Source organism: Micromonospora sp. NPDC005171 (assembly GCF_040608575.1).
Taxonomy (GTDB): Bacteria; Actinomycetota; Actinomycetes; order Mycobacteriales; family Micromonosporaceae; genus Micromonospora.
In genome coordinates, this window is sequence record NZ_JBEXIM010000002.1 from 282,625 (window position 1) to 338,471 (window position 55,847).

Annotated in this window: 55 protein-coding genes, 1 tRNA gene and 1 other RNA gene (2 of these 57 only partly in view); 17 read left to right on the forward strand and 40 right to left on the reverse strand. The window is 70.7% G+C overall.

Features of this window, described 5'->3' with window-relative positions:
• Positions 1–20: the 3' portion of a hypothetical protein gene (locus ABZU74_RS05275; RefSeq protein WP_030331398.1), read on the forward strand. The gene continues 202 nt to the left of window position 1, outside the view; only the last 20 of its 222 coding nucleotides appear in the window; its start codon lies beyond the left edge, outside the window; it ends in the stop codon at positions 18–20.
• A 66-nt stretch (positions 21–86) separates the two neighbouring features.
• On the opposite strand, the gene ABZU74_RS05280 is transcribed toward ABZU74_RS05275, so the two are convergent.
• Positions 87–728, reverse strand: coding sequence for a hypothetical protein (locus ABZU74_RS05280; protein WP_355418733.1), 642 nt, complete (start codon positions 726–728; stop codon positions 87–89).
• Positions 729–934: 206 nt separating this feature from the next.
• Here ABZU74_RS05280 and ABZU74_RS05285 point away from each other — a divergent pair, with 206 nt between their 5' ends.
• Positions 935–1,816: a cellulose binding domain-containing protein gene (locus tag ABZU74_RS05285; protein ID WP_355418735.1), complete on the forward strand. Its 882-nt coding sequence runs from the start codon at positions 935–937 to the stop codon at positions 1,814–1,816.
• Positions 1,817–1,948: 132 nt separating this feature from the next.
• Here the strand turns inward: ABZU74_RS05285 and ABZU74_RS05290 are convergent, their stop codons facing one another.
• Together ABZU74_RS05290 and ABZU74_RS05295 are read right to left on the reverse strand one after the other, a co-directional pair.
• A complete protein-coding gene (locus tag ABZU74_RS05290) occupies positions 1,949–4,102 on the reverse strand; it encodes an MMPL family transporter (RefSeq protein WP_355418737.1) in 2,154 nt (717 codons plus the stop codon).
• 196 nt (positions 4,103–4,298) lie between these two features.
• On the reverse strand, positions 4,299–4,469 hold the full coding sequence (locus ABZU74_RS05295) for a hypothetical protein (RefSeq protein WP_355418739.1): 171 nt from the start codon (positions 4,467–4,469) through the stop codon (positions 4,299–4,301).
• Positions 4,470–4,688: 219 nt separating this feature from the next.
• Here ABZU74_RS05295 and ABZU74_RS05300 point away from each other — a divergent pair, with 219 nt between their 5' ends.
• The 4 genes from ABZU74_RS05300 to ABZU74_RS05315 all read left to right on the forward strand — a co-directional run bounded on the left by ABZU74_RS05300 (position 4,689) and on the right by ABZU74_RS05315 (position 10,581).
• Positions 4,689–5,207, forward strand: coding sequence for a flavoprotein (locus ABZU74_RS05300; RefSeq protein WP_355418741.1), 519 nt, complete (start codon positions 4,689–4,691; stop codon positions 5,205–5,207).
• Between the two features lie 118 nt (positions 5,208–5,325).
• Positions 5,326–6,843 carry an XRE family transcriptional regulator gene (locus ABZU74_RS05305; protein ID WP_355418743.1) on the forward strand — a complete coding sequence of 506 codons (1,518 nt, stop codon included), beginning with the start codon at positions 5,326–5,328 and terminating at the stop codon, positions 6,841–6,843.
• Positions 6,840–7,400 carry a GNAT family N-acetyltransferase gene (locus ABZU74_RS05310; RefSeq protein WP_355418745.1) on the forward strand — a complete coding sequence of 187 codons (561 nt, stop codon included), beginning with the start codon at positions 6,840–6,842 and terminating at the stop codon, positions 7,398–7,400. Before ABZU74_RS05305 ends, ABZU74_RS05310 begins: the two co-directional genes overlap by 4 nt.
• A 106-nt stretch (positions 7,401–7,506) precedes the next feature.
• A complete protein-coding gene (locus tag ABZU74_RS05315; RefSeq protein ID WP_355418747.1) occupies positions 7,507–10,581 on the forward strand; it encodes a DUF3427 domain-containing protein in 3,075 nt (1,024 codons plus the stop codon).
• Between the two features lie 1,043 nt (positions 10,582–11,624).
• Here ABZU74_RS05315 and ABZU74_RS05320 read toward each other — a convergent pair.
• The 3 genes from ABZU74_RS05320 to ABZU74_RS05330 form a co-directional block, all read right to left on the reverse strand.
• The gene (locus ABZU74_RS05320; RefSeq protein ID WP_355418749.1) at positions 11,625–12,023 is read right to left on the reverse strand and encodes a hypothetical protein; all 399 of its coding nucleotides are present in this window, start codon (positions 12,021–12,023) and stop codon (positions 11,625–11,627) included.
• Between the two features lie 124 nt (positions 12,024–12,147).
• The gene (locus tag ABZU74_RS05325; protein WP_355418751.1) at positions 12,148–12,927 is read right to left on the reverse strand and encodes an alpha/beta hydrolase; all 780 of its coding nucleotides are present in this window, start codon (positions 12,925–12,927) and stop codon (positions 12,148–12,150) included.
• Positions 12,928–13,005: 78 nt separating this feature from the next.
• Positions 13,006–13,305, reverse strand: coding sequence for a helix-turn-helix transcriptional regulator (locus tag ABZU74_RS05330; protein ID WP_355418753.1), 300 nt, complete (start codon positions 13,303–13,305; stop codon positions 13,006–13,008).
• Between the two features lie 71 nt (positions 13,306–13,376).
• Here ABZU74_RS05330 and ABZU74_RS05335 point away from each other — a divergent pair, with 71 nt between their 5' ends.
• Positions 13,377–13,784 (forward strand): VOC family protein, encoded by a 408-nt coding sequence (locus ABZU74_RS05335; RefSeq protein WP_355418755.1) that lies wholly within the window; start codon positions 13,377–13,379, stop codon positions 13,782–13,784.
• A gap of 70 nt (positions 13,785–13,854) precedes the next feature.
• Here ABZU74_RS05335 and ABZU74_RS05340 read toward each other — a convergent pair whose 3' ends face one another.
• The 4 genes from ABZU74_RS05340 to ABZU74_RS05355 all read right to left on the reverse strand — a co-directional run bounded on the left by ABZU74_RS05340 (position 13,855) and on the right by ABZU74_RS05355 (position 18,201).
• Positions 13,855–15,057 (reverse strand): hypothetical protein, encoded by a 1,203-nt coding sequence (locus ABZU74_RS05340; RefSeq protein WP_355418757.1) that lies wholly within the window; start codon positions 15,055–15,057, stop codon positions 13,855–13,857.
• Positions 15,058–15,208: 151 nt separating this feature from the next.
• Positions 15,209–16,339 carry an epoxide hydrolase family protein gene (locus ABZU74_RS05345; RefSeq protein WP_355418759.1) on the reverse strand — a complete coding sequence of 377 codons (1,131 nt, stop codon included), beginning with the start codon at positions 16,337–16,339 and terminating at the stop codon, positions 15,209–15,211.
• A 143-nt stretch (positions 16,340–16,482) separates the two neighbouring features.
• On the reverse strand, positions 16,483–17,016 hold the full coding sequence (locus tag ABZU74_RS05350) for a hypothetical protein (RefSeq protein ID WP_355418761.1): 534 nt from the start codon (positions 17,014–17,016) through the stop codon (positions 16,483–16,485).
• Positions 17,017–17,061: 45 nt separating this feature from the next.
• Positions 17,062–18,201, reverse strand: a complete 1,140-nt coding sequence (locus tag ABZU74_RS05355) for a hypothetical protein (protein ID WP_355418763.1) — start codon at positions 18,199–18,201, stop codon at positions 17,062–17,064.
• Between the two features lie 170 nt (positions 18,202–18,371).
• On the opposite strand from ABZU74_RS05355, the gene ABZU74_RS05360 reads away from it, so the two are divergent.
• A complete protein-coding gene (locus tag ABZU74_RS05360) occupies positions 18,372–19,913 on the forward strand; it encodes a gluconokinase (RefSeq protein WP_355418765.1) in 1,542 nt (513 codons plus the stop codon).
• A 22-nt stretch (positions 19,914–19,935) separates the two neighbouring features.
• Here ABZU74_RS05360 and ABZU74_RS05365 read toward each other — a convergent pair whose 3' ends face one another.
• On the reverse strand, positions 19,936–20,220 hold the full coding sequence (locus tag ABZU74_RS05365) for an antibiotic biosynthesis monooxygenase (protein WP_355418767.1): 285 nt from the start codon (positions 20,218–20,220) through the stop codon (positions 19,936–19,938).
• 154 nt (positions 20,221–20,374) lie between these two features.
• Here ABZU74_RS05365 and ABZU74_RS05370 point away from each other — a divergent pair, with 154 nt between their 5' ends.
• On the forward strand, positions 20,375–21,742 hold the full coding sequence (locus tag ABZU74_RS05370; protein ID WP_355418769.1) for a serine hydrolase: 1,368 nt from the start codon (positions 20,375–20,377) through the stop codon (positions 21,740–21,742).
• 7 nt (positions 21,743–21,749) lie between these two features.
• Here ABZU74_RS05370 and ABZU74_RS05375 read toward each other — a convergent pair whose 3' ends face one another.
• The 8 genes from ABZU74_RS05375 to ABZU74_RS05410 all read right to left on the reverse strand — a co-directional run bounded on the left by ABZU74_RS05375 (position 21,750) and on the right by ABZU74_RS05410 (position 30,683).
• A complete protein-coding gene (locus ABZU74_RS05375) occupies positions 21,750–22,520 on the reverse strand; it encodes a hypothetical protein (protein ID WP_355418771.1) in 771 nt (256 codons plus the stop codon).
• An 83-nt stretch (positions 22,521–22,603) separates the two neighbouring features.
• Entirely contained in the window at positions 22,604–23,362 is a 759-nt protein-coding gene (locus ABZU74_RS05380) for a MerR family transcriptional regulator (protein ID WP_355418773.1), read from the reverse strand.
• Positions 23,363–23,412: 50 nt separating this feature from the next.
• Positions 23,413–25,668 (reverse strand): EAL domain-containing protein, encoded by a 2,256-nt coding sequence (locus tag ABZU74_RS05385; protein WP_355418775.1) that lies wholly within the window; start codon positions 25,666–25,668, stop codon positions 23,413–23,415.
• Positions 25,669–26,020: 352 nt separating this feature from the next.
• On the reverse strand, positions 26,021–26,383 hold the full coding sequence (locus ABZU74_RS05390; protein ID WP_355418777.1) for a zinc ribbon domain-containing protein: 363 nt from the start codon (positions 26,381–26,383) through the stop codon (positions 26,021–26,023).
• A 42-nt stretch (positions 26,384–26,425) separates the two neighbouring features.
• On the reverse strand, positions 26,426–27,295 hold the full coding sequence (locus tag ABZU74_RS05395) for an SRPBCC family protein (protein WP_355418779.1): 870 nt from the start codon (positions 27,293–27,295) through the stop codon (positions 26,426–26,428).
• Complete coding sequence (locus ABZU74_RS05400; protein WP_355418781.1) at positions 27,288–27,845, reverse strand: helix-turn-helix domain-containing protein; 558 nt, start codon at positions 27,843–27,845, stop codon at positions 27,288–27,290. Before ABZU74_RS05400 ends, ABZU74_RS05395 begins: the two co-directional genes overlap by 8 nt.
• Before the next feature lie 100 nt (positions 27,846–27,945).
• Positions 27,946–29,289 carry a class I SAM-dependent methyltransferase gene (locus ABZU74_RS05405; RefSeq protein ID WP_355418783.1) on the reverse strand — a complete coding sequence of 448 codons (1,344 nt, stop codon included), beginning with the start codon at positions 29,287–29,289 and terminating at the stop codon, positions 27,946–27,948.
• On the reverse strand, positions 29,286–30,683 hold the full coding sequence (locus ABZU74_RS05410) for an FAD-binding oxidoreductase (RefSeq protein ID WP_355418785.1): 1,398 nt from the start codon (positions 30,681–30,683) through the stop codon (positions 29,286–29,288). The genes ABZU74_RS05405 and ABZU74_RS05410 overlap by 4 nt, the downstream gene beginning before the upstream one ends.
• Before the next feature lie 93 nt (positions 30,684–30,776).
• On the opposite strand from ABZU74_RS05410, the gene ABZU74_RS05415 reads away from it, so the two are divergent.
• The 3 genes from ABZU74_RS05415 to ABZU74_RS05425 are packed head-to-tail and all read left to right on the forward strand — an operon-like array spanning position 30,777 to position 32,326.
• Entirely contained in the window at positions 30,777–31,247 is a 471-nt protein-coding gene (locus ABZU74_RS05415; RefSeq protein ID WP_355418787.1) for a YbaK/EbsC family protein, read from the forward strand.
• 39 nt (positions 31,248–31,286) lie between these two features.
• Complete coding sequence (locus ABZU74_RS05420) at positions 31,287–31,571, forward strand: DUF427 domain-containing protein (protein WP_130407584.1); 285 nt, start codon at positions 31,287–31,289, stop codon at positions 31,569–31,571.
• A gap of 47 nt (positions 31,572–31,618) precedes the next feature.
• Complete coding sequence (locus tag ABZU74_RS05425) at positions 31,619–32,326, forward strand: RICIN domain-containing protein (RefSeq protein WP_355418789.1); 708 nt, start codon at positions 31,619–31,621, stop codon at positions 32,324–32,326.
• 13 nt (positions 32,327–32,339) lie between these two features.
• Here ABZU74_RS05425 and ABZU74_RS05430 read toward each other — a convergent pair whose 3' ends face one another.
• Complete coding sequence (locus ABZU74_RS05430; protein ID WP_355418791.1) at positions 32,340–33,644, reverse strand: MFS transporter; 1,305 nt, start codon at positions 33,642–33,644, stop codon at positions 32,340–32,342.
• 52 nt (positions 33,645–33,696) lie between these two features.
• Here ABZU74_RS05430 and ABZU74_RS05435 point away from each other — a divergent pair, with 52 nt between their 5' ends.
• Positions 33,697–34,704, forward strand: coding sequence for a helix-turn-helix domain-containing protein (locus ABZU74_RS05435; RefSeq protein ID WP_355418793.1), 1,008 nt, complete (start codon positions 33,697–33,699; stop codon positions 34,702–34,704).
• A 129-nt stretch (positions 34,705–34,833) separates the two neighbouring features.
• Here the strand turns inward: ABZU74_RS05435 and ABZU74_RS05440 are convergent, their stop codons facing one another.
• The 8 genes from ABZU74_RS05440 to ABZU74_RS05475 all read right to left on the reverse strand — a co-directional run bounded on the left by ABZU74_RS05440 (position 34,834) and on the right by ABZU74_RS05475 (position 43,384).
• Positions 34,834–35,298, reverse strand: coding sequence for a hypothetical protein (locus tag ABZU74_RS05440; protein WP_355418795.1), 465 nt, complete (start codon positions 35,296–35,298; stop codon positions 34,834–34,836).
• 28 nt (positions 35,299–35,326) lie between these two features.
• Positions 35,327–37,282, reverse strand: coding sequence for a VWA domain-containing protein (locus ABZU74_RS05445; RefSeq protein ID WP_355419139.1), 1,956 nt, complete (start codon positions 37,280–37,282; stop codon positions 35,327–35,329).
• On the reverse strand, positions 37,282–38,742 hold the full coding sequence (locus ABZU74_RS05450) for a sigma 54-interacting transcriptional regulator (RefSeq protein ID WP_355418797.1): 1,461 nt from the start codon (positions 38,740–38,742) through the stop codon (positions 37,282–37,284). The genes ABZU74_RS05445 and ABZU74_RS05450 overlap by 1 nt, the downstream gene beginning before the upstream one ends.
• Positions 38,743–38,800: 58 nt before the next feature.
• Complete coding sequence (locus tag ABZU74_RS05455; protein ID WP_355418799.1) at positions 38,801–39,877, reverse strand: hypothetical protein; 1,077 nt, start codon at positions 39,875–39,877, stop codon at positions 38,801–38,803.
• A gap of 76 nt (positions 39,878–39,953) precedes the next feature.
• Positions 39,954–40,604, reverse strand: coding sequence for a response regulator transcription factor (locus tag ABZU74_RS05460; RefSeq protein WP_355418801.1), 651 nt, complete (start codon positions 40,602–40,604; stop codon positions 39,954–39,956).
• Positions 40,601–41,845: a histidine kinase gene (locus tag ABZU74_RS05465; RefSeq protein ID WP_355418803.1), complete on the reverse strand. Its 1,245-nt coding sequence runs from the start codon at positions 41,843–41,845 to the stop codon at positions 40,601–40,603. The genes ABZU74_RS05460 and ABZU74_RS05465 overlap by 4 nt, the downstream gene beginning before the upstream one ends.
• Positions 41,846–41,900: 55 nt before the next feature.
• Positions 41,901–42,407 (reverse strand): hemerythrin domain-containing protein, encoded by a 507-nt coding sequence (locus ABZU74_RS05470; RefSeq protein WP_355418805.1) that lies wholly within the window; start codon positions 42,405–42,407, stop codon positions 41,901–41,903.
• Positions 42,404–43,384 carry an aldo/keto reductase gene (locus ABZU74_RS05475; RefSeq protein ID WP_355418807.1) on the reverse strand — a complete coding sequence of 327 codons (981 nt, stop codon included), beginning with the start codon at positions 43,382–43,384 and terminating at the stop codon, positions 42,404–42,406. Before ABZU74_RS05475 ends, ABZU74_RS05470 begins: the two co-directional genes overlap by 4 nt.
• Before the next feature lie 70 nt (positions 43,385–43,454).
• Here ABZU74_RS05475 and mgrA point away from each other — a divergent pair, with 70 nt between their 5' ends.
• Positions 43,455–44,450: an L-glyceraldehyde 3-phosphate reductase gene (gene mgrA, locus ABZU74_RS05480; protein ID WP_355418809.1), complete on the forward strand. Its 996-nt coding sequence runs from the start codon at positions 43,455–43,457 to the stop codon at positions 44,448–44,450.
• A gap of 27 nt (positions 44,451–44,477) precedes the next feature.
• Here the strand turns inward: mgrA and ABZU74_RS05485 are convergent, their stop codons facing one another.
• A complete protein-coding gene (locus ABZU74_RS05485) occupies positions 44,478–45,389 on the reverse strand; it encodes a lytic polysaccharide monooxygenase (RefSeq protein ID WP_355418811.1) in 912 nt (303 codons plus the stop codon).
• A gap of 124 nt (positions 45,390–45,513) precedes the next feature.
• On the opposite strand from ABZU74_RS05485, the gene ABZU74_RS05490 reads away from it, so the two are divergent.
• Positions 45,514–45,636 (forward strand): 50S ribosomal protein L36, encoded by a 123-nt coding sequence (locus ABZU74_RS05490; RefSeq protein ID WP_030490864.1) that lies wholly within the window; start codon positions 45,514–45,516, stop codon positions 45,634–45,636.
• A 183-nt stretch (positions 45,637–45,819) separates the two neighbouring features.
• Positions 45,820–46,080: a YciI family protein gene (locus ABZU74_RS05495; RefSeq protein WP_355418813.1), complete on the forward strand. Its 261-nt coding sequence runs from the start codon at positions 45,820–45,822 to the stop codon at positions 46,078–46,080.
• A gap of 90 nt (positions 46,081–46,170) precedes the next feature.
• Here ABZU74_RS05495 and ABZU74_RS05500 read toward each other — a convergent pair.
• Both ABZU74_RS05500 and ABZU74_RS05505 read right to left on the reverse strand, forming a co-directional pair.
• A tRNA-Ala gene (locus ABZU74_RS05500) sits at positions 46,171–46,243 on the reverse strand.
• An 88-nt stretch (positions 46,244–46,331) separates the two neighbouring features.
• Positions 46,332–46,922: a YqgE/AlgH family protein gene (locus tag ABZU74_RS05505; protein ID WP_112582369.1), complete on the reverse strand. Its 591-nt coding sequence runs from the start codon at positions 46,920–46,922 to the stop codon at positions 46,332–46,334.
• 322 nt (positions 46,923–47,244) lie between these two features.
• Here ABZU74_RS05505 and mdlC point away from each other — a divergent pair, with 322 nt between their 5' ends.
• Positions 47,245–48,840, forward strand: coding sequence for a benzoylformate decarboxylase (mdlC, locus tag ABZU74_RS05510; protein ID WP_355418815.1), 1,596 nt, complete (start codon positions 47,245–47,247; stop codon positions 48,838–48,840).
• A gap of 12 nt (positions 48,841–48,852) precedes the next feature.
• Here the strand turns inward: mdlC and ABZU74_RS05515 are convergent, their stop codons facing one another.
• The 9 genes from ABZU74_RS05515 to ABZU74_RS05555 all read right to left on the reverse strand — a co-directional run.
• Entirely contained in the window at positions 48,853–49,806 is a 954-nt protein-coding gene (locus ABZU74_RS05515) for a hypothetical protein (protein WP_355418817.1), read from the reverse strand.
• 45 nt (positions 49,807–49,851) lie between these two features.
• Positions 49,852–50,361 carry a hypothetical protein gene (locus ABZU74_RS05520; RefSeq protein ID WP_355418819.1) on the reverse strand — a complete coding sequence of 170 codons (510 nt, stop codon included), beginning with the start codon at positions 50,359–50,361 and terminating at the stop codon, positions 49,852–49,854.
• Positions 50,362–50,509: 148 nt separating this feature from the next.
• Positions 50,510–51,184, reverse strand: coding sequence for a hypothetical protein (locus ABZU74_RS05525; RefSeq protein WP_355418820.1), 675 nt, complete (start codon positions 51,182–51,184; stop codon positions 50,510–50,512).
• A gap of 71 nt (positions 51,185–51,255) precedes the next feature.
• Positions 51,256–51,631: a transfer-messenger RNA gene (gene ssrA / locus ABZU74_RS05530) on the reverse strand.
• Positions 51,632–51,735: 104 nt separating this feature from the next.
• Positions 51,736–52,215 (reverse strand): SsrA-binding protein SmpB, encoded by a 480-nt coding sequence (gene smpB, locus ABZU74_RS05535; RefSeq protein WP_112582503.1) that lies wholly within the window; start codon positions 52,213–52,215, stop codon positions 51,736–51,738.
• Between the two features lie 217 nt (positions 52,216–52,432).
• Positions 52,433–53,308: a permease-like cell division protein FtsX gene (ftsX, locus tag ABZU74_RS05540; protein ID WP_334497951.1), complete on the reverse strand. Its 876-nt coding sequence runs from the start codon at positions 53,306–53,308 to the stop codon at positions 52,433–52,435.
• A 67-nt stretch (positions 53,309–53,375) separates the two neighbouring features.
• Positions 53,376–54,056, reverse strand: coding sequence for a cell division ATP-binding protein FtsE (ftsE, locus tag ABZU74_RS05545; protein ID WP_030331491.1), 681 nt, complete (start codon positions 54,054–54,056; stop codon positions 53,376–53,378).
• A gap of 118 nt (positions 54,057–54,174) precedes the next feature.
• Positions 54,175–55,296 carry a peptide chain release factor 2 gene (prfB, locus tag ABZU74_RS05550; protein ID WP_355418823.1) on the reverse strand — a complete coding sequence of 374 codons (1,122 nt, stop codon included), beginning with the start codon at positions 55,294–55,296 and terminating at the stop codon, positions 54,175–54,177.
• Positions 55,297–55,417: 121 nt separating this feature from the next.
• Positions 55,418–55,847 carry the 3' portion of a PadR family transcriptional regulator gene (locus tag ABZU74_RS05555; RefSeq protein WP_091393967.1) on the reverse strand. The gene runs 86 nt beyond the window's last position, so only the last 430 of its 516 coding nucleotides appear in the window; its start codon lies beyond the right edge, outside the window — the gene reads right to left on this strand; it ends in the stop codon at positions 55,418–55,420.

Genomic DNA, 55,847 nt, shown 5'->3' on the forward strand with positions numbered 1-55,847 from the left:
AGCGCCAGGGCGGCTCCTGAGCCGACCACTCAGCCGGTGCAGCGGCTCGCCACGTTCGCTGGGCGGCTGCACCGGCTGATCGGTTTCTACGGCGTGGCGCAGATGGCGTACGCCGTGTCGGACCAGTTCCCGGCGAACGCGTCCTCCTCGTACGCGCCGGACGCGGCGGACGTCGGGGCGGTCGCGGGGCCGCCGTTGGGGCGGAAGTCGTCCACGATGCCCTCTCCGGTCACCCCGTTCAGCTCGTAGCCGGCACCGGTCAGCACCTTGCCGAGCGGGCAGGTCGCCGTGACGCTGCGGAAGTCGGTCGAGTTGCTGACGCTGGTTGTGGTGACCCGGACCAGGCCGGGCACCGGGTTGGCGCAGATCGCGTACGCCGTCACCGACCAGTTCCCCGCGAACGCCTCGGTCTCGTAGGCACCGACGGTGACAGCGGTCGGTGCCGTGGCCACGCCGCCGTTGGGGCGCAGGTCGTCGACGATGCCTTCGCCGGTGACGCCGTTGAGTTCGTAGCCGGTGCCGGTCAGCACCTTCCCGACCGGGCAGGTCGCCGTGACGCTGTGGTAATCGGCGGAGTCGCTGACGCTGGTCGCGGCGACCCGCACCAGACCGGGGACCGCGGCGGACGCCGGGCTCGCGGGGGCGAGCACCGCCCCGGCCGCGACAAGACCGAGCACGAGTACGGACGCTCGAGCGTCGAACCGCCGGGTTTCTTTCTGAGTACGCATGCGTTTCTCCCGTCTGAGGCCGGACGGGGCGGCAGGTGCGACGCCGACGTCAGGGCCGTTCGTGTTGACGGGTTCACGCTAGGTAGCCACCTGACCAGGCATTATCTCCAAGTTGACTACGTCGCGTAACAAGCTGGATCCGTCGTCGCTGTCACTGGACTGACGGACGATGCAAAGGCATCGATGCTTGTGCATACCATTCGGCTATGCCCGCTCGCCGCGTCACCGCCACCATCGCCCTCGCCGCGCTGGCGAGCCTGCTCGCCGTCAACGCCGCCCGCGCCGACGGCCCGGCGATCAGCACCCCCGGCACCCCGGTGGTGGTGGCCAACGAACCACATCAGCTGACGCTCAGCTGGGCACCCTCCACCTGGGTCGAGCCCGGGTCGGAGCAGCCGATCAACTACGAGGTGCAGGTGCCGCTGGGGCCCAACACGTACCGCTTCCTCGGCTCCACCACCGACACCACGATCACGCTGACCGACCTGGCACCCGGCACGACGTACCAGATCGCGATTGCCGCCCGCGCGCTCGGCGGCTACTCGGACACCTCGCCCACCACCACAGTGCGCACCGCCAGCGGCCGCGCGACGGTCAGCTACCTCAATCTCGACTGGTCCCCGACGAACAACCAGATCCAGCACCTCTTGAAGCTCACCAACACGGGCACCGAGCCGCTCGACCTGAGCACGGTGCAGGTGCGCTACCACCTGCGCTTCGAGGGCGGCAACACCTCGCTGGTGCCGAACTGCGACTGGGCCGCACTGGGCTGTGACCGGATCCGACAGACCGTGCAGTTCTTCATCCCGCCAGGCGGGCCGCCCGGCGGGATGACGACGACAGCGCCGCCGTACCCGGCTCCAGGGACGCCGGTCCCCGGCTGGGTGGAGCTGACCTTCACCGACGGCACGCTCGCGCCGGGCCAGTCGACCGGGCCGATCCAGCTGCGGCACCACCGGCACAGCTGGAGCACCATCGACGAACGCGACGACCCGAGCTGGCTCGCCGCCACCGGCCGATGGACCGAGAACGACCGGATCACACTGGACGTCGACGGGGTACGCCAGTTCGGCGACACGAACACCTGATCGTCGGCCTACCGTTGTCCTGACGGGCGTGATGCCGGTGAGTCATCACGATGAGTCACCGGCATCAGACACTCCTGGAACCGTCCGCCACTCGGCGCACCGCGTCGAGACCCTCCGCGTAGGCAACTCGCGCTATCCCTTTGCCACGGTCGCCGGCTCCGGCGGGGTGTGCGGCCCGCTGGTCGGCCGCTCGTCGCCGTGCCCCGGCCACCATGCCTTGTGCCCGATCAGCGCGGTCAACGCCGGAACGAAGAACATCGACATGACGAACGCCGACAGCACGATGCCGATCGCCACCGCGAAGCCCATCTGCTGCAGGAACGAAATCGGCGCAAGCAGGAGCACCGCAAACGTCCCGGCCAGGATCAGTCCGGCCGCCGCGACGGTCGGGCCGGCGTGTTCCACGCCGATGGCGGCAGCCTCGTGTGGCTCGTTGCCCTCCCGCGCCTCCTCGCGTAGTCGGGCGATCATCAGGATGTTGTAGTCCGTCCCGATCGCCACCACGAAGAGGTAGAGGATGATCGGCAGCTGGAAGGTGACACCGGGCTCGCCCCGCAGCCCTTGGAAGAGGTAGACCGTGGCACCCAGCGTGGCGGCGAAGTTGAGCAGCACCGCGATCACGAGGTAGATCGGCGCGACCAGGCTACGCAGCAACAGCGCGAGGATGAGCGCGATCAGGCCGGCCGCGACCGGCAGGATCACCGACAGGTCGCGGTTGTTCGCCGAGTTGATGTCCGCGAAGATCGCGGTGGTCCCGCCGACCAACGCCCGGGTGCCGGGCGGGGCCGCCGCGTGCACGGCACCGCGCAGGTCCTCGCGGACGAGGGTGATCGCGTCGTTGGAGACCGGGTTCTCGTTGAGCAGCAGGTTGACCCGGGCCACACTCGGGTCGGTGCTGCGCTCCGGGGGCTGTGCCTGGCCCACACCCGGGGCTTTCGCTACGGCCGCCGCGAAGTCGTTGACCTGCTGCTCGGTCAGCGGCAACCCGTTACTGGTGGTCAGGTAGACCTCGGTAGGGGCGAGCGCACCGGCGGCAAACCCGCGCTGCAGGTCCTGCGCGGCCTTCGCCGACTCGGTGTCCTGCGGGAAGCCGGCGCTGAAGTCGTAGTCGGCCTTGTAGCTCAGTACGCCTGCGGCAAGCGCGACGAGGAGGACGCCGGATGCCGCCGCGACGAGTGCCGGCCGGCGCCCGACGACGGTGCCGAGCCGGTGCGAGATGGTCGCCTTGGGCGCACGCTGCCACGCCTTCGACGGCCAGAAGACGTACCGGCCGAGCAGCGAGATGACCGCCGGGACGAGAGTGAGCGAGGTGACCAGCATGACGCCGACCGCGATCGCGAGCGCCGGGCCGAGCGAGCCGAAGAAGCCCAGAGAGGCGAGGAGCAGCACGAGGAACGCGACGATGACCGCTCCGGCGGCCGACGTGATGACCTCGCCGACCCGCTGGACGGAGACGATCATCGCGGTGCGCTTGTCGTCACCGGCCCGCAGCCGCTCCCGGTAGCGGAAGAGCAGGAACAGGATGTAGTCGGTGCCGATGCCGAACAACACGATCAGCAGGATCGTCTGCAGATCCTGACTGACACTGAGATCGAATGCCTTGCCCGCGGCGGCGACGAGACCCGTCGTGATGCTCAGAACGACGCCGACGACCACCACGGGCAGCAGCGCGGCGATGGGGCTGCGGAAGATGATCAGGATTAGTCCGATGATCAGGATGATCGTCGCGACGCCGACCACGGCGAAGGCACTGTTGAAGGTGTCCTCGTTGTCGACGAAGCTCGCCACGTCGCCGGCCACGCCCGCGGTCAGCCCACTGTTCGCCAGCTCCGGGCCGATGTCCGCGCGCAGATCACGTACGGCGTCGAGCAACGCCGGGTCGTCTGGGGCAGGGGCGTCGAGCCCGACGTTGACCACCTGCACCGACTTGTCCGGCGCCACAGCTGGCGGACCGGTCACGTAGCCGGACGTGTGCGGGATGTTCTTGGCCTTGAGCGATTGGGCGAGCTGGCCTACTTTCGCCTCGTCCGCCGGCGTGAGCTTCTGCCCGTCGGCGCGCTTGACCACGATGATCGCCGTCGCGGTGGCCTGCTGCGGAAACGCCTTCTGCCCGAGCTCGGTGGCCTGCACGGACTCGTACGAGCGCGGTAGGAAGCTTTCCTGATCGGCGGAGGTGATGTCGCTCAGCGATGGTGTGGTGAGGATGATGGCGGCTGCCGCGAGCACCCACCCGGCAATCACCCACCACGCCCTGCCCACAACGAATCTGCCCAGCCGCTCGAACATGGTTTCCCCCGTGTGTTCGGCACCATCGACGTCTGGGCCCGGAGCGCCCAGGGCATCCGCCCGTCACTCAGGCGGGCTTCGCTACCCGCTGTGCAGACTACCTCCGCGTGGCACTCCTTTTCGGATGCTTCAGCTCCGAGGGCTGCGTGTGTTGCCGCAGCTACAACGCCGAGGCCGTCTGCCACGTCCCAAATGATTACGCGTCTAGGTTGGCGACATGGAGCAGCGGATCAGCCTGATCACCCTCGGCGCCGGGTCGGCGGTCTTCGAGTGTGCACCAGAAGTCACCGGCAGCTTGCGGGTGGACCGACTCCCAGGCGGCGGCCAGGCCGACGCGGGCCGGATGGTCATCGATCAGGTTGGGCATGCCGGCTCCAAGTCGTCGACTCGTGGGCTGGCACCGGGGCGGGCTGGAGGAGCTGCGCCGTTGAGGGCCGGCGCAGTTCCGGGACCGAGCACCCGCCCCGGGCCATGCGTCGACTGTCCCGGCTGACCAGGCACAACGGCATGCCACGGTGATCATCGGCGGCATGCGTGATCGGTATGCGCTCCACGCCGCGACTGTCGAATCGGGCAGACTGCGGGCATGACGGAACGTCCGGTGCTGCACCTGGTCGTCTGCGCCGCGGGTCCGGCGGAACACATCGACGAGCTGGTCGACCTCCTGATCGCCGACGGGTGGCAGGTCTGCATGATCGTCAGCCCCACCGCCGCGCCGTGGCTCGACCGTGCGGCGTTGCAAGACAAGACCGGTTATCTGGTACGCGTGGAGTGGCGGATGCCCGGCGACCCCGAGCCCCACCCACCGGCCGATGTGGTGGTGGCCGCGCCGGTCACGTTCAACACGGTGACGAAGTGGGCGTTGGGCATCAACGACACGCTGGCGCTCGGCGTCCTCAACGAGTCACTGGGCGCGGGATTGCCGATCATCGCGTTTCCGCACACCAAGGCGGAGTTGGCTGCCCATCCCGCGTACGCCGGTCACCTGGCGGTGTTGCGCGCTGCCGGTGTGCTCGTGGCCGACGGAAAGCCGCTGGACCCGGTGAATGGGTCGGAGCGTTGGGGCGTGGTCATCGAGGCGGTGCAGGCGGCTCGCCCGTCCTGAACAGTTGCAGTTCGTTTCCACGTCCGGCGGTCCTCACGATATGCGTTGTGCGTATACCAGCGATCCACACAGCGTGTTCAATGAATAGCCTCGATGAGGCAAGACGGAGGAGCCGCCGGTGACATACGCGAACTGCCCTCGGTGCGGTGGACGGCTGGCCCGGGACAACGACAGCGGACGGTGCGCGCCATGCCAGGCCGCCGAGCGGGACCGGTTGAGCGCGCCGCCGGTGGTGCCAGCGAGCTTCTGGGGGCACGAGCCGGTGCGACTGGCGCTGGCCGAGCGGCATCTGGGGCGGGTGATCCGGGCGTATCGCTGCCACCCATACCACGGTCGGGTCCCCTTGCCGCAGACCGTGGTGGCGGGGTGGCTGGGGATCACCCAAGCGCAGCTAAGTCGGGTGGAGAACGGCCCGCCGCTCGTGCACCTGGATCGTCTGGCCCATTGGGCACAGCTGCTGCGGGTACCGGCGGAGAGCCTATGGTTCCGCCTCCCTGGTCAACCTTGCTGGACCGACAACAACCTCGTGGCGGACGGAGCCGATCGCGCAGATGGCGACGATCAGGTGACCGAGCAGCGCGGCCGATCTATTGCGGCAGTTAGCGTGGAGGACGCACCAAGCCAAGGGGGTGGCGCTACGGACCGCCGACGCTTCAACGTACTGGCCGCGCTCGCGGGGCTCGCCGCAGGCGGACACACATACCTGCTCGCAGAGCCCGCCGAGGTCCCGAGGAACATCGGCATTGAGCATGTGCAGCTGGCCAGCTCCCTGGTCGATGATCTCCGGCGAGCAGACGCGGTCGCGGGTGCAGATCTGCTTTGCGATGTCGCCATCCAAGCGCACACCCGGCTTTCGGCTTGGGCAGCACGGGCGAGCTACAGCAGAGAGGTCGGCGACGCTCTTCAAAGCGCGCTGGCTGATCTATCCATCGAGGCAGCCTGGCTCGCCATTGACGCCGATCGCCGGTCCGAGGCAAGGCCGTACCTGAACGAGGCCATCACTCGTGCGCGAATCGCAGATGACCCGCGAGTGGAAGTCCGCGCTCTCACGCACCTGTCACTGCTGATCCGCGAGAGCCAACCCGGCGAGTCGCTGCACTGCGCCGAAGCCGCTTTACGGGTGTCTGGCGGGTGGGCCACACCTAGACTCACCACGTTGCTGCACTTGCGCCGGGCACACGCATACGCCGTCCTGACGGATGCCAGTGGGTTCAGCCGCGAAATGACCAAAGCTCGGCACGAGTTCGACCGCGGTTCCCAAGAGGATGACCAGGGTTTCGTGCACTTCGTGAACGCCCAAGAGTTGAACGGGATCGAAGGGCTCTCCTACCTTGCCCTCAACAGACCTGAGCGCGCTGTTCAGTCGTTGCGCTCAATCACAGCCAACCCCTCGCTTGGTCATCGACGCAACCAGGTCTACTACACGGTCCGGCTCTCGGAGGCCGCATACCAACAGGGCGACGTCAACGAGGCAGCTCGTATCGCTCTCGACGTCCTGCCTGCCGTGCGTCAGATCAACTCGAAGCGGGTGACCCAGCATCTTGCGCAGGTGCGTCGGACGTTGGCGGCGCCACGGCAGGCGACCACGACGACCCGCCAGTTCGTTGACGCCTACGACCAGGCGGCGAGCCTGTGATCGAGGGTCTGCAACTTCGTCATCGCCGCGCTGACGAAGCCAAGGGGATCTTGGATCAGCTTGTGGACCTCTACCTGGTGGTCTACGCCGGTGGTGGCGAGTTCTACAGCGAGGACCGCTACCGGCGCCAGCTTGACCTGCACATGCAGCGAGTTGGGTGGGAGTTGATTACCGCAACGGTCGACGGGAGCCTGATCGGCTACGTATATGGCTTTCCGCTACCGGCACAGACACGGTGGTGGGAAGGCATCCATGAGCCGGTGCCGCCCGGGTTTACCGAGGAGAACGGAACCCGCACCTTCGCGCTCAGCGAATTGCTCGTACACCCCGCCTGGCGACGTAAGGGCGTGGCGGCGGCACTGCATGACGAGCTGGTCATGGGTCGGGCCGAACCGCGGATCACGCTCTTGGTCCGGCCCGACAATGATGCCGCCCAGATGGCGTACCGATCGTGGGGCTGGAACAAGGTCACTAGGCTGCGCCCCGACTGGGAGACTGCGCCGACTTTCGATGTCATGGTACGCACCACCCAAATTTGCCCTCGTCCCTTCAGCTAGCCATGGTGGCTAACCACCGACTCACTCTTCTGTCGGCGGCCCGACAGATGGAATTCGACGCGTAGTCAGGGCATCGCCTCAGCCCAGGACGAATTAGATTGCGTGCATGACGGATCTTGAGCGGGGTGTTTACGAGCACCTCATCACTCGCGAGTTGGCCAACCAACTCCAGCACGTCGACCCCGCCCTGATCCAACACCACAAACTCGACCCCGCCGACGCACACACCGCCCTCGCCCGGCACATCGCCACCCTGGCAGCGAGAGCTTTGCAAGCCCTCCCCAACGGCGACGACAAGCTCCACCACCAGGTGGAAATGGCGAACCAGATCGCCGACGCCATCGCCGCCCTGAGCCCGAAGGCCGCGACGGAACAGGACCAGGTCACCGATGCCAAGCACCTGCTCCACGCCATCGCCGCCCCACCAACCCCACCGGCGCTGCCAGCCTTCCCACACCGCCCCACCACCCCCCTTTCCACCGGCGCACTGCTGGTCAACGGCCGCCATCAGCCCCGCATCGGCCACGAGGTCAACCACGAGATGGCGTCGGCCGACCAGGTGGATCTGCTGTGCGCGTTCATCAAGTGGTACGGCCTGCGCATCGTCGAGCCAGCCATCCGCGAGCTGATCGCCCGAGGCGGCAAGGTCCGGGTCATCACCACCACCTACCTGGGCGCGACCGACCAGCGGGCGCTCGACCGACTCGCCGAGCTGGGCGCCGAGATCAAGGTGTCCTACGAAACGAGGACCACCCGCCTGCACGCCAAGGCGTGGCTGTTCCGCCGGGCTAACGGCACCACCACCGCGTACGTCGGCTCGTCGAATCTGTCGAAGACCGCGCTGGTGGACGGCGTGGAGTGGAACGTACGCATCTCGAACATCGAGCAGCCGCACGTCATCGACACGTTCACGGCGACGTTCGAGGACTATTGGAACGACCCGGCGTTCGAGGCGTACGACGCGACCAGGGACGCCGATCGGCTACGGCACGCCTTGAGCGGGGAGCGTCGCGACGATGCCCCGACCGCCATCTCGAACCTGGACGTGCGCCCCTACCCCTATCAGGCCGAGATCCTGGCGGACCTGGACGCCGAGCGCCTGGTGCACGGGCGCTGGCGCAACCTAGTGGTGATGGCGACCGGCACCGGCAAGACCGTGGTCGCCGCCCTCGATTACCGCCGGCTACACAAGGCGGGCCGCGCAGACTCGCTGCTCTTCGTCGCTCATCAGGAGCAGATCCTGCGGCAGAGCCTGTCGACGTTTCGGCAGGTGATGGGCGATGGCAGCTTCGGCGAGACGCTGGTCGCGGGCGAGAAGCCGAACGGTTGGAAGCACGTCTTCGCCTCCATCCAGTCGCTGCACCGCCGGGAGGTCGACCCAGAGGCGTACGACATGGTGATCGTCGACGAGTTTCACCACGCCGAGGCACCGACGTACGCGCGACTGTTGGAGCGGTTGCGTCCCCGCGTACTCCTGGGCCTGACCGCGACGCCCGACCGGGCCGACGGCGGCGACGTGCGGCGGTGGTTTGACGGTCATGCAGCTGTTGAGCTGCACCTGTGGGAGGCGTTGGAGCGGCAGTTGTTGGCGCCGTTCCAGTATTTCGGGCTGCATGACGACGTAGACCTGTCGCAGGTCACCTGGAAGCGTGGGCAGGGCTACGACCTGGCTGAACTCAACGGCCTCTACACCGGCAACCACGCGCGGGCGCGGTCGGTGCTGCGTGCGGTCCGCGACAAGGTGGACGTCGGTCGAATGCGGGCGCTGGGGTTCTGCGTGAGCATCGGGCACGCGGAGTTCATGGCCGACTGGTTCAGGCAGCACGGCGTCGAGGCGGCGGCGGTGACCTCGGGAGTCGACCGCTCGACGCAAAAGGGAATGCTGCGGGACTCCAAGGCCGGCAAGCTGCGGGTGCTCTTCACTGTGGACCTGTTCAACGAGGGTGTTGACCTGCCCATGGTCGACACGATCCTGATGCTGCGGCCCACCGAGAGCGCCACGATCTTCCTGCAACAGCTCGGCCGTGGCCTGCGCCTCGACGACGACAAGCCCTGCCTCACTGTGCTCGACTTCATCGGCGGGCAGCACGCGAACTTCCGCTTCGACCTGCGCTGGCGTGCCCTGACCGGGGTCAGCCGCCGAGAGGTGTACGACACGGTCGAGGAGGACTTCCCGTCGCTGCCGAGCGGGTGCCACGTTGAGCTGGACCGGGTGGCGAAGGAGGTGGTGCTCCGCAACCTGGAGAAGGCGGTCCCGTCGTCGAAGAACAACATGGTTGCCGAGTTGCGCCAGCTCGGCGATGTGACCCTCGCGGAGTTCCTGCGGGACACCGGCCTGGAGATCGAGGACGTGTACCGGTCGGCGACCCTGGGCGGGTGGACCGGGCTGCGACGGCTCGCCCGGGTGGAGACGTCCGTGCCGGGGCCGGACGACCGGGAGCTGGGTCGGGCGATCGGCCGGATGCTGCACACCGATGACCCGGAGCGGCTGGCGCTGTGGGAACAGGTGGCGTCGGGCGGACCGGTGACCGGCGGGCGGATGCTGGACATGCTGCACTTCAGCCTGTGGGGGCCGAACGCGCCGCTGTCGGAGCGGGACGCGCGGTTGGGGCGACTCTGGGCGGAGCCGGCCCGTTGTGCCGAGCTACGCCAGGTCGCCGAGGTGCTGCGGGAACGGATTCACCGGGTCACCGAACCGGTGGGGCTCGGCAAGGTGCCGCTGCGGGTGCACGCCCGGTACAGCCGCAACGAGGCGTGCGCGGCGTTCGGAATGCCCAACCCGGGGTCGCTGCGGGAGGGCGTGAAGTGGCTTGAGTCGGAGCGGGCGGACCTGTTCTTCGTCACGCTGGTCAAGTCGGAGCAGCACTACTCCCCCACGACCATGTACGCCGACCGGGCCATCACCGAGACGCTGTTCCAGTGGGAGTCACAGAGCATCACGTCGTCGGCGTCGGCGACCGGGCAGCGGTACGTCAACCACGCGTCGCAGGGGTCGACGGTGCACCTGTTCGTGCGGGAGACGAAGGTGGCGGAGGGCGCCTTGGGCGTGCCGGCGTACCTATACGCCGGGCCGATGACGTACCGGCGGCACAGCGGGGATCGCCCGATGCGGATTGAGTGGGAGTTGGCACACCCGCTCCCCGCTGGCCTCTATGCCGCAGCTCGAGCCATCGCGGCTTGAGCAACGAGCCAGCTCCTGTGCCGCTCTGGCGGCGGCACAGGAGCTAGGAGCAGCGGCAGGTGCCGAGAACCGAGGGGCGTACCCCGCACGAGGGGCAGACGTCCGCAGGAGGGCGGGGCGCCGCTCGTGGTGAAGGGCTGAAAGCCGCCACCGCTGTGCGGGTGCTCTTCGGTGACTGGGAGGCCCGGCCTGCCCGCGCGTCAGGGGTAGGACTCATACCCAACGCCTTCCGCACGTCTACCTCGTTGCAGGTGGGCCAGCCCCGACGCTGAAGCCGGCCCACCATGCCCGCCAAACTCAAGGCGGGATCGTATGCGGCTAGCTCGCGAGCGGCCTTCGCGAAACCGCGCAGCCGCCGACCGGCGATGCCAGGGCGATATTCAGTTATTACTGCCTTCGCCCGGGCCGGCTGCTGGGCACGAGTTGGGGCCGCCTTGCTGGGTGCACTGCGGCTCACCTGAGGCGTACTGGGGGTCGGATAGCGTTTCAGAGCTTGGTCGACGGCCGTCGAGCCGACGAAGGCCCAGCCGCTTTGGCGGAGCCGTTTCGCGATCCCCTTGGGGCCGATGTTCGGTATCTTCGCTCGAACGCGGTGGGCGGCGTCCGCGATTTCGCGCTCGGAAGGGCGCTGACGGGCACTGGCGGCTCGACCTGCCTTGCTAGTCGCGCGCTGCGCGGTCCGCCGTTGGCCTGCTGCGCTTTTCGGCGCGGCGCGTGGCAGCACACCTGGGCGCTGGGCTGCGGACGACGAAACGACTCGGTCGAGCCACACGTCGGGGGTACGATCAGGACGGTCGTCGTTCTCCCAGTCATACCCGGGCAGTTCCAAATCGCGGCCTTCGGCATTGGCGTAGAAGTCGCCAATGCCCCTTCCTCCCACCATCGCCACCCCCGAGATCTGACGAATCCACGCCGCACAACGACGCATATGGACTGGTCAAATTGTTCGTCGGGACTGCTGCCGTCAGAACCTTCGATCAGTCAACAGTCCTGACCGAATGGCGGCTGGCGAATCACTGGCTCAGCGAGGGCGGACAGTGGCCTCAGGTAGTGGTGTGCGCCGAGGCGTCCACCACCCGAATGCTGGCGATCGCCAACTCCTCCTCGGTGAACAGCGCCCGGAACCGCGGCCGTATCACTACTGCCTCCGCCGTCAGGTCCACCCGGCCCCGCTCCCACAGCGCCGTGAACCCGTCCGACACCACCGGGTGGTGCAGCAACTGCCGGGCTGTCGCCAGCCCGCCTTTATCGGTCACCATCCGCAACAGCAGCGCCGCGTGGTACTGCGCCTCGTCGCGGGCCCGCTCATAGGTGCGCACCATTGCCTCGTGGAAGGCCGCCTCCAGCGCCCGCCGATCGGCCGTCTCAGTCTCCGCCTCGTCCGGCAACTCTTCCCGGTCGTAGGCGCGCGCCATCGCCCGCCGCAGCAGGGCATGCTGCACTTCAGCCTCTGAGGGCCGTCGGTGTCGCTGACCGGCTGCGATGCCCGGCTGAAGCGATTTTGGCGGAAGCCGGCGCGCTGCGCAGGCCGACCTGTTCTTCGTCACGCTGGTCAAGTCGGAGGCACTACTCCCCAAGTACGCGGACCGACTCGGACAGAAAGGCACGGACCGCAGCGGCGAACTGCGCTTCAGCATCGTGATGCACGACGTGACCAGCTGGCAGCTCAGCAAGCCGAGCCTGGCCGGAACGACGGGCGATCATCTCGCGGGCGTGATCGGCCGTCAGCTCGTCGCTGCGCGTACCGCGGATCAGAAGGGTGGGGCAGGTCACCGCCACCCAGTCCGTCCAGTGGTCGCCGTTGAGCGCTTTTTGGGACGCCACCGTGTCATCGATGTCGAACGAGAAGCCCCAGCTGTCTTCCGACTCCCGGAAGGAGCACTCCAGATAGGGCGCCGCCGCACCCAGGGCTGAGGCCAGCGCGTCGCGGGATGGCGCGCGGCGAGGCAGGCTTGTGGTGAACGACCAGTCGCAGTCCACCACCGCGCCGATGTCCTCGACGATCAGCGCGGTGACCCGATCCGCGTGCCGGCTGGCGTACTGGTAGGCGTTCACCCCTCCCAGTGAGTGGCCCAACACCGCAGCGGGGCCGACCTTCAGATGCTGGTGGAACGCGGCGACGTCGGCAACGTAGTCGTCCCGCTCATAGCTGTCGGCACGGTCGGACTCTCCATGCCCACGCTGGTCGAGCGCGATCACCCGCCATCGCGGTGCCAACGCCTCCGCCAGCGGCGCGAAAGCCGACGCTTCGTTGTAGTGCCCGTGCAAAGTTAGGAGCGGGTTACCCGGACCGCCAACGTCCAGATACGAAAGCCTCCGACCACCAACCGTGAAGAACCCCCGCATGACCTGGAATCCTAGATCAACGACCGCCGGCTGCCGGACGCGAACGCATCTGCCGCTGATCGCGATAGGCGCCGGCAGTCAGGCTGCGTCGGCGTTCGGCGTGAACCTGACGTCCAATCGCCTGTCCAAGGCTCTGGCTAGCCGTTCCAGGACCGGCAGGGTCGGCACGGTCCCGCCTGCCTCGAAGCGGGCAACTGCGGACTGAGTCATACCGGCGGCGCGGGCCAACTGGCTCTGACTCCAGCCGTGCCCTTCGCGCAGGTGGCGCACCTCCTGCCCAAGCTCGAAGGCGATCCGAGTGGCCTCGTACGTCTCGGCCGCTCCCGGCTCCGCCATCCGGCGTTCACGCAGGTCGTTCCAGTCCAGACGATCACTCATCGCTCCAACCTCATAGCATCAATGCTATGGGATGAGCAGTGCGAGAGTGCGCCTGGCGTTAGGTTGAGGGCATGGAGCAGCGGATCAGTCTGATCACTCTGGGCGTCGCGGACGTAGCCCGTGCCAAAGCGTTCTATGAGCAGCTCGGCTGGCGAGGCCAGGAGGTCGAGGAGACGGTCTTCTTCCAGGCCGGCGGCCTGGCGGTCGTCCTCTGGGGCCGCGACAAGCTAGCCGACGACGCGAGCATCGAAGACGGAGGCACCGACGGCTTCGGCGGGGTGGCCCTCGCCCAGAACGTCCGCTCCCGGGCAGAGGTCGACGAGGTGATCGCCACCGCGACCAAGGCCGGCGCGACGGTGACCAGCCAGCCCGGGAGACCTTCTACGGCGGTTACGCCGGCTACTTCGCCGACCCGGACGGCCACCTGTGGGAGATCGCCTGGAACCCGGGCTTCACCCTCGCCGAGGGCGGCACCCTGACCGTCCCCGACTTCAGCACCATGAACTGAACAAGCCGCCGCGGGCACCGAGAAACCCGCAACGACGCCGATCAGGGCGCCGGCGACGGGCAGAGCAGCGGGTCCAGCAGCGGCAGCTGGAGAGGATCCAGGCAGATCGCCAGCAGCCCCTGATCCGGTGACGGCGTCACGCTCGGAGTCGCGGTCGGCGTTGGCGTGAGCGACGCGACGGGCGGTGTCGGCAAGGCTGACGCGGGCGGGTCCGTGGTGGGGGCCGGACCAGGCGTCGGCACCGAACTGGCCGGCGGGATCGGAGCGACGGACGGCGCAGCGGCCGGCGGCAGGGCCACCGCGACGGCAGGTGCCACCACTGTAGAGACGGCCGACGGCCGGACAGCCGGAACATCCGGCGGGCTCCATATGGCACTGTCGGCCGATCCGACCCGCGACCTGGGCGCCACCGGCCCGACGGCACCGATCGGAACGATGACCGCCCCAGCCCGAGGTGCGTCCAAAGCGATGACCTCCGCCGAGCGCACCGGCCCACGAGGACCCCACGCGCCGGGCCCCAGAGCACCCGGGCCGAGCGTCACGAACACCACGGCCGCGACGGCGGCGGCACCGAGCGCCCGCCGGTCGGGGCGTACCGCCGTCAGCGGTGCCTCGTCGGGGTGCACCCACGGCAGCAGTGCAGGCCGGGTGTTCCGGTGCGCGGCCAGCAGCGCGTCGACCTGCGCGACGACGGCAGCGCGATCGTCGGCGACCGCGAGGGTGAGATAGAAGCGGAAGTTCACCGCGGCATTGGCCGGGACCAGCAGTCCGGCCAGTCGTCCGCGGTCGGGCAGCAGGGTGACAGGGACGTCGGGGTGGTGGGCCGGGCCGATCAGGTCCGCGTACCGCCACTCGCGCCGGTGCGCACCACCACTGAAGGCCACCTGTCGACTGGTCACGACGGCCATGCCGGTGTCGACGACCCGCAGGCCCGGCGGCAGGGCGCCGGAAGAGGGCTCAGCGAAGGAACACAAGCCCGGGGTGGGCAGGCCGGGGACGTGCCGCGCCTCGGCCTCGACGAACTGGGCAACGGGGAGGACGCGGAAGACGAGTTCGTCGTCGTCGAGCTCGACGGGTAGGCCGCTGCGAGGCTGCGTACACCCGAGGAAGCTGGCGGCTTCGATGCGCAGCCTGACCAGGTGGTCGTCGCGGCGCCGCCAGGCGTCGGTGGCGTCGCGGTACGCCCGCTGCCGGCGCTCGTTCTCGCGCTTTGCCCAGGCGATCCGCCAGGGGGCACAGGCCACAGAGGTCACGGTCACACGCGGTACAACCGCTCACGTACGTGACAGGCAACGCGGCCGGGATCGATGCATCCCTTTGCGCCCGATAGAAGAGAATTTCAGGCAGCGGCGGAGCCGGCCACGCTAGGCTCGGCTCCGCCGCCGGGTATCACCCCTACAGCGAGGTGAAGAACTGCCGCATCTCCGCGGCGAGCAGGTCCGGTTCCTCCAGCGGCATGAAGTGCCCGCCGCGACCCGGCTCACTCCAGTGCCGGATGTCGGCACAGGCCCGCTCCGCGATCGAGCGAGGGAAGTTGGCCTGCGAGGGCTCGGTGCTCACCGTGAACGCGGCCGGCACGGTAATGGCGGGTCGACTGGTGTTGTGCGCGAAGTCGGCGTACTGCCGGAACGACGAGCCGATCGTGCCGGTCACCCAGTAGAGCGTGACGATGGTGAGCAGGGTGTCCCGGTCGATGCTGTTCGCCAGGTCGCCGTGGTTGTCGCTCCAGTCGCGGTACTTGTCGACGAGCCAGGCGGCCAGCCCGGCCGGCGAGTCGGCGAGCGCCGCCGCGAGGGTGTCCGGCCGGGTGCCCATGATGGCGCTGTAGCCGCCGTCGGTCTCGTCGTACGCGGCCTCGGCGTCGAGGAACGCCTGCTCGGCAGGCGACAACGGACGGGCGTCGAAGTTGGCCGGGAACGGCGGATGGATCATGTGGATGCCGGCCACCTGCTGCGGATACAGGGCGCCGAGCCAGCCGGTGACCACACCCCCGACGTCGCCGCCGAAGGCGCCGTACCGCTGGTAGCCGAGAACGTCGGTCATCAACTCGTGCAACGTCCGGGCGAGAAGCGCCCGGGTCACCGGCTCGTTCGGCGCCTCCGAGAAACCGAAGCCGGGCAGTGAGGGCACCACCACGTCGAACGCGCCGCCGGGCCGGTCGGGGTCGGTCAGTCGGTCGACCAGCGGCAGCATCTCGACGAAGCTGCTGGGCCAGCCGTGGCTGAGCAGCAACGGCACCGGTGCCGGCGTGCCCGCCGGACGCGGGGCCCGGACGTGCAGGAAGTGCAGCTTCCGGCCGCCGACCAGGGCCAGGCCCTGGGGGTACGCGTTGAGCTCGGCCTCCCGAGAACGCCAGTCGAACCCGTCCTGCCAGTAGGACACCAGGTCCCGCAGGTAGTCGGGGTCGACGCCGCCCTGCCACGGCCGGTGGCCACTGCGGCCGGTGAAGCGGGTACGGGCCAGGCGGGCCCGCAGGTCGTCGAGGACCGCATCGGACACGTCGATGCGGAACGAGGAGAAAGACATTGGTCCTCCGGTAAGGAGGGCGCTCCCCGACGCGAGAGGTCAGCTGAGGGGGACGGCCGAGAAGAGCGCCCAGGAATGACGATGGGTGGTCACCGGGCTCACCTCCTCTCATGGCTGACGGCGATCACCGTACCGGACGACGGTCAGCCGGCCCGCCGCCGGTACGGCTGCGGGCCGTGGGTCGGGAACCGCGACTGGGTACGCGGCGGGTACGCCTCGCAGTGTTCGGCCCAGTGTTCGGCGGCGGTGGCCAGGGCGTCCGCGGAGACGGTGAGGATCAGCGGGTAGATCGCTGTGGACGGGCGGCGCATCCACGGTGGCAGCGACTCGGCGGAGAACTCCACGATCAGCTCCAGCCGGCGGCGGCGCAGCACCCGACTGCGCAGGGCCAGGTTGGGTTCGGTGAACCGGACCATCGCCGGTGGCGCGCTCAGCCCGAGGGCGGCGGTGGCCTGCCCGTGCAGCCAGCCGCCGAGTGCGCGGGCCTCCTCGACCATGAGGCTGGGGTAGTGGTGTGACCAGGTTTGACCGTCGGCGGTGCGGGCGTCCACCTCGATGAGCAGCCAGTCGTGCCAGCCGGGCGTGGCCCCGTCGGGGTCGTCGGGCGGGTCGATGCCGGGCTGGTAGCCGACGGGGCGTATCCGCACCCGAGCGCCATCGTCAGACCGGATCTCCACTCGATCATTCTGGCCGACTGAACCGGACTTCGAGCCTGAAATGGTTCACTTCGTAATGGTTCGTCGCACACCTCGGTGCTCCGCGCAGGCGTTGGACCGGCCGCCGGCCAGGCTCACCGAACCGTCGCGGCACTGCACGAGGTAACCCCGACCGGACCAGAACTGCGGTACGCAGGCGAACCAGTCGCACACCTCGGCGGCCGGCTTGCGGATCCGCGTACCGCCGCAGAAGTCGTACCCCAGCGGGTTCTCCGGTGCACCGCAGCGCGAGCCCTGGGTCGCGCTGGGCGACGGGCGCGGGGACCTCGTCGGCTTCGGCGGCGGGGGTTTCAGGGCAAGCGCCGGGCCGATCCGCGCGGGTGCCACGCTGGCGGTGGGTGCCGGGGTGGCGGCGACGGCGACCTCCGGGCCACCTGTCGGGTCGGACGGGTCGGACTCGATGAGCGCCGCCGGCACCAGCAGCGCGATGGCCGCCGCCACCGCGATGCTCCTGCGGCCACCGGGCACGAACGACGACAGCCGGGCCTGCCCGGGGGTGGCCACGGCCGGCCGGAACGGCTTGAGCTGGGCGTGCTCGGCGATCAGCTCGTCGAGTTGGGCGATCACGGCGGCGCGCTGTTCGATCGCGTCGGCGAAGGCCAGCGTGAGCTTGAACCGGAAGTCCGGCGCGGCGTCGGTGGGCAGCAACAACCCGGAGGTACGCCGCCGGTCCAGCACCTGGATCACTGTGACCGGCGCCGCCGGGTCGTGGGCCAGGCCGGTTATTCGGCCGTACGCCCAGTCGCGCCGGCCCCGCCCCCCGAGCAGCACGAGTCGACGGCTGGTGATCACGGCCATGCCGGCGTCGGTGACGCGTACGCCGTCCGGGCGGCGCGGGCGTAGCGGCCCGGTTCGGGCGACCGTGAGGTCGGGCGCGGGCAGCACTGTGGTGTGCCGTACCTCGACCAGTTGCGCCGCGGGTAGTGCCCAGAGCACCACCTCGTCGGCGGCCAACTCCAACGCCAGCCCGGCGCCGGCGGCTGCCGAGCCCTGGAAGTCGGCGGCCAGGGCGCGAAGCCGCCGTAATTCGTCGTCGCGTCGCCGCCACGCGGCCTCGGCGCCGCGGTACGTGCTGACCCGCCGCACGTTCTGCCGGTGCGCCCACCGGTACCGCCAGGTGGAACCCGTCGAATCAGTCTTTGCCACGCCGACTCCTTCGCCGCGTAGGCCACCAATCTGGGGTGTCACCCGGTTTAACAGGTGCGGCGCGCCGGCCGGACACGCCGAAACGGGCGAAGTACCCGATCGGCGGAGCAACCAGCACGATAGGGGGATACTGGTGCAGGCGTTCATGTTCTCCGAGGGAGGTGGCGGTCGTGCCGGCAGTCACGCTTTCCGGGGTCGTGATCGGGGTCGACATCGGCACCACCAGCACGAAGGCCGTCGCGTACGACACCGACGGGCGGCAGCTCGGCAGTCACCTGGTTGGCTACCCGCTGAACAACCCGCAACCCGGCTACGCCGAGCAGGACCCGCAGCTCATCCTCGAAGCGGTGCTCAAGTCGATCAGCATGGTCGTGGCCGAGCTGGTCCAGCCGGTGGCCGGGCTGTCGTTCGGCTCCGCCATGCACAGCCTGATCGGGTTGGACCGGGATGGCAATCCGCTCACCGCTTCGGTGACCTGGGCCGACTCGCGGTCGACGCGACAGGCCGAGCGGTTGCGGGCGGTGCCGTCGGGGCTGGCCCTGCACCGGCGCACCGGCACGCCGATGCATCCGATGTCGCCGCTGCCCAAGCTGCTCTGGTTCGCCGAGCAGGAGCCGAAACTCTTCGAGCGGGTGACGCACTGGGTGGGCATCAAGGACTGGGTGCTGCTGCGGCTCTGCGGCGCGCTGGTCACCGACCACTCGATCGCCTCGGCCACCGGCCTGCTCGACATCCACACCCTGGGGTGGGACCACGAGGCGCTGAGCATCGCCGGCATCACCCGGGAACAGCTCCCCCAACTGGTCGCCACCACCGCCGTGCTGCCCAACCTCACCCCGCAGGCCGCGGCCGAGACCGGCCTGCCGGAGCGCACCCCGGTGGTGGTCGGCGCGGGCGACGGACCACTGGCGAACCTGGGCCTGGGCGCTGTGCACCCCGGCATGGTGGCCTGCTCGATCGGCACCAGCGGCGCGATGCGGGTGATGGTCGAGCGGCCCGGCGTGGACCCGCTCGGCGGGGTGTTCTGCTACGCGCTGACCGAGCATCGCTGGGCGGTCGGTGGCGCGATCAACAACGGCGGCATCGTGCTCAAGTGGGCCGGCGCCGCGCTCGCCCCGGATCTGGGCGAGCACTCCGAGGAGGACCTGGTCGCCCTGGCGGCCCGCGCGCCGGTCGGCTCGGGTGGGCTCATCATGCTGCCGTACCTGCACAGCGAACGGGCGCCGCACTGGAGCGCCCTGCCGCGCGGCGCGTACGTGGGGTTGACCCACGCACACCGCCGCGAGCATCTGGTGCGGGCCGCGCTGGAGGGCGTCTGCCAGCAGCTCGCGCTGGTGCTCAGCTCGGTGCGCGCCGCCGGCAACGAGGTCCGCGAGGTCCGGGCCGGTGGCGGCTTCGCCCGCAGCGGCCTGTGGCGGCAGATGCTGGCCGATGCGCTCGGCCTGCCGGTGAGCTTCCCGGCCGCACACGAGGGGTCGAGCTTCGGCGCGGCGCTGCTCGGCATGGAGGCGCTCGGGCTGATCCCCAGCATCGACGTCGCCGCCGACCTGGTGCGAATCGAGGAGACGGTCCGCCCGGATCCGGCCGCCGCCGCCACCTACGCGGCGCTGCTGCCGCTCTTCGCCGAGCTGTACGAGGCCCTCACGCCCGCCTTCGCCTCGCTCCGTCGGATGGCACCCGGCCTGCCCACCGGCCCCTCACCACCAACGTGAGCGGTGCCGGCTCGCCGTCGGGTCAGGGTGCCTCGACGCTGGCGATCACATAGCGCTGCACGTCGGCGTCGAGGATGGCCGCTTCCTGCGCGTCGTCCGGCCCAGAGCCACGGAACGCGGCCAACTGCTCCGCGGACTCCCAGCGTTCGTAGACGTGGATCCGCCCGGGCTCCAACGGATCGGGCGCCAGCAGGAAGTCGAGACAACCGGCGGTGGCCCGCGCCCGCGCGATGACCTGTTGACAGTCCGACAGGTACGCCTCACGGGTGGCCGGTTCGACCTGCAGACTGCCGGCGATGATCAGCATGGGTCCTCCGTGGGGATGAGTGGCTGGGGATCCTGATGACCCTGGGTCACATGTATACCTGTGGGTGGTGACGCTCTCCGGGACGTTGCCGCCCGGACGGGTGACGCCGGTCCCGTTGGTCTCACCAGCCTCCGGCGCTTCATATCGTGCAAACGTGAGAAACAGCGACAAGAGGCGCTCATCTTCCCTGCTGGGGAACTCTGCCCGCGTACCCCTGAAGGTGCTGACGGCGGCGGTCGCGCTCGCGGTGCTCGTGACGACCGGGCCGGCCACCGCGGACGGCCCGGGCCGCGAGCCCGTCGCGGACCCGGCGCAGCCGACCACGCCGGGGTACGGGGTGGAGCCCGGTGACGGTCAGAGCCACGAGCCCGGGGTGGACCCGACGCCGGGGCGCCCGCCGACCAGCGAAGTGTCCTGGCTGTCGTTTCCCGGTGGGGTGTTCGCTGTGGACTCGCTCGGGCACACGGTGCGCTACCGCGCCTGCGACGGCGACACCGGTCGGGTCGCCGACCCGACCATGCGGGTCGTCGCCGGCGTGGCCAGTGGGGCGGTCGTCGTCGGAGGGACTGCCTACCGCTACCGGGTGCCGCTGATCGGGCGCAGCGAGGGCACGCTGGAGGTGATCCAGCGGCACCGCCCGCCGACGACGCTGACCGGCGTGGTGGTCACCAGCCCGCAGCCACCCACCGATCCGGTCGCCGGGACCCGACTGTTTCCGCTCAGCGGGCAACTCGCCCGGGTGGTCGCGGACGCGAGCCTCAACCCGGCCGGGGTCACCGTCCGCGACCTGTCCGGCCGCTACGGCGACCAGCAGATCGCCGTCAACGGCTCACTGCGCCCCAAGGCGGCAAGCGTCATCAAACTGTGGATCCTCGTCGAGCTGCTCCGTCGGGTCGACTGTGGACAGGTCTCTCTCGACGACGGGGTGCTGGTCACCGCCGACGACGTGGTCGGCGGCACCGGTCAACTGCAGTTCGAGACGTTCCCGCAGGTGGTCACAGTGCACCGGCTCGCCCAGTACCTGATCAAGTACAGCGACAACGTGGCCGCGAACGTGCTGATCACCTACCTGGGTGGGTTCGCCCCGGTCAACGCCCTGATCGACTCGATGAACCAACGCTCCACCATCCTGGCCCGCCGGATGCTCGACAGCGCCGCCGCGCAACGCGGCGAGGAGAACTACACCAGCCCGGACGACGTGGTGTCCCTGCTCGGCGCGGTCTGGGACGGCGAGATCCTCACCCCCGCCTCCCGCGACCTGATGATCGGGTTCATGCGGGAGCAGACCCTGAACACGAAGATCCCGGCGGCGCTGCCACCCGGCGTGCCGGTGGCCCACAAGACCGGGGACCTGCCGGACGCCTCCCACGACGTCGGCTACTACCTGATCCCCGGCACCGAGACCGCCGTCGCGTTCCTCACCGCCGGACCCATGGCCACCGGCGACGAGACGGTCCGGCGGATGGCCCGCACCGTCTACGACTTCCTGGTCACCCCGGTCGACGGGGCGGTCGAGGAGTGAACCGACGTCAGGCGCCGGGGATGTTCGCCGGCGGATCCTCGCCGACCAGGCCGGCCGCCGGCGGGTCCGCCGCCACCGACAGCCCGAAGTCCGAGTACGTCAGGTCGAGCTGGGCGGTCTGCGACTGCTCGCTGGCCAACTCGATGCGGTAGCGGACCAGCCGGCCCTGCTCGTCCACCGCCGCGGTGAACGGCACCGCCGCGGCCCGGCCACCGAGCACGCTACCGACGCCGCTGCCCAGCACCGCGCCGCTCTGGCGCAGGTCCAGCGTGCCCGCGTACTCCCGCGCGGCGGTCTGCCGGACCCCCGCCGGCGCGCCCAGCGTGCTGGCCAGCCGGGTGTTGTCCAGTCCCTGCTTGGCCGCCGGGGCACCCGGGGCGCCGACGTGCCACCAGGTCTTGCCGTCCCACACCGGGACGCGGCGGTCCGGGGCGCTGACCCGCACGTACACGTCCGGCCCGGTGGTCAACCGCTCGATCTTCACCACCCCGGTGGGCACCTTCAGCGACGTGGTCTCCAGACCACGCTTCGCCTTCGGGTCCCAGAGCAGCACAGTGGCGTCCCCGTCCGCGCCGCCGGTGCCCACTGTCAGCTTGTACGGCTGCTCGTCGGCCTTCGCGGCGGCGGCCTTCAGTACACCTACCGGGTCGGCACTCGCCGACGCCGCCGGGCGACCCGCGTCCGGTTCGTCGTCGCCGGCGGCGCCAAGCGCCCACGCCCCGGCAGCGACCGCCACCACGAGCACGGCGACAGCGGCGATCAGCTTCGGTTTCTGCACTGTCATCTCCCCCGGGGGCGGTGCGGTCCGGCCAGACTAGCCGGACCGCACCCGCTGCTGTTCCCGGTCGGCCTCCCGGCCGCTCAGGCCCGGCTGATCGCGTTGGCGTGGATCGCCTCGTGCAGATAGGCGGCCAGGCCCGGGGCGATGTTCTCGTAGTGCGCGGTGAACCGCTCGTCGGCCAGGTACATGTCGGCCAACCCGGTCTGCATCTCGTACGAGCACTCGTAGAACCAGCGGCTGATCAGCTGCCGGTGCTCCTCGGCCAGGTCCATCGCCTCCGGGCTGTCGGCCGGCGCGCCCGAGCCCATCAGCGCGACGATCCGCCGACCCCAGTCCTCGTTCTCCGCCTTGATCCGCAGCCAGTCGTCCTTGCTGTAGCGGGAGGCCCGGCGGTTCGACTCCCGGTACGCGTCGGTGTCACCCCACCGCTGCTCCGCCTCGGCCTCGTGCTCCTCCGGGCTGAAGTCGCCGAAGACCTCGAACCGCTCCTCCGGCGTGAGTTGGATGTTCATCTTGGTCGCCTCCATCGCGAACTCGATCGCCGTGACCATCTCCTGCAACCGCTTGAGCCGTACCGTCAGCAGTTCGTGCTGTCGGCGCAGGTGCGCGGCCGGGTCGGCCGCCGGGTCGTCGATGATCGCGGTGATCTCCTCAAGCGGGAAACCCAGCTCCCGGTAGTACAGGACGAGTTGCAGCCGTTGCAGGTCCGCGTCGTCGTAGCGGCGGTAACCGGCCGCGGTCCGCCCGCTGGGCGAGAGCAACCCGATCTCGTCGTAGTGGTGCAACGTCCGCACCGTCACGCCGGCGACCTTCGCCACCTGACCCACCGTGTACGCCATGGTCCCCCTCCCTTCCGGGAACCAGGCTCCTGCCTGCCGTTACGTGAGAGTCAACTCCGATTCTGGCCCACCATGGCGGGGCCGTCCGGCCGCCCGTACAGATAGCCCTGGCCGCGTGGGCAGCCGATCGCGGTGACCGCCTCGTGCTGACGCTCGGTCTCCACCCCCTCGGCGACCACCGCCAGGTCGAACGCGCCGGCCAGCCGGGTGACCATCTCCACGGTGGCGTACGCCCGGTCGTCGCTGCCCAGCCGGGCCACGAACGACCTGTCGATCTTCAGCTCGGTGGCCGGGATGCGGTGCAGGTAGCTCAGCGACGAGTAGCCGGTGCCGAAGTCGTCGATGGCGATCCTGATGCCCAGCTCGCGGAGCTGGTGCAGCCGCTCCAACACCGCCTCGGTGCCCTCGATCAGCGCCGACTCGGTCAGCTCCAGGGTCAACGCCCGCGGCGCCAGCCCGGCGGCGCTGGTGGCCGCGGTGACAGTGGCGATCAGGTCCGGCCGACGCAGGTGCGACGCGGCGATGTTCACAGCGACGGTCGCCTCCGGTGCCCGACCCCGCCAGGTCGCGGCGGCCCGGCACGCCTCGTGGATCACCCAGCGGTCGATCGGCAGGATCAGCCCGGTCTCCTCGGCCAGCGGCAGGAACCTCGACGGCGGCAACATCCCCAGCCGAGGGTGCCGCCAGCGCACCAACGCCTCGGCGCTGCGCACCGTGCCGCTGGTCAGGTCGACGATGGGCTGGAACTCCAGGTGCAGCTGCTCCTCGTCGACCGCGCGGCGCAGGTCGGCGATCAACTCGGCGCGGGAGACGGCCGACTCCCGCAGCGCCGATGTGCACGTCCGGTACGCGGACTTCCCGGCCGCCTTGGCCGCGTACATGGCGATGTCGGCGTCGCGCAGCAGGTCGGTGTGGGAGGCGTGCTGCGGGCCGTACTCGGCGATGCCGATGCTCGCCGACGGGTGCACCCCCACGTCCTCCTCGTCGTCGGAGGGTCGCAACGCGTCCAACAGCCGCTCGGCGAGCCGTTCGGGTGACACCGGCCGGTCGCCCTCGACAAGCACCGCGAACTCGTCACCGCCGAGCCGGGCGATGGTGCCGTCGCCGTCCACGGCAGCGTGCATCCGGGCCGCGAGCCCGGTCAGCAGGGTGTCACCCGTGGCGTGCCCGAACCGGTCGTTGACCTGCTTGAACCCGTCCAGGTCGAGCAGCAGCACGGCCACCGGCCGCCCGTCGCGCAGGGCCAGGCGCAACCGCCGGTTGAACAACAGCCGGTTGGGCAGCCCGGTGAGCTGGTCGCCGTACGCGAGCCGGCGCAGCCGGGCCACCAACCGGAGGTTCTCGTTGGCGGCAAACCCCTGCCGGACGGCGAGGGCCGCCAGCAGCACCATCATGGTCACGAACACCAGCTGCGGGGTCTGCCCGGTGGGCCGACGGGCCAGCACCACCGCGATGATCGCCCCACCCACCGGCAGGTACGGCAGCGCCACCCGCCACCAGGGCGGCAGCGGCGACTCGGCGGTGTCATCGGTGCCGTCGCAGTCAGGCGGCGGCGGGTTCCGGGTGGCCAGGCCGATCAGCAGGTAACTCAACGGCCAGCACAGGTCGATCGGGTGACCGGCGGTGTAGTCGGCGCGGGCGACAAGCGACACGTAGACGACATCGGCGACGACCCGCAGGGTGAGGCTCGCCGCGAGGATGGTCATCGGCCGCCACAGCGGCCGGGCCGGCCCGGAGACCGCGACCAGGATGGTGAGCTGCATCAGGTCGAACATCGGGAAGAGCAGCCCCAGCGTGCGGGCCGGGTCGGCCAGCTCGGCGGCGGCGACCCCCCGGAAGACCAGCACCCAACCGATCGGCACCAGGGCCAGTGCGACGATCACCCCGTCCAGCAACGTGCGGGCCCGCCCGACCGCGGTCCGTGGTGCGGACGGCGAGCTGAGCAGCGCGGCAGTGCCGGTGAGGATGCCGGCGGTGAAGACCACCCCGACCGTCGTCGTGTGCGGCAGGTCGCCGCCGACGAGCCGCTGCACCGTCCAGATCGCCCGGCCGATGGCGGCGAGCGCCATGGTGACGGCGAGCAGCGTCCAGAACCGGCGCAGTGGCGCGGGATGCCGACGGGCCACCCCGATGCACGCGAGCGTGGCCCAGCCGGCGACGAGCATCCCGCCGATGTCACTGACCAGGGCGGCACCCGGTAACGCGGCGACCAGCCAGCCCGCCTCCAGCAGGATGACCGCAGCCGCGACGAACGCACCGGTGGGGTTGAGCGTCCCCGCAGCCTGCTTTCCGTCCTGACGGGACACGGTCGCTCCGGCTCTTTCGTCGTGCGTGCACCCTCGGCGGCGCCGGTCCTTGGCAAACCTCGAAAGCCTAACCAGCGCTCAGAAACGCCGCCAGAGCCGAACGTGCACCCCGCGACGGCGCCTTTCCCGGTGCGGCCTCTGCCGCGTCGAGCATCGTCGCGCCTCCGGTCAGCGGCCCGCGGATCGGTTCCAGGGTGAGCGGGGCAGCGCGGTGCCGGCCATCGGACGGCGTGCCCGGCGACGTCTGCGCCGGCCAGGGGTGCAGGGCGGGCGGGCAACGGTGTGCACTGCCACGTCGACCGAGGACGTCGGTCGGCCGATCAGCCAGCAGAGGAAGCGTTCCATCGTCGGATCAGCCGACCGGGAGGCGCTCGGCGTCGGACTTGGAGATCTCGTACTCCGCCCCGCAGAACGTGCACTGCTGCGCGTACCGGGTGCGGATCGGAATGAGAGGGATGAAGAAGAGGGTAAATTTCGTCGAGCGGCGAGTGATCACCTGCGCGGCCTGGTTGCCGCAGTGGCGGCAGACCTGCTGCACGACACCGGACCGGTCGACCTTGGTACGCAGACCAAAGATGAAGAACATCGCCCGCCAGTACCCACTCGACAGCGAAAAGTCACCAGATCCCGCCTTCGGATCAAGGAAATCGGGGTCACGGGACACAAGATCGTGCTCGATCCAGGATGTAGGGGCCTCCTGGGTGAACGAGGCCACTACATCCCTGATCGAGCACGATCAAGGCGAGATGATCAAACTTCAGCTGGTCGGCGCGGGCTCCAGGCCGGGGATCTCCTCGGAGATCCAGATCGGCTGCCAGTTCGGCACCTCGTGGAAGCGGCGCAGCTCGTACAGCCCGGCAACCGAGCCACTCCAGGCCCCGTACGGCGGGTTGGCCTCGTCGAAGCCGCTCTGCACGAAGGTCAGCGTGGTCCGGCCACCGGACTCGGCCAGCTCCCAGGTCGACACGCCGGTCGGCCCCCAGTCGATGGACATCCGCCGGCCGGGCTCCAGGTCGACGACCTTGGCCGCGTAGCCGTTCTCGAAGCCGCCCATGGCGTACCGGCCGCCGACCCAGGGCTCGATGCCGATCGGGTAGCCGAACCAGGCGCTGGCCTGCTCGGAGTCGGTGAGCGACTCCCACACCTTGTCGGCGGGGGCGGCGATGACCAGCTCGCCGCGCAGGTCGGCGGAGGTGAAGTCGGTGCGGGGCAGCAGTGGCTTGCCCTCCACGTGGGCGGCCAGGTTGGCGATGGACAGCGCCCAGAACGTCTGGAGCACGCCCCGGATGCTGGAGCCGCTCATCGCCTCGGCGAAGTCGAAGTGGCTCTGGGTCAGCGTGAGCACTGTGCTGTTGGTGCCCTCGGCGGTCAACTGGAACTCGGTGGTGGTCTCCACCCCGTCGAGCAGCCAGCTGAAGCGCAGCGTGTCGTCGTCGGCGTGCAGCAGCCGCTGGTGCGGGGCGTCGCCCTCGGGCGTGTAGCGACCCCAGAACTCGTACCGCTGGGGCAGCTCGACCTCGGCGTGCTCGGCCAGCCAGAGACGCAGCTCGGCCGGGTCGGTCAGGGCTTGGCGGACGCGCCCGACCGGTGCGGAGAGACGGGCCTTGACCTTCATCGGCTCACTCATTGGCGTTCCCTTTCGGATAGCAGGCGACGGCCAGCTTGAAGGCATCTCCTTCGCTGCCGCCGTAGCGGGTGAACAGGTCCTGAAGTGCGGTTTGCAGGTCGTGCATGAACTGCTGGCGCTGCTCGGCCGGCACCCGGATCTCGCCGGAGACCCCGATCGAGGGCAGCTCGGGTGCCGCCCGGTCCAGGCCGGCGATGTCGGCCTGGACCTCCTCCATCAGGTCGAGCAGGTAACCGAGGCTCAGTTCGTCGCGGGCCCGGCGCAGGCCGATCCGGCCGACGAGCCGCGGGGAGAGCCAGTAGGACCGGGCGGCGGCCTGGTAGATGCCTTCGGTGATGCCGCGGACCTTGCGTTCGTTGACGAGCTCGACGAGGCCGGCCGCGACGAGCTGCTTGACGTGGTAGTAGACGCGCTGTGGCGTCTGGTCGAGTCGGGCCGCGACCTCGGTGCAGGTGCGCGGCTCGGCCAGTTGCCGCAGCACCTCGACGCGCTGCGGCTTGAGCAGGGCCTCGGCCTGCTCGATCTGCTCCAGGTACAGGACTTCTCTCATGGCAAAATCAGTTTGTACGTACAAAACTTCTTTGTCAATGGCTTTGCGAGAAGCCGCGCCGACTTTCTCGACGCGGCTTCAGGCGGCGTTCAGCAGGTGATCAGGGCAACCAGTCCGGCCGCAACGGGTAGCCGTTCACCCCATCCGGGCCGTTGTGCGTGGCCAGCACCTGGTGCAGCTGGATGCCGTTGCGCTCGAACGCCATCCGCGACCCGGCCATGTAGAGCCCCCACACCCGGGCGGTGCCCGCGCCCACCTCGGAGACGCAGAAGTCCCAGTGCTCGACCAGGTTGCGGCACCAGGCGGCCAGCGTCAGCGCGTAGTGCTGGCGCAGGTTCTCCTCGTGGTGCACCTCGAACCCGGCGTCGTGCACCTCGCTGATCAGCCGGCCCGGGCCGGCCAGCTCACCGTCCGGGAAGACGTACCGGTCGATGAACGCGCCGGAGCGGTGCGGCGCCCGGTTGTCCGCGCGGGTGATGCAGTGGTTGAGCAGTCGCCCGCCCTGCCGCAGCCGGCTGCGCAGCGCCCCGAAGTAGGCCGGGTAGTTGCGCACCCCGATGTGCTCGGTCAACCCGATCGACGAGATGACGTCGAACTGCTCGGCCGGCGCGTCCCGGTAGTCCAGGTACCGCACCTCCGCCAGCTCGGTCAACCCCTCCCGCTCGATCGCGGCCTGCGCCCACTGCGCCTGCGCCTTCGACAGGGTCACCCCAAGCGCCTTGACGCCGTACTCGCGGGCGGCGTGGCGCACCATGCCACCCCAGCCGCAGCCGACATCCAGCAGCCGCATCCCCTTCTTCAGCGCCAGCTTGCCGGCGACCAGGTCGTACTTGGCCGCCTGGGCCTGCTCCAACGTGTCGTCCGGGGACCGGAAAACCGCGCAGGTGTACGTCATAGACGGGCCGAGCACCTTCTCGTAGAAGGCGTTGGAGACGTCGTAGTGGTGCGAGATGGCCGTGCTGTCCCGCACCCGTGAATGCCGCATTCCGTTCATCACGCGCTTCCAGCGGGGCTGCGCCTCCTGCGGCGGTGCCGGCGGCGGCATCAGCCGCTCCCAGCCCAGCCCACGGACCAGCGCCAGCCCCTCGGCCAGCGACGGTGGACGTAACCGCAGCTCGTCCTTGAGCACCCGCAACGCCTCGTACGGGTCACCCGGGTGCACGCCCTGCAACGCCAGGTCACCGCTGACGTACGCCCGGGCCATGCCCAGGTCGCCGGGTGCGGTGAGCAGGTACGACAGCCCGCGCTCGGAACGGATCCCCAGGGTGATGCCGGCGTCGGACGGGCCCACGGCGCTGCCGTCGTACCCGGTGATCCGCACCGGCAACGGCCCCGTGGTGACCGCGCGGACGACATCCGCGACGGTCGGACCCGTGTGCCGGCCCCCCGCCGGCGGGGTGGCAGGGACGCTCGCCGCCCCTTGATCTCTGTCGGTCAGGCTCATGCTCGTGCTACCGCCTTTTCGTACAGTCCCGTCAGCCGGTGGTCCGGGTCGTAGCGGTCTTTCACCGCGCGCCACGTGTCGCCGCCATACAGGCGATCGAAGGCGTCCCGGTCGTAGTACGCATCGGAGTAGAGCGACTTGTGCCCACCCGACTCCGACACCCTGCGTTCGATCGTGCGGTTGACGTCGCCGTCGGCGGCGCCCGGCGCGATCGGCACGCTCCCCCAGAACCCAATGTTGACGTAGTCCTGCCCCGGCCGGAGCGGATACAGCGGCCAGGACCGCGCCGAGCCGGGCCCCGCCGGCTCACGCAGTCGCAACGGGCAGAGCCACACCGGGTTCATTCCCACCGCGCCGGCGAACCAGCGCAGGAAGTCGGCCGTCCGGTCCAGCGGGATCTCCACGTCCTGCACGACCCGCTCCCGGGCGGGTTGCCCGCGCAGCCGGTCGATCCGGGCCGCCACCTGGTGGCGGTGCTCCAACCGGACCAGTCGGTGGTAGAAGTCGCTGCGCCGGTAACGCGCCGGCCAGAGCCTGCGCACGACCGGGTGCTGGGCGCCGAACGCCGCCGAACACCAGAACCAGTCGGTGTCCCAGCGCCACAGATAGTCGTACGCGGTGAGCACGTCGCGGGTGCGCTGGCGCAGCGACCGGTAGTAGATCGCCTGACCGGTGTAGTCGCTGGGCGGACCGGCCGCGTCGGTGAACGTGGCGAAGGTCAGGTACGCCTCGCCGGGGCTGAACATCACCCCGTCCATCGCGTCCACCGGCTCGCCGGCCCAGGAACGGGTGGCGGTCACCTCCGCGATCGCGTCGGTCAGCGCCTCCAGCCGGGTGAACCGGACGTTGCGCAACGCCACGTACCGGCCGACCGGTTGCAGCTCGATGCGCAGCCGGGTGGCGTAGCCGAGGCTGCCCAGCGAGTTGGGGAACGCGGTGAACAGGTCGGCGTGCTCCCCGTCGGGGCGGGCGGTGATGATCTCACCGGTGCCGGTGAGGACGTCCATCTCCCGAACCGACTCGTGCGGCAGGCCGTTGCGGAACGAGGTCGACTCGATCCCGAGGCCGGTCACCGCGCCGCCCAGCGTGATGGTGCGCAACTGCGGCACCACCAGCGGCATCAGCCCGTGCGGCAGCGTCGCGTCGACCAGGTCCTCGTAGGTGCACATGCCCTGCACGTCGGCGGTACGGCCGGCCGGGTCGACCGACAGCACGCCGTTCAGGCCACTCACGTCGAGCCCCGGAGTCCGGGGAGCGGACCGGGGGCGGAACAGGTTGGAGGTGCGTTTGGCCAGCCGGACAGGCTCGCCCGTGGGCACCGCGGCGTACGACCGCCGCAACGTGTCCACCGCTTGATCATGGTCAATCGGTTGATCCACACGCTCAGCGCGCATGTGATCACCTTACGCTCGCCGTTTGGAAACCGTGGGATGTCGGCGGTGGCAGTTTCCCGTCCGGTGGCAGGCCCGACGGTTAACGTGGCGGGCATGCCATCGCCAGCGATCACCGCCCTGGACGCCGCCCAACTGCCGTATCGGCTGGTCAGCCACGGTGCGGTAGGCAGTCTCGCGGAGGCCGCCGCCGCCCGAGGCGTGGCCGTGCCCGACGTGGTCAAAACGATCGTCGTACGCCGTAGTGAAGCCGATCACCTGTTCGTGCTCACCCCCGGCGACCGGGTGATCTCCTGGCCCAAGCTGCGCGCCCTGCTCGGGGTGCACCGGCTCTCCATGCCGGACGCGGCGGGCGCCCTGGCCGCCACCGGCTACGAACGTGGCACCATCACCCCGTTCGGCGCGAGCACCGCCTGGCCGGTTGTCGCCGACGAGCGACTACGCGGACGGGAGATCACCCTCGGTGCCGGCGAGCGGGGTCTCGCCATCGCGATCGACGCCGACACCGCGATCGCCGCCCTCGACGCCACAGTGGCCGACGTCACCGACCCGCAGCCCACCCGCTGAGCGCAACCCCGGGCGGCGGCGCGGAATAGTGTTGGGGGCATGCCAAAAGCCGTGTGGAACGACCTGGTCGTCGCCGAGAGCGACGACACCGTGCTGGTCGAGGGCAACCACTACTTCCCTCGCTCCGCCCTGCGTGACGACCTGATCCGCGAGTCCACGACGCACACCGTCTGCCCGTGGAAGGGCACCGCCTCCTACTACTCCCTCGAGCACGAGGGCAGCACCAGCAAGGACGCGGTCTGGTATTACCCGGAGCCCAAACCGGACGCCGAGATGGTGCGTGACCGGGTGGCGTTCTGGAAGGACGTCCGGGTCGTCGACTGACGGCACCGACTGGCCGTGGCCGACGGCGGTGGGTGAGGATGGCCCGTATGCCCGCGCCCGAGGAACGCCCCGACCCCGCCGGCACCGTCTACGGCGGCCGCCGACGGGCCGCGCGTTCCGGCCCGCTCGCCGACCCGCTGCTGCGGGTGGCGCTCGGGGTCGGGCTGGTGGGGGCACTCCTCGGGCTGGTCTTCGCGACCGGGCTGCTCGACGGCGACGACGACGAGCCGGCCGTGCCGGCCACTGTCGGCGCGACGTCCGGCGCGGCGGAGGCCACCACCCCGGCGGTCGAGCCGACACCGACCCCGGCGGTCGAGCCGTCGCCGACGCCCTCGGCGGCACCGACCACCGGGCCCCGGGTGCTGCGGGTCGCGTCCGGGCTCTGCCTGGGGCTCGACGGCGACGACAAGGAGGCGGGGGCCGAATTGGCCGTCTGCACCGGCGGCCCGGAGCAGCAGTGGGTCGTCAACCCGGCCGGCGCGGGCGTGGTGACGCTGACAAACGCCGCCCACGGGCAGTGCCTCGACGTCGAGGGTGGCAGTACCGACGACGGCGCGCGGTTGCTCCAGTTCCCCTGCCACGGCGGGACCAACCAGCAGTGGCGGCTGTCCCCCACCGGCACCGGCCCGGTGCTGCTGGTGGCTGTGCACAGCGGCAGGTGCGGGCAGGCCGACGACGACGGCGACGAGCCCGACGACGAGATCCGGCAGCGCGCCTGCGACGGCCGACCCGCCCAGCAGTGGACCCTCGGCTGACCGTCCGACCCGCTCAGCCCCGGAAGCTCCACGCCCGCGGCGCGGTCGCGGCGACCAGCACGGCCTCCGGCACCGGTCGGCCCGGTCGTCGGCGCAGCAGCAACGACAGCCCGGCCGCGCCGATCGACAGCGCGCCCGCCACGTACCAGGCCATCGCGTAGTCGCCCAGCCGGTCCCGGACCAGCCCCGCGCCGGTCGCGGCGACCGCCGCGCCGAGTTGGTGCGCGGCGAACACCCAGCCGAACACCACCGCTCCGGCGCCACCGAAGTACTCCCGGCACAGCGCCACTGTCGGTGGCACGGTGGCCACCCAGTCCAGGCCGTAGAAGACGATGAACACCAGCATGCTCGGCTCGGCGGTGCCGGAGAAGAGGCTCGGCAGCACCAGCAGGGACAACCCGCGCAGCGCGTAGTACATGCCGAGCAGCAGGCGGCTGTCCACCCGGTCGGTGAGCCAGCCGGAGGCGATCGTGCCGACGATGTCGAAGAGCCCCACCAGGGCGAGCAACCCGGCCGCCGTGGTCTGGGCCATGCCGTGGTCGTGTGCGGCCGGCACGAAGTGCGTACCGACCAGGCCGTTCGTGGTCGCCCCGCAGATCGCGAACCCTCCGGCCAGCAGCCAGAACGGGCGGGTCCGGGCCGCGGTGGCCAGCGCGCCGAGCGCCCTGGTCGCCGCGCCGCCGGTCGCGGGCGGCGCCGCGACGACCTCGGTCGCCCCGTAGGCCGGCAGGCCGAGATCCGCCGGGTGCTCGCGCAGCAGCCACACCACAAGGGGTACGACCGCCAGCGCCGCCGCGGCGACCACGAGTGCGGCGGTACGCCAACCGTGGTCGCGTACCAGGATGGCGATCAGTGGCAGGAACACCAGCTGTCCGGCCGCCCCGCCGGCGGTCAGCACTCCGGTGACCAGGCCCCGTCGGTGGACGAACCACCGGCCGGTGACGGTGGCCACGAACGCCAACGCCATCGAGCCGGTGCCCAGCCCCACCAGCACACCCCAGCAGAGCAGAAGCTGCCAGCTGGCGGTCATGAAGACCGTCAAACCGCTGCCCGCGGCGACCAGCAGCAGCGCCACCGAGACCACCCGGCGGATGCCGAACCGGTCCATCAGGGCGGCCGCGAACGGCGCGGTGAGCCCGTAGAGCAGCAGGTTGACCGAGACGGCCGCGGAGATCGTGGCCAGCGGCCAGCCGAACTCCTCGTGTAGTGGGTGCAGCAGCACCGACGGGGTGGCGCGGAAGCCGGCCGCGCCGACGAGCGCCACGAAGGCGACGGCGGCGACCAGCCAGGCGGGATGCAGACGGCGGTTCTTGGTCACGGGACAAGTCTGAGCGGGCCCACTCACCTCGACGAGTGGCCGGAAAGCCATCATGCGCAATAATCGGGCCATGAGCGCTCGCCCGCACCGGATCGCCGTACTCGCGCTGCACCAGGTGGTTGGCCTGGACCTCGGCACCCCGTCCCAGGTCTTCAGCACCGCCCGCGCCGCTGACGGGACACCCTTCTACGACGTCCGGGTGTGCACCCCGGGCGGGCAGCCGGTACGCAGCACCGCCGGCTTCCAGGTGGTCCCCGACCACGGTCTGGAGCTGCTGGGCACCGCCGACACGGTGATCGTCCCGGGCATCCACGACGGCACCGCGTTGACCTCGGGCGCCGTCGAGCCGGAGGTCACCGTGGCGCTGCACGCGGCGTACCAGCGGGGTGCCCGGATCATGTCGATCTGCACCGGGGCGTTCGTGCTCGCCGCCGCCGGGCTCCTCGACGGGCGGCGGGCGACCACCCACTGGGCGTACGCCGAGCGGTTCCGCCGCCTGCACGCCCGGGTGGACCTCGACCCGGGCGTGCTCTTCATCGCCGACGACCGGGTGCTCACCTCGGCCGGAGTCGCCGCCGGCATCGACCTCTGCCTGCACGTCATCCGCCTCGACCACGGCAGTGAGGTGGCCAACCGGGCGGCCCGCCGCTGCGTGATGCCGCCGTGGCGCGACGGCGGTCAGGCGCAGTACATCGAGCAACCGGTGCCGAAGGCGACCGACACCAGCACGGCCGCCGCCCGGGAGTGGGCACGCCAGCGACTGCACGAACCGATCGCGCTGCGCGACCTGGCCGAGCAGGCGCGGATGAGCGTGCGCACCTTCACCCGGCGCTTCCGATTGGAGACCGGCCTGAGCCCGGCCCAGTGGCTGCTGCAACAGCGCACCGACCACGCGAGACTGCTGCTGGAGACGACCGACCTCACCGTCGACCAGATCGCCCACCGCTCGGGTTTCGGCACCACCGCCGCCCTACGCCAGCAACTCCACCAACGCATCGGGGTGGCCCCGTCCACCTACCGCCGCACCTTCCACCCCCGCCCCGAGCTGATCGAAACCTGAGCCCCCCGGCCGATGCCGACCGCGCTGCTCCCCAGGCGCGCGGCGCGAGTCCCGCCGGAAGCCCGCCACGCCGGGCAGCCGGCAACGCCGGACAGCGCCGGAACGGGGCGGCTCAAAGAACAGCGCCGCTCAGGACCGGAGCAGGTGCAGTTGGGACTGGTGCTTGGGCAGGTGCACCCGGGTGTGCAGGTCCAGGGTGCGCGACCAGGGCAGCGGCTCATCGACGATGAGGTCGAAGCCCTCGCGGAGGTGCGTCTCGACAGGGGTGTCCGCGGCCAGGCCGAGCTGGTCGACCAGCCCGCACAGTCGGTCGCTCGTGCCGTGCAGCAGCGCGGTCAGGCCACGCAAGCCACCCTGCTCGGCGGCGAGCGCGTCGAGCTGCGGGCGGCGGATGTCCTCTTCCAGTTCGTAGTAGGCGAACGGCGACCCGGCCAACAACGCCTCGGTGGCCTGGATCATCAGCTCGTCGTTGGCGACCAGATGCGCGACGATCTGCTCGGCACTGAGTTGTCCCTCCGGAGCCGGACCGAACCCGCCAGCATCGACCTCCGCGAACAGGGCACCGTACGCCCGCCGCAATCCCCCGCTCTCCATCTCCCCAGTCAACCCGCCAGACCGCGGATTAGCGGCGGGATTGGCGGGAGCGGAGGTAGTCGCTGACCACGTACTCGCCCAGGTCGTCGGTGTCCGGGGTGAACATGCGGCCCCGGCTGCGGCGGGCCACCGCGTCGACGAAGCGCCGCAGGCCCGGGTCGTCGCCGAGCATGAACAGGTTGAGCGTGGCGCCGTAGCGGCTCAGCCGGTCCACCTCGCGGACCGTCGCCTCGATCGTCTCCGGCAGCGGAGGCCAGTGGAACAGCGCCTCCCCGTCGTCCGGGTCCAGGTGGGCGGTCGGCTCACCGTCGGTGACCACCAGCACGATCGGCTCGGCGTCCGGGTGCCGGCGCAGGTGCCGGCCCGCCAACCGCAGCGCGTGCTGCAGGTTGGTGCCCTGCTCCATGTCCGGCTCCACGGCCGCCAACTCCTGCTGGGTGAGCGTCATCGCCTCCCGGCCGAAGCCCACGATCTGCAGGGCGTCCTGCGGGAAGCGGGTCTCCATGAGGTGGGCCAGCGCCAGCGCCGTCTGCTTCATCGGCCCCCAACGACCCTGAGAGATCATCGAGTACGACAGGTCGACGCAGAGCACCACCGCGGCCGAGGCACGCCTCTCGGTCTCCACCACCTCGAAGTCGTCCACCGCGAGCTGCACCGGAACCGTCGGCCCGGCCCGACTGACCGCCCGGGTCAGCGTCCGGACCACGTCCAACGGTTGCTCATCGCCGTACTGCCAGGGCCTGGAGCCGCCGCTGACCTCGCCCGCCGCACCGGCCGAGCGCAGGTCGTGCTGGCCGCGCGGCCCGGCGGTCAACTCCGCGAAGACCTGCCGCAGGGCGGTCCCGCCGAGCCGGCGCAGCGCCTTTGGGCTCAGCGTCAGCCCATCCGCGTCCCGGCTCACCCAACCCTGGCGGCGCAGCTCCCGCTCCAGATCGCGCAGCCGGCGAACGTCGTCGGCCGCGTCCCGGCCCAACGTGCGGGCCACCGCGTCGACGTCCACGTCGTCGAGGGTCGCCCCCGGGTGTTCCTGGTCGAGCTGGTCCAGCAGGTCGTCCAGTTCGCCGATCTCACCCAGCGCGCCGGCCGCGTCGGCGTAGCCTAGCGGCTGGTCGCCGCGGACCCGCTCGCCCCGCCCCCAGCGCAGATCGGGTCGCAGTGCCCGCAGGTTCGCGTCCAACGCGGACAACTCCCCCGCGAGGCGGTCGCCGAGCGACTGCTGCATGAGGCCGGCCAGCTCGGCGCGTTGCCGTTCGGAGAGCGAGTTCATCAGCCGCTCACCGGCCGCCGCCCGGCGGGCCAGCACGTCGATCAACTCATCGACGGACTCCGGCTTCTCCGGGAAGAAGTCACCGTGTCGGCGCATGAACTCGGCGAACGTGTCGGTCGTGTCCTCCGCGCGACCGTGCCGGGCCAGCAGGTCGTTCAGGTCGCCCATCATCTCGGCGAGCCGCTGCTGGGCGGCCGGGTCGGCGGAGGCGCGCACCGCGTCGCGCAGCCCGGCGAAGCGCTGGCCGAGCACGTCGTCGCGGAGCTGGTCGAGGATCTGCTGGTACGAGCGGCGGGCGTCGTCGCTGACCCACTGGTAGCCGGACAGCTCCTCCACCGCCCGCGCCGTCGAGCGGGGCAGATTGTCCAGCACCGCTTCGGCGAACCGGGCGTCGTCGTCGTCGCGACCCCGCAGCTCGTCCCGCTCGGCGGCGAGGGCCTGGTCGAGCAGTGCCCGGGCCCTGGTCACCGCGCCATCCAGGTCACCCCTGCGCAGCGCCTCCCGGCGTAGCCGCCGAGCCCGGGCGGCCAGGTCGTCCAGGCCACCCCGCCCCTGCGGGCCTCGGCGCAACAGGTCGCGCAGCGCCTCCCGCAGGCTGCCGCCGGCCAGCACCTCGGCACCGACCGCGTCCACCGCCTCGCGCACGTCGTACGGGGGTGCGAGCGGGTCGGGCCCGCCGTTCCACTGCCCGTAACGGAACCGGTTGCCGGCCACAATCAGCCCCGGCCGCCGTAGACGGTGCGCCCCGAGTCGGTGACGTCCTTGCCGAGCCGGCGGGTCAGGTGCAGCCCTTCCAGCACGAACTCGACGGCGGCGGCAGCCTCCTCGGAGGTGGGCGCGTCGCCCAGGTCGAGCCGGTCCAGGACCTTCGCCAACCCGGGTACGGTGCCGACCTGGCGCAGCAGCTCGGCGGCGCTCACCAACTCGCCGGTCTCGATCGCGGCGCCGTCCTCGACCAGGGCGGTGAACCCGGACAGGTCCAGCCCGGCCAGGTGGGCGCGGAACGTCTCGGCGGTGGCGGTCCGCAGCAGATGTGCGAGGATCTCGATCTCCCGACCTTCCTCGCCGCTCTCGAACTCGACCTTGCCGCGCAGCGTGCTGGTCACCGACACCGCGTCACCGACGCGGGCGACGGCGGCCTCGGGGCGCCCGTCCGGGGTGCCGGAGGCGGCGAGCAGCCCGGCGCGGCGCAGTGCGGCACCGGCGACCGTCTCGGCGGCGGCGATGGCGAATCGGGCGGAGACACCGGAGCGCGGGTCCACCGACGGCGACTCCCGGACGGCGCGGGCGAAGCGGGCCAGCACCTCCAGGACGTGCTCCGGCACCTCGGCGACCAGGTCGGCCTCCTGGCGGATCAGCGCCAGCTCCAACTCCAGGTCGACCGGGTAGTGGGTGCGGATCTCGGCGCCGAACCGGTCCTTGAGGGGGGTGATGATCCGGCCCCGGTTGGTGTAGTCCTCCGGGTTGGCGCTGGCCACCAGGAGCAGGTCCAGTGGCAGGCGCAGCTGGTAGCCGCGAACCTGGATGTCCCGCTCCTCCAGCACGTTGAGCAGCGCCACCTGGATGCGCTCGGCCAGGTCGGGCAGCTCGTTCACGGCGAAGATGCCCCGGTTGGTGCGCGGCACCAACCCGAAGTGGATGGTCTCCGGGTCGCCGAGGGTACGGCCCTGGGCGATGCGGATCGGGTCGACGTCACCGATCAGGTCGCCGACGCTGGTGTCCGGGGTGGCCAACTTCTCGCCGTACCGCATCGAGCGGTGCAGCCAGCCGATCGCCAGTTCGTCGCCGGCCTCGGCGACCTGGGCGCGGGACGCCGGGGTGAGCGGGTGCATGGGGTGCTCGTTGAGCACCGAGCCGGGAAGTACGGGGGTCCACTCGTCGAGCAACGCGCCCAGCGAGCGGATCAGCCTGGTCTTGCCCTGGCCGCGCTCGCCGAGCAGCACCATGTCGTGCCCGGCGAGCAGTGCCCGCTCGACCTCGGGCAGCACGCTGTCGTCGTAGCCGACGATGCCGGGGAAACGGGTCTCGCCGGAGCGCATCCGGGCGAGGAGGTTGTCGCGGAGTTCCTGCTTGACGGTGCGGTACTGGTGACCGGCCGCCCGTAGCGCGCCGAGCGTGCCGGGCAGGTCGGCCGGTGGAACCGGGATTACCGGGGTAGGCGCAGTCACCCGACCCACGCTAGCTCACATTCGCGCGGGTGCCCCGGGCATCAAAGGAGCACCCCCGCTACCACCCTCAGCCCCGGTCGCAACGCCGGCAGGCGCCCCGGCGACGCAGGTGGTACGCGTAGGTGGCGGCGCCCAGCGCCACGCCCCACAGCGGCCAGAGCAGCATCGGCGCCCCGGTGATGCTGAAGCCGCCGGTCAGCCGCCAGAACTCAGGATTGCTGAGCAGGCCCAGCGAGGCCGCGGTCACCGCGATGGCGACCAGGGTGGCCGGCACCACGGCCAGCTTCACCGGCACCCGCCGACCGGCGAGGCCGATCATCCAGCGCGGGAACCGCTCGCCCCAGCGCTGCACCAGGCCAAGGGTGAGGATCGCGCCAACGGTGGCGAAAGCGGCCAGCCCGAACCCGGCCCAGACCAGCCCGGTGTCCTGCATCTCGGTCAGGAACTCGCGGGAGATGCCGAGCGGGATGCCGGCCGCCCAGGCGAACCGGGTCAACGCGTACGTCAATGGGATGGCAGCGGCGAGGCCGGCGGCCCACCGGCCCCAGCGGGTGGCGGCGGCCGGGGTGGTCCACCCCTGGCCGGTGTCGGCGCGGCCGCAGCCGACGCAGGTCCCGGCGGTACGCCTTTGCCAGGCGAGCACCGTTCCGACCAGCAGCAGCCCGCCGGCCAGCGCCGCGAACCGGGCGAACAGCGCCCAGGTGAAGACGTCGGAGTAGTCGACCGGGGGCCAGCCGAACGGCGCTCCGACGATCAGTATCGGCAGGTAGCCGAGGATGATCAGCACTCGGACGTCCGGCACGACCATGACGAGCACGAACGCGACCGCCCAGCCGTAGCCGGCGAGCAGCGCCCGCGCCTGGCCGGGTGGACGTGCGGCGGGGCGGCTCATGGCCAGCGCGGCGACCGCGGCGGTGAGCAGCACGCCGGCGAACAGCGGGGTGGCCACGTCCACGGGTATCAGGCGCAGCAGGCTGACGTCGCCGCCGTGCGGGTCGTTCGGGCCGAACGGGTAGCCCGCGCCGGTGAGCATGCTGATCAGGGCGAGCACGCCCCACAGGCCGAGCCAACCGGCGGCCAGGGGGGCGAGCCGGTCCGGCCAGCGGGAGTCGGTACGGGGTCGGGAGGCAGTGATCGTTGTCATGTTCTCAGCCTCGGCGGCTGACCGCCGGATTCCCTCCCGGCTGCCGGTGAACCCGCTCCCCCGGTCGAGGGACCGATCAGCCGGACGGGGTGACGAAGCCGGACTCGTAGGCGGCGATGACCGCCTGTGTGCGGTCACGGACGCCCAGCTTGGCCAGCACGTTGCCGACGTGCGTCTTCACCGTCTCGACCCCGACGACCAGGTGCGCGGCGATCTCCGGGTTGGACCGGCCGGTGGTCATCAACCGCAGCACCTCGGCCTCCCGTTCGGTGAGCCGGGCGGCGGTCAACCGGTCGCCGCCCACCGGCCCGTACGCCCCGACCAGCTGGCGGATCGCGGCCGGGAATAGCAGCGACTCACCGGCCGCGACCACCCGGACCGCCTCCACCACCTCGGCGGGCCGGGCCCGTTTGAGCAGGAACCCCGAGGCGCCGGCCCGCAGCGCCTCGTAGACGTACTCGTCGTTGGCGAACGTGGTGACCACAAGCACCCGGGGTGGGTCGGCGGAGGTGGCCAGCAGGTGCCGGGTGGCCTGGATGCCGTCGATGCCGGGCATCCGCACGTCCATCAGCACCACGTCCGGCCGGTGCCGGGCGACCAGCGGCGGCACCTCGGCCCCGTCGGCGGCCTCGGCGAGCACGTGCAGGTCGGGTTGGGCGTCGATGATGGCCCGCAGCCCGATCCGGATCAGCTCGTCGTCGTCGACGATGAGCACCCCGGTGGTCATCGCGTCTCCTCGTAGGGCAGGCGGGCCCGGATGAGCCACCTGTCGCCGTCCGGGCCCACGGTGATCCGGCCGCCGAGCAGCAGCACCCGCTCCCGCATGCCGTCCAGGCCTCGACCGCCCCGCCCCAGCCGGGCCCGTCCGGGCTGGTTCATCGCGTTCACCAACTCCAACTCCAGCGCGTCGCTGTGCAGGTCCAGGCGTACCGTCACCGGGCCGTGGCCGTGCCGGGCCGCGTTTGTCAGTCCTTCCTGGACGATCCGGTAGCCCTCCCGGGAGACCGCGGCGGGCACCCGGGTCGGGTCACCGGCGCGATGCGCGTGCACGGTCAGGCCGGCCGCGCGGGCGTCGGTGACCAACCGGTCCAGGTCGGCGAGGGTACGCTGCGGCGCCACAACGGGCCTGTCGCGTCCGTTCTCCCGGAGCAGCCCGAGCACGTGGTCGAGGTCGTCCATGGCGGTCCGCCCGACGTCCTCGATGGCGGTGAGCGCCCGCCGGACGAATTCGGGGTCGGTGTCGAGGACCTCGCGGGCCGCCCCGGCCTGGAGGGTGGCCACGGTCAGCGCGTGACCGACCGAGTCGTGCAGTTCCCGGGCCAGCCGGTTGCGTTCGGCGAGCCGGGTGGCCTGTGCTTCGAGGGCGGCGATCCGCTCCGCCTGAGCCGGGCCGAGCAGCACCGGCGCCATGGACCCGGCGAGCGCGCCGAGCCCGGCGACGGCGTAGCCGAGGCCGACCAGCAGGAGCACCCCGGTCACTGTCAGCCATCCGCTGTCATGCCCGTCGAGCGGCCCGAACCGTTCCCGGCTGGTCAGCTCTTCGCCGATGCCGAACTGCTGGGCGATGAACGCCAACGCCATCGGCAGGGCGCTGAACAGCGCGATCCCGACCAGCGCGCCGATGATGAGGTGGGTGGCGATCCAGAGCGCGCTGCGCAGCCGGGTCTCCCGGTCGCCGTGGTGCCCGGGCGCGGGTTCGGGCAGGTCGACACCGAGCAGGGCCCGGACGGCGGCGATCTCCAGGGCGCGGCTGCCGTCCAGCAGCAACGGGACCACGGCGATCAGCACCGCGATGACCAGCAGGACGTAGACGAGTGGGCGCGGGATCGCCGAGTCGGCGAGCAGTTGGGCGAAGGTCACCGCGAGGAGCCCGTACGGCAGCGCCAGCACGCCGCCGAGCAGCAGGTACACGCCGCGTCGCCAGGTGGTGCCGGCGACCAGCGGGGCCAGCGCCGCTCGGAGGGTCACCTCGTCATTCTGCTGCCGGCGACGGTCCCGGCGACTCCCCCGCGTCGGGGAGATCTCAGCGGTGGTCGGCGACGTACTGCTGCGGGTCCTTGTCGCGGAAGGGCAGGTTGCGGCCGTTCTTGTGCTCGCCGTAGAAGGTCAGCCAGCGTTGGCCCAGCTCGGCGCGGAGTTCGGTGCTGGCGTGCCGGCGGAAGTCGGGCAGCGCCTCGTCCTCCTCCTCGGCCAGGTGCTCGCTGTTCTCCCGGCGGGCCGTGCCGACCGCTTCCCACCACTGGTCCGAGCCGACCGGGTGCAGCTTCGCCTCGGCGACGGCGTCGCGGATCTTGTTGTGGTCGCCGATCGCGTCGGCGGTCTCGTCCTCACCGTCGTCGCCGTGCTTGACCAGGTGCGGGTAGAGGATCGCCTCCTCCGCCTCGGCGTGGATGTCCAGGTGCAGGGCGAGGGCGTCCCAGATGGCGAGCATCTCCTGCTCGTCGCGGGCGTCGTCGAGGCGGGCGAAGCCACGCCGGAAGGCGGCGTGGTCGTCCAGGATCAGCGCGGTGATGTCGTCCACTGTGGTCACTTTCCGGTGGTGTTGGCGAACCGGGCACGCAGCATCGCCGGCATCGCGGCGAGTCCGGTGATCGGGCGGAAGCGTTTCGCGGTCTCGGCCAGCGCCGTGTACTCGTCCTCGGCGAGGTCGATGTCAGCGGCGGCGGCGTTGCGTTCCATCTGCTCGACCCCGGACGCGCCGGGGATGGCGAGCACGTTGGGGTGGCGCAGCAGGTAGGCCAGCGCGATCTGGCTGGGGGTGGCGTCGTGGGCGTCGGCGACCTGGCGCAGGGTGTCGATCAGGGCCGTGCCGCGCTCCAGGTTCTCCGGCAGGAAGTACGGGTTGGCGCGCCGGACCGCGCCGGCCGGCGGGTTCTTGGCGTCGTAGCGGCCGGAGAGGAAGCCCTGCGCGAGCGGGCTGTACGCGATGACCACCCGACCTGCCTGCCGCGCGTACGGCAGCAGGTCCTGCTCGGGTGCGCGGTCGAGCATGCTGTAGCGGACCTGGTTGCTGAGCACCCGCCGGCCGAGCGCCGCCTCGGCGACCTGCCAGCGGCGCAGCCCGTAGTTGCTGACGCCGACCTCGCCGACCAGCCCGACGTCCTGCAGGGTCCGCATGCCGCGCATGGTGGTGTGGTCGGCGACGAGCGGGTTGGGTTGGTGCACCTGGTAGAGGTCGATGCTGGTGACACCGAGGCGGGCCGCCGAGGCGACCGCCCGCTGCTGCACCACCGCGGCCACCGGCAGCACCGGCAGGATCTTGCTGGCGACCACCACTTTGGGCCGGTCGTCACCGAGGGCCGCGCCGAGGATGCGTTCGCTGCGCCCGAAGCCGTAGATCTCCGCGCTGTCGAAAACCGTCACGCCCAGCTCGACGGCCCGTCGGACGATCTGCGCCGCCTGCCGCTCGTAGTCCGGGCCGTACCCCCATTCCCGGGAGCCGAACTGCCAGGTGCCCAAGCCGATCTTGGACAGCGGTTTCGGAGTGTCGAGCGCAATGAAACGCATGGCGTCGAAACTACCCCGATGTCCCGGTTTCCACGCCAGATCCGCGTGAGGCTGGGCCGGAGCTAGGCTCATGATCGTGACCTACCTCGCCGCGGATGACCGCTACGACTCCATGACCTATCGGCGCAGCGGACGCAGTGGCCTGCGGCTGCCCGCCGTCTCGCTCGGCCTGTGGCACAACTTCGGTCCGGACCGCCCGTTCGAACGGCAGCGCGACATCGTGCGCCGCGCCTTCGACCTGGGCGTCACCCACTTCGACCTGGCCAACAACTACGGCCCACCGCCCGGTTCGGCGGAGGAGAACTTCGGCCGGATGCTCGCCACCGACCTGAGGTCGTACCGGGACGAGCTGATCATCTCCAGCAAGGCCGGGTACCTGATGTGGCCCGGCCCGTACGGGGAGTGGGGCTCGCGCAAGAACCTCATCTCGTCGCTGGACCAGTCGCTGGGCCGGATGGGGCTGGACTACGTCGACATCTTCTACTCGCACCGGTTCGACCCGGAGACCCCGCTGGAGGAGACGATGGGGGCGCTCGATGCCATCGTCCGCTCCGGCAAGGCGCTCTACGTCGGCATCTCGAACTACAACTCGGAGCAGACCACGCGGGCTGCCGCGATCCTGCGTGAACTGGGTACGCCGCTGCTGATCAACCAGCCGTCGTACTCGATGCTCAACCGCTGGACCGAGTCCGACGGCCTGCTCGACACGCTGGAGCAGGTCGGCGCGGGCTGCATCGCGTACAGCCCGTTGGCTCAGGGCCTGCTGACCGACCGTTACCTGGGCGGCATTCCGGCCGACTCGCGGGTGCGCACCAGCGTCTTCCTCAACGAGAGCGACCTCAGCGAGGAGAAGATGGCCACCATCCGTGGCCTCGGCACTGTCGCCGAGGGGCGCGGCCAGTCGCTGGCCCAACTCGCGTTGGCCTGGGCGCTGCGTGACCCGCGGATGACCAGCCTGATCATCGGGGCGAGCAGCGTCGAGCAGTTGGAGACGAACATCGCCGCGCTGGACAACCTCGACTTCAGTGCCGACGAGTTGGCCGAGATCGAGCGCCACCTGGGCTGAGTACCGCCGGCCCCCGGGCGGGTCGGGTCACCAGATCCGGCGCCGCCCGGCCCGGTGGTTGCGCACCTCGCACTGCCGGCCCACCGGCGCGGCGGCGCTGCGGCGTCGCCGTCCGGCGCCGATCAGCAGCGCCAGGACCAGCACGGCGGCGGCACCGGCCGGCATCGGCCACCGACGGCCGAGGTCGGTCACCGACGCCACCGGCACGCCCGGGTCGGCCGCCGCCGCCACCGCCGGGCCGCTGGTCGCCGGCTCACTCGCAGCGGTACGCGCCGCGCTCTTCGTCGCGGCGGCCTTCGACGGGGTGGCGGTGGCCTTGGCGCCACGGAACACCACGTCCGAGCAGGAGTAGTAGGTGTCCGGGGTGTTGGAGTTCTGCCAGATCGTGTAGATCAGGTGTCGGCCGCTGCGGTCCGCCGGCAGCCGACCCGCCAACTGGTACGCCCCGGCCCGCACCGGCGGGTCGGTCAGCGTCAGAAACGGGCGCGACTCCAGATCCGCCCAGGTGAGCTTCTTGCGGGGGTCGTAGTCGGGCGTGCTGACGTAGAGCCGGAAGGTGCCCCGGTGCTCGATGGTGGTCCGGTACCGGAAGGTGAACTTCGCTCCGGTGGTCAGCTCGGTGCTCGGCCAGTCGGTGCGGGGCAGGTCCAAACCCCGGTACGCGGACAGTCCGCCGCTGCACAGCTCACCGTCCGGGATCCGTTCCCGGTCTCGCCCGTTGATCGCGGCGACGCGCACGTTGTCCCATTCGCGTACCGCCGCGCCGGCCTCGATCGCCGCCCGGCAGGCGCTGGTGGCCGCGTACCGGCCCTCGGGGCCGCAGGCCGCCGCGCGACTGATCGGGTCGGTCGGGGCGCCGTAGGCGGCGGCGGGCGTGGCGGCCAGGGGCACTGTCGCGGCAGCGACCAGCACCGTGGCGACGAGCCGGCGTACGGGCATGAGGGTGACCTCCGCCCACTGGTACGGCTGAGGGACGGCAAAGGTTCGACGCTGACCGGCCGGGAATCCTGCGGGTGGGTGTGGCGTTTCGATACTCGGAACCGCTTGCACCGAGGAGGCAGAGATGAAGGTACGTAGCTCGTTGCGTGCACTGAAGCAGAAGCCGGGTTCGGTGGTGGTCCGCCGTCGCGGCCGGGTGGTCGTGGTGAACCGCGCCAACCCGCAGTGGAAGAGCCGCCAGGGCTGATCCCAGCCCGAACCGGACATACAGTCGCCAACGCCCTGACCGGGTCATCCGGTCGGGGCGTTTTCGCGTCACCGATCAGGAGGAGATCCCTGACCAGCGCCGACGGGCGTCGGCGGCAGGACGATGGTGGCGTGCCGGATCGACTAGGGTGCCTCGAGAGATCACCCTCGGTGAGGAGGAACCGTGTTCATCTTGGAGCTGTCCTTCGGCGACGAACCCGACCGACTCGCCGCCCGGCCGGCGCATCGGGAGCTTCTGAAGGCCCTGCACCAGGAGGGCAAAGTGGTGATGGCAGGGCCGTTCCCCGACGACTCCGGAGCACTGCTGATCTTCGACGTCCCGGACGCCGAGGCGTTCGCCGCGATCGTCGCCGAGGACCCCTATTACCGCACCCCCGGGGTGACGATCACCGGCCAACGGGAGTGGTCACCGATCATCCGGTAGCGCCTGCGGAGGGCGGCCCCCGGTAAGGGGAACCACGAGCAACAGCGAACGCCCTGGCCGGATCATCCCGACCAGGGCGTTTCTCAAGGGTGGAGCCGAGGGGACTCGAACCCCTGACCCCCACACTGCCAGTGTGGTGCGCTACCAGCTGCGCCACGGCCCCTTGCTGTTGTCCCGGTCGCCCGGGCACTGGGAAACTATACACAGACGGGCCCGCATGGTCATCTCGCGGGGTCCCCCGCCGATCCGGGTCAGTTGAGCGCCACGTCCGGCGGGAAGTGCGCGACGGCGGCCATCATCCCGCCCTGCCGGCGCAGCACCATCGGCCACAGGTCGTCGGGCCGGTCGACGAAGGCGTCGCCGGGCAGCCCGTCCAGCACGAACCAGGACCCGTCGGCGATCTCCTGCTCCAACTGGCCGCTGCCCCAGCCGGAGTAGCCGGCGAAGACCCGGATGCCGCCGATGCTCTCCCGCAGCCGCTCCGGGTCGACCGAGAGGTCGATCGTGCCGACCGCTCCGGAGACCTGGTGGAAACCCTTCACCCGGCGCATCGGGTGCCGCATCCGGGCGAGGCAGATGGCCGAGTCGGGTTGCACCGGGCCGCCCTCGAAGAGCACCGCCGGGTGGCGGGCCAGGTCGCTCCAGTCACCGAGCACCTCGGCCACCGGCACTTCGGTGGCCCGGTTCAGCACCACGCCGAGCGCGCCGCCCGGCTCGTGGGCGACCAGCAGCACCACAGTACGGTCGAAGTTCGGGTCCTTGAGCGCCGGAGTCGCGACCAGCAGCCGCCCGGTCATCGACTCCATCGCTCGTCCGCCGATCGCCTGGCCCTCTCCCTGCATGCCACACACCCGTCAACCGTGAGCCCGCGCCGGGGGCCGGTCATCGACCGGATCCGCCCGGCGCATCGGGTTCAGCCGCGCTGTCAACGCCATGCCTGGCACCATAGCCTGCGTCCTGGGTGCTGGCTAAGGTCTGACCGGCGGGTGATCGGACAGTTAAGACGAAGGGTCGATGCGTCCGGTGACAGACCTCCCGGTGATCGACGGATCGGGACCACCGACGGCCGAGAAACGCCCGAAAGGTCCGTCACATCCCGATAGATTCGGCTGATCGGGAGGGCGACCGCGGTCGCCCCTGCCCGCGACACGGAGGCGGGTGGCGATGGCAACTGTCCGGGACGCGACGTACGACGTGCTCCGCACCCTCGGCATGACAACTGTCTTCGGCAACCCCGGCTCCACCGAGGAGCCGTTCCTTCAGGACTTTCCCGTCGACTTCCACTACGTCCACGCGCTACAGGAGGCGACGGCCGTCGCGATGGCCGACGGCTACGCCCAGGCCGGCGGAGTGCCCGCCCACGTCAACCTGCACACCGCCCCGGGCGCCGGCAACGGCATGGGCAACCTGGTCACCGCCTGGCACAACAAAACCCCACTGATCGTCACCGCCGGCCAGCAGACCCGGGAGATGCTGCTCCTGGAACCCCGGCTGACCAGCCGCCGACCCACCGAGCTCCCGCAGCCCTACGTGAAGTGGGCCTACGAGCCGGCCCGGGCGCAGGACATCCCCGCGGCGATGCTGCGGGCGTACGCGACGGCGGTGCAGCCACCGGCCGGGCCGGTCTTCCTCTCCCTGCCGATGGACGACTGGGCCCAGCCCGCCGACCCGCCGCCCGCGCCGCGAACGGTGGCCACCCGGTTCGCACCGGACCCCCAGCGGTTGGAGGAGTTCGTCCGGGTGCTGGCCGGCAGCCGCAACCCGGTGCTCGTGTACGGGCCGGGGGTGGACCGCTCCGCGAGCTGGCCGACCGCGGTCACGCTGGCGGAGCGGCTCGCCGCGCCGGTCTGGTCGGCTCCCGCCCCCGAGCGGGCGGTGTTTCCCGAGGACCACCCGCACTTCCGCGGCGTGCTGCCGTACGCGATCGGTCCGCTCGCCGAGGCACTACGCGGGCACGACACGGTGCTGGTCATCGGCGCCCCGGTGTTTCGCTACTACCCGTACGTGCCGGGTGGGCACCTGCCCGAGGGCGCCCGGCTGCTGCACGTCACGGACGACCCGGACGAGGCCGCGCGGGCCCCGGTCGGTGACAGCCTGCTCAGCGACCCGGGGCTGGCTCTGGCCGCGCTCGTCGAACGGGTGCCGCCGAGCGACCGGCCGGCTCCCACGCGACGGCACGCACCGCCCCCGCCGGAGATCAGCACCCCACTGAGCGCCGACGCCCTGTTCGCCGCCCTGGCCGCGCACTGGCCGACCGACGGCGTACTGGTCCAGGAGTCACCGTCCAATCTGTCCGCGCTGCGTCGTCAGCTGCGGATCACCCGCCCGGCGTCGTACTTCACGATGGCCAGCGGCGGCCTCGGCTACGGCCTTCCGGCGGCTGTCGGCGTCGCACTGGCCGAGCGGGACACCGGGCGCGGTCGCCCGGTGGTGGCGGTGATCGGCGACGGCTCCTTCCACTACTCGGTGCAGGCACTCTGGACGGCCGCGCGCCTGGCACTGCCGGTGGTGGTCGTCGTCCCGGTCAACCAGCAGTACGCGATTCTCAAGGCGTTCGCCGAGCTGAAGCACACTCCCGGGGTGCCCGGCCTGGACCTGCCGGGGTTGGACGTCATCGCCATCGCGGCCGGCTACGGCTGTGCCACCGAGGTGGTGGAGACCCCCGATCAGCTCGGCGCGGCACTCGCCGCCGGGCTGCGCGCCGACCGTCCCACTGTGTTGCCGGTGCCGATCACCACCGATGTGCCCAGCATCCTCTGAACCGGTCCCGCGTCAGCGCGGTGCGATCGACAACGGGGCACCTGTGAAGACGTCCAGCACCGGTCGGGCCCCCAGCGGCGCCGCGAGGGTGACGGTGACCGGCTCCAGTTTCAGCAGGGCGATGCACTCGCCGGTGGCCCGGGTGACGCCACCGCCCACCACCACGACGTCCGGCCGTTCCCACACCAACGGCGTGATGCCGGTGTCACACGCGCCGACGCCGAGCCGCACTGTCAGCCGGGCGCCGTCGACAGCTGCCAGGTCCTGGGCCGCGACCAAGCCGTCCGGCAGCGGCTGGGCCGGCGCGGTGGGCTCGGGGACGGGGGTGACCGCCGTCGGTGCGACGGCGAGCCGGGCCACAGGCGTGGCGAGTTCCTTGATGGTGAACAGCCAGGCCGGGACCTGCGCCACACCCCGGCTGGTGCGGACCGGCACGGCGCCGAACGTGACGCCGGTGACGGTGAGCGGGAGACAGGCGGTCTGCGTGCTGCTCGTGGCCCACCCGTCGGGCCCTGGTTCGACGGTGGGGCCGCCGGGGGTGGGCCGGCCGGGCCGCTTCGGTCGCCCCGGGCAGGGCAGTGGGTCACCCTGGTCGAGCTGCCGGTACGCCTCGGCGGCGCTGACCAACGGCAGCGTCAGCCGTCCGTCCGGGAACTGGATCTCGCCGCCGACCCGGGTGGGCGGTATCCCGACCTGCGCCCGGTACCACCCGGCCCGGAAGGCCGCCTCGGTGTCGGGGGTGAAGCCCGGGTCACCGGTGAGCAGGGTTGGCCCCTCCAACGGCACGTAGCCGGTGCGCCAGTCGGGGCCGGGCCGCCACGCCTCGGCGACCTGACCGGCCCGCTTGTCGAACGCGTCCGCGCCGCGCGTGGGGCTGCGCGGGCCGTCGGCCGGACCGGCGTCGGTCGCGGCACAGCCCGCCGTGAGCAGAAACGGGAGTACGAGCAGCAGAGCCGATCGACGCATGCACGGTTCGACGTGTCCCCCGGCCGGCCGGTTCCCGATCTGGGCTCAGGTCTCGCCACCCAGATCCGTCTGGTACGCCTCCCAGAGCAGGTCGGCGCCACGCCGCCGGTGTCGGGCCAACCGCCGCAGCAGGTGCCCGGCCCGATGTCGCAGCTCGTCCGGGTGCGCCTCGGGCCGCTCGGCGATCTGCTGGACCGCCAGGATCGCGGCGACGATCGCCGCGTGTTCCCGGGTCAGCAGCCGCACGCCGTGGTCCAGTCGCGGCGACTGGGTGAGCAGCTCCCGGTAGAGGCCGGTGGGGCCCTCGGTGGCCCGGACGTGCTCGGCGAAGCCCTGGCGCACCGGACGCACCCGAAGGAGAACGGTTTCGCGCCAGCGCGGCTCGGTGCTGGCGGCGGCGACGGCACGGCCGAGGGCGTGCACGTCACCGGCGAGGCCCGCAGGGCGCGGCTCGCCGGGCAGACCGAGGGAACGTGGATCGGCGGGAAGCCCCGCCGGCTGCGCGACGCGCGGCCGGGCGACGAGTGACGGCTGCTGGACCGGACCGGTGACCATGGCACCTCCCGCACGGCGCTTGCTATCCCATACCGCGATGGTGAGGCTGCCCGGCCCGCCCTGTCCAGGGCCCCGACCCTTCTCATCTGCCCCGTATGTCCCACCGGCCCCACCAGCCGCACTGGTGCCGTGGGAACGTACGCCTACCTCAGGCGGTCGACCGACGCTCCGCCAGGCGGTGCAGGTGCTCGGCCACAGCGTGCGCGTCGGTGTCCCGCCCGTCGCCCGGTCGACCGGTCGTGATCGCCTCGGCCAGCGCCCGCAGCTCGGACGGCGGCAGGCTGGGCAGCCCCATGCCGCGCAGTGGGATGGTGACAGCCCGCGTACTCCCCCGGTTGGTGGCGAGGAGGCCCCGCACCTGCGGTCCGCCGGCCGGACCATCGTCGTCCGCCTCGCGATACGACACCACGCCGGACTCGATCCGGGCGGTGGCGAGGTCGACGGTGCGGGTGCGCAGCGCACCGCGTACCCGTGCCCGGCTGCCGTCCAGCCAGGCGGCCGTGCGGAGCACCCGCAGCACGAGGTAGAGGCCGAGCAGGACGAAGGGCAGACCACACAGGCCGAGGAACGGGCTGGGACCGGACTGCGGGTCGGCGGAGTCGCGGAGCCCGGGCGGCAGCAACCCCGGGGGCAGGTCGCGAGCCTCCTCATAGGAGGCGAACGCGTCACCCGGGCCGGTCAGCCGACGCAGCAGCCCGTCGGCGACGAGGGGCAGCGCCACGAACGCCGCGCCGACCGCCGCGAGGAGGACACCGGCCACCACCGCCACGACGCGCTGACCGGGCGACGCGCCGACCGACAGGCGCAGCTCCTGGTTGGTCACAGGAGGCAGCGTAAGACCCCCTCGACACAACGAAGCGCCCCGGCTGGTGGGCCGGGGCGCTTCGTTCGAGGTGGTGGAGGTGCCGGGAATCGAACCCGGGTCCTTCGCCGGTTTGTCAGGGCTTCTCCGAGCGCAGCTCGCTGTGCCTCTACTCGGCCCCACCGCTCACGCGAGCAAGTTGGTGTGACGGGCCCAGTCGCTGATTAATCTCGCCGCACGGACCCCGCGACCGGGTCCGATTGGCCAGCCTCCTAGCTGATGCCGGCTACTGGGACGAAGGCGTTCCCAGGCCGACAGACTTAGCTACTCGCCTCAGGCGGCGAGAGCGAAGTCAGCGCGATTGTGCTTGGCGCTTATAAGTTTCCGACGACCGATTCTCGAGACGACGTCGGCTTCCTCGGCTCGCTTCCCCTGTCGCTGCGTACGAAGTCGAAACCAGTCACCCCCTCGACAGGCCGCCGATGTGGCGGCACTGACAAGACTAACGCCTGGCGCAACAGCTTTCATCCCGAGCCCCGGGCGGGCACGCCGACCCGGACAAACAGGATGAACTAGTCGTCCATTCCCTTGCCGCGTCGACCGGACACCCGGGCGATCTCCCGGTCCGCGTCCCGCTTGGCGAGGTCCTGACGCTTGTCGTACGACTTCTTGCCCTTGGCCAGGGCGATCTCGACCTTGGCCCAGCCGTCCGAGAAGTAGACCTGCAACGGGACGATCGTGTAGCCGCCCTCGCGGGTCTTGCCGAGGAGCTTGTCGATCTCGGCCCGGTTGAGCAGCAGCTTGCGGGTACGCCGGGGCTCATGGTTGGTCCAGGTGCCCTGGGTGTACTCCGGGATGTGCATCGAGTGCAGATAGAGCTCGCCGTCACGTTCCTGCGCGAACGCGTCGACAAGCGACGCCCGCCCGGCCCGCAGCGACTTGACCTCGGTGCCGGTCAGCGCCATGCCCGCCTCGTACGTGTCGAGGACGGCGTAGTCGTGGCGCGCCTTCTTGTTGGAGGCGACCACCTTGCGCCCCTTTTCCCGTGGCATCGGCGCCACCCCCTCTCCCTGGTCCGCGGCCGGGTTCACCCCGGCCGGACAACCGATCATGCTACCCGAATGAGGCTTATTCGGGCTCTCGCCGCCGAGCAGGCCGTGCCATCGCCAGGGCCGCCCGAATAAGCCTCATTGACAAGGACCCTCCCGCGCCGTTTATTTCCGGCCGCGGGAGGGTCCCCGGGAGACGACGGGGCGACCCGTACGGTGCCTAGACCCGCAGGTAGAAGCGCAGGGTGATCCAGGCGGTACCCGCGCTGACCAGACCACCGACGCCGGCCATCAACGGGAAGATGAACAGGATGTCGCCCCAGGTGATCGGCGAGAGCAGACCCTGCAACGCGCTCAACGACCCGTCGAAGAGCAGATACTTCGCCGCGACCAGGGCGACCAGACCGAGCAGTGAACCGATCAGCCCGGCCACCACGGCCTCCAGCACGAACGGCGCCTGGATGAACCAGTTGGACGCGCCGACCAGCTTCATGACCGCCACCTCACGCCGCTTGCTGTACGCGGCCACCTGAATGGTGTTCGCGACCAGCAGCAGGGCGGCGATCGCCATCACGATGGCGGCGGCCAGGGCGATGTTCTGGATCGAGGTGAGGATGTTGAAGATCTTGTCGAGCAGTCGACTCTGGTCGATGATCTCCTCGACGCCCGCCGTGTCCTTGTACTGGTCGTAGACGTCCTTGTACTGCTCCGGGTTGTTGAGCTTCAGCCGGAACGCCTCGGGCAGCTGGTCCGGCTTCACGGCGTTCACCAGGTCCGGCGCGTCCTGGTACATCTCCTTGAAGCGCTTGTACGCCTCGTCCTTGTTGACGTAGAGGACGTCCTTGACCAGGGGGTCGCTGTCGAGCTTGGTCTGGAGGTCGGTGCGCTCCTGCTCGGTCACCTCCTGGGTCAAGAAGATCGAGACTTCGATGTTCTTGTAGTAGAGGTCCTTCATGTCGTCGACCTGGCGGTACATCAGACCGCTGGCGCCGAGCATGGTCAGCGAGACCGCCATCGTGATGATCATCGCGATGGACATGGTCACGTTGCGCCACAGTCCGACCAGTACCTCGGACAGGACGTATTTCACGCGCATCGGGATTTCCTCCGGGTCTCCGGCATGAGGTGTTCGTCGTCAGGCTGCGCAGGGGTGGAGCGCCGGCTCACCCGTAGACGCCGCGGGCCTGGTCACGCACGATGCGACCGCTCTCAATCTCAACGACGCGGCGGCGCATCTGGTTCACGATGTTGGAGTCGTGGGTGACCATCACGACGGTCGTGCCGGTGCGATTGATCCGGTCCAGCAGACGCATGATCTCGATCGAGGTGTCCGGGTCCAGGTTTCCGGTGGGCTCGTCCGCCAGCAGGATCAGCGGACGGTTCACGAACGCCCGGGCGACGGCGACCCGCTGCTGCTCACCACCGGAGAGCTCGTGCGGGTAGCGGTGCTCCTTGCCACCGAGCCCGACCAGCTCCAGCACCTCCGGCACGACCCGGCGGGCAACCGCCTTCGTCTTGCCGATCACCTCAAGGGCGAACGCCACGTTCTCGTAGGCGGTGCGGTTGGGCAGCAGCCGGAAGTCCTGGAAGACACAGCCGATCGAACGCCGGAAGTGGGGTCGCTTCCAGGAGCGCATCGACGTGACGTCCTTGCCGTTGACGACGACGCGCCCCTTGTTGGGGGCCACCTCGTGCAGCAGCATCTTGATGATCGTGGACTTGCCGGAGCCGGATGGACCGATGAAGAAGACGAACTCGCCCTTCTCGATCGAGACGGACACGTTGTCGAGCGAAGGCCGGGACGCCTTCGGGTACGTCTTCGTCACTTGCTCAAGCTGAATCACGGGTGGTGAGTCTACGCGGTGTAACAACTGAGCCAAGCCCCACGCCCCGCCGATCCGGCGCGAGTCGTCGAATCAGGCTTCTACCTGGAGATCGACGACGCGCTCCGCCCGCGCCCCGTCACGCACCGTCGCCGGCGAGCTGCCGCTGCTTGCGCCAACGGATGCCCGCCTCGATGAAACCGTCCAAGTCGCCATCGAAGACCGCGCTCGGATTGCCGGTCTCCTGCTCAGTTCGGAGATCCTTCACCATCTGATACGGGTGCAGGACGTAGGAGCGCATCTGGTCGCCCCACGAGCCGGCCGCGTTCTCCTTGAGCCCTTCGAGCTTGGCCTGCTCCTCCTGGCGCTTGCGCTCCAGCAGTCGGGCCTGCAGCACCCGCAGCGCGGACGCCTTGTTCTGCAGCTGGGACTTCTCGTTCTGGCAGGTCACCACGATGCCGGTGGGGATGTGGGTGAGCCGCACCGCCGAGTCGGTGGTGTTGACGCTCTGCCCGCCCGGGCCGGAGGAGCGGTAGACGTCGGTTCGTACCTCGTTCTCCGGGATGTCAATGTGGTCGGTCTGCTCGGTGACCGGCAGGACCTCGACACCCGCAAAGCTGGTCTGCCGACGACCCTGGTTGTCGAACGGGCTGATCCGGACCAGCCGGTGGGTGCCCGACTCGACACTGAGCGTGCCGTACGCGTACGGCACCTTGACCGCGAAGGTGGCCGACTTCAGGCCCGCCTCCTCGGCGTACGAGGTCTCGTAGACCTCGGTCGGGTAGCCGTGCCGCTCCGCCCAGCGCAGGTACATCCGCAGCAGCATCTCGGCGAAGTCCGCGGCGTCCACGCCACCCGCACCGGCCCGGATGGCGACCAGCGCCTCCCGGGAGTCGTACTCGCCGGAGAGCAGGGTGCGGACCTCCATCTCCTGGATGGCCTTGGTCAGCCCGGTGATCTCCGACTCGACCTCGGTCAGCACGCCCGGGTCGGCTTCGGCCTCGGCCAGCTCCAGCAGCACCTGGGCGTCGTCGAGGCCGGAACGCAGGCTGCCCAGCTTGCTGATCTCGCCGTTGACGTACGACAGCTGCGAGGTCACCTGCTGAGCCTTGGCCTGGTCGTCCCACAGGTCGGGGGCGGACGCCTCCTGCTCAAGGCGGGCCTTGTCCTCGTGCAGACGGTCGATGTTGAGGACGGCCTCGATGTTTCGCAGGGTCGCGTCGAGTTCCTTGAGCTGTTCGGCGTAATCGGCAGCGGTCACGACAGACAAGCGTACTGCGCGGACGAGCAGTGAGCTTGCGAGCCCCGCAGGTCCGCGCGAAAGTGACACAGCGCCTTCGCAGGCCGCCCCGCTCGTTGTGGATGCGCGAACTGGCCGCAGGTCACCCGACGGGGGCGGACTTCAGCCACGACAGGGCAGCCCGGTGGTAGGCGACGGCGAACTCCAGCGCGCTGGCGTCGTACGTCTCGCCGTCCCGTTTGGCGTTCTTCACCTGCTCGCGGACCTGGGCGAGGGCCTCGGTGTGGTACTCGTTGGCCGAGGCGTACAGGCCCTTGAGCTGGCTGGCGGAGTGCAGGTTGCCGAACGCCATCCGGAGCGCGATCGGGTTGCGGATGGTGTCCCGCCCCGGGTTCTCCGCGAGCCAGCGGGAAAACGTCCGTTTTCCGCTGGCGGTGAGTGCGTACGGCTGGCTCATCCGCGGGCCCGGCTTACCGAGCCGCACGAAACCCCGCTCAGCCAGCACCGGCAACTCGCGGTACACCTGACTGCGGGTCATCGACCAGTACGGCGCCAGACGGCGCTCAGCGGCG

Excerpts from the sequence above, each read along its gene's own strand:
- ABZU74_RS05280 (WP_355418733.1), bottom strand. The coding sequence starts at position 728 with ATGCGTACTCAGAAAGAAACCCGGCGGTTCGACGCTCGAGCGTCCGTA.
- ABZU74_RS05285 (WP_355418735.1), top strand. The coding sequence starts at position 935 with ATGCCCGCTCGCCGCGTCACCGCCACCATCGCCCTCGCCGCGCTGGCG.
- ABZU74_RS05290 (WP_355418737.1), bottom strand. The coding sequence starts at position 4,102 with ATGTTCGAGCGGCTGGGCAGATTCGTTGTGGGCAGGGCGTGGTGGGTG.
- ABZU74_RS05295 (WP_355418739.1), bottom strand. The coding sequence starts at position 4,469 with ATGCCCAACCTGATCGATGACCATCCGGCCCGCGTCGGCCTGGCCGCC.
- ABZU74_RS05300 (WP_355418741.1), top strand. The coding sequence starts at position 4,689 with ATGACGGAACGTCCGGTGCTGCACCTGGTCGTCTGCGCCGCGGGTCCG.
- ABZU74_RS05315 (WP_355418747.1), top strand. The coding sequence starts at position 7,507 with ATGACGGATCTTGAGCGGGGTGTTTACGAGCACCTCATCACTCGCGAG.
- ABZU74_RS05325 (WP_355418751.1), bottom strand. The coding sequence starts at position 12,927 with ATGCGGGGGTTCTTCACGGTTGGTGGTCGGAGGCTTTCGTATCTGGAC.
- ABZU74_RS05330 (WP_355418753.1), bottom strand. The coding sequence starts at position 13,305 with ATGAGTGATCGTCTGGACTGGAACGACCTGCGTGAACGCCGGATGGCG.
- ABZU74_RS05335 (WP_355418755.1), top strand. The coding sequence starts at position 13,377 with ATGGAGCAGCGGATCAGTCTGATCACTCTGGGCGTCGCGGACGTAGCC.
- ABZU74_RS05345 (WP_355418759.1), bottom strand. The coding sequence starts at position 16,339 with ATGTCTTTCTCCTCGTTCCGCATCGACGTGTCCGATGCGGTCCTCGAC.
- ABZU74_RS05365 (WP_355418767.1), bottom strand. The coding sequence starts at position 20,220 with ATGCTGATCATCGCCGGCAGTCTGCAGGTCGAACCGGCCACCCGTGAG.
- ABZU74_RS05380 (WP_355418773.1), bottom strand. The coding sequence starts at position 23,362 with ATGGCGTACACGGTGGGTCAGGTGGCGAAGGTCGCCGGCGTGACGGTG.
- ABZU74_RS05395 (WP_355418779.1), bottom strand. The coding sequence starts at position 27,295 with ATGAGTGAGCCGATGAAGGTCAAGGCCCGTCTCTCCGCACCGGTCGGG.
- ABZU74_RS05400 (WP_355418781.1), bottom strand. The coding sequence starts at position 27,845 with ATGAGAGAAGTCCTGTACCTGGAGCAGATCGAGCAGGCCGAGGCCCTG.
- ABZU74_RS05405 (WP_355418783.1), bottom strand. The coding sequence starts at position 29,289 with ATGAGCCTGACCGACAGAGATCAAGGGGCGGCGAGCGTCCCTGCCACC.
- ABZU74_RS05410 (WP_355418785.1), bottom strand. The coding sequence starts at position 30,683 with ATGCGCGCTGAGCGTGTGGATCAACCGATTGACCATGATCAAGCGGTG.
- ABZU74_RS05415 (WP_355418787.1), top strand. The coding sequence starts at position 30,777 with ATGCCATCGCCAGCGATCACCGCCCTGGACGCCGCCCAACTGCCGTAT.
- ABZU74_RS05420 (WP_130407584.1), top strand. The coding sequence starts at position 31,287 with ATGCCAAAAGCCGTGTGGAACGACCTGGTCGTCGCCGAGAGCGACGAC.
- ABZU74_RS05425 (WP_355418789.1), top strand. The coding sequence starts at position 31,619 with ATGCCCGCGCCCGAGGAACGCCCCGACCCCGCCGGCACCGTCTACGGC.
- ABZU74_RS05435 (WP_355418793.1), top strand. The coding sequence starts at position 33,697 with ATGCGCAATAATCGGGCCATGAGCGCTCGCCCGCACCGGATCGCCGTA.
- ABZU74_RS05440 (WP_355418795.1), bottom strand. The coding sequence starts at position 35,298 with ATGGAGAGCGGGGGATTGCGGCGGGCGTACGGTGCCCTGTTCGCGGAG.
- ABZU74_RS05455 (WP_355418799.1), bottom strand. The coding sequence starts at position 39,877 with ATGACAACGATCACTGCCTCCCGACCCCGTACCGACTCCCGCTGGCCG.
- ABZU74_RS05460 (WP_355418801.1), bottom strand. The coding sequence starts at position 40,604 with ATGACCACCGGGGTGCTCATCGTCGACGACGACGAGCTGATCCGGATC.
- ABZU74_RS05475 (WP_355418807.1), bottom strand. The coding sequence starts at position 43,384 with ATGCGTTTCATTGCGCTCGACACTCCGAAACCGCTGTCCAAGATCGGC.
- mgrA (WP_355418809.1), top strand. The coding sequence starts at position 43,455 with ATGATCGTGACCTACCTCGCCGCGGATGACCGCTACGACTCCATGACC.
- ABZU74_RS05485 (WP_355418811.1), bottom strand. The coding sequence starts at position 45,389 with ATGCCCGTACGCCGGCTCGTCGCCACGGTGCTGGTCGCTGCCGCGACA.
- ABZU74_RS05490 (WP_030490864.1), top strand. The coding sequence starts at position 45,514 with ATGAAGGTACGTAGCTCGTTGCGTGCACTGAAGCAGAAGCCGGGTTCG.
- ABZU74_RS05505 (WP_112582369.1), bottom strand. The coding sequence starts at position 46,922 with ATGCAGGGAGAGGGCCAGGCGATCGGCGGACGAGCGATGGAGTCGATG.
- mdlC (WP_355418815.1), top strand. The coding sequence starts at position 47,245 with ATGGCAACTGTCCGGGACGCGACGTACGACGTGCTCCGCACCCTCGGC.
- ABZU74_RS05515 (WP_355418817.1), bottom strand. The coding sequence starts at position 49,806 with ATGCGTCGATCGGCTCTGCTGCTCGTACTCCCGTTTCTGCTCACGGCG.
- ABZU74_RS05520 (WP_355418819.1), bottom strand. The coding sequence starts at position 50,361 with ATGGTCACCGGTCCGGTCCAGCAGCCGTCACTCGTCGCCCGGCCGCGC.
- smpB (WP_112582503.1), bottom strand. The coding sequence starts at position 52,215 with ATGCCACGGGAAAAGGGGCGCAAGGTGGTCGCCTCCAACAAGAAGGCG.
- ftsX (WP_334497951.1), bottom strand. The coding sequence starts at position 53,308 with ATGCGCGTGAAATACGTCCTGTCCGAGGTACTGGTCGGACTGTGGCGC.